This is a genomic window from Acinetobacter vivianii (assembly GCF_014635885.1).
GTDB lineage: Bacteria > Pseudomonadota > Gammaproteobacteria > Pseudomonadales > Moraxellaceae > Acinetobacter > Acinetobacter vivianii.
The window spans coordinates 230,685-288,355 of sequence record NZ_BMDR01000005.1; the positions used below are offsets into that span (position 1 = coordinate 230,685).

The window sequence follows — 57,671 nt, forward strand, 5'->3', positions numbered from 1 at the left end:
ATCCCAAGGCTGACCATTCACATTGATCTGTTGCTCTAGGCACCATACATATTCTTCTTCTGTTTCACCTTTCCAGGCAAATACAGGCACACCGCTTGCAGCAATGGCAGCAGCAGCATGGTCTTGAGTAGAGAAGATGTTACAAGAGGTCCAACGCACTTCTGCGCCAAGTTCAACTAATGTTTCGATTAGAACAGCAGTCTGGATTGTCATGTGGATACAACCCAAGATTTTTGCGCCAGCAAGTGGTTTAGCTGCTGAATAACGCTTACGTAAACCAATCAAAGCTGGCATTTCTGCTTCAGCAAGTTTGATCTCTTTACGACCGTAGTCAGCAAGGGAAATATCAGCAACTTTATAATCTGTAAATGAAGCATTCACCGCGTTCATCAGGATCTCCTAGAAAAAATAGTATGGATCATTCTGTTCGCGGATGCCGTTGTTGGCTAAAGCGAATGTTTAACCGATCGTCGAGCCTGGCAAATTGATCTTTAGTGCCGATCAATTGTCGCAGCATCCCTCGACTGGGCAATATGATACTTGGAAATCAGTTTTGTTCCAATAGGGACTGTTGACATTTCACAGATACTTGCGACAGAGGATATTTTTTAGGCGGTACAAGGAGAGTTTTGCGAAACTTAGTACTCTAAGTAAGCAAAACATAACGTAGTAACGGCAAAAAATAGCCCTGTCCCAGAGGGTTATAGCTAAAACTTCCCTAAACTACGTTATGAAACTTGGCAAGGAGCTGCGATTGCCTGCTTTTCATGCCTTGTTGATGTGGTTTTAGCGAATAACGCAATGTATGGCTGAAATGTCACCAGACCCTAATATTTTATTGGAAATGGCTAGAAAATGAAGAATTAAAAGGGAGATAAAGTTGAAAGTATTTTTATCTATATAAATCGAGGATTCCAAATCCCTTTGGAATCCTCGTGTTTAGGAAATTTTGTCATTAGGCTTTTAAATGATCTTCGAATTCTTCACCCAACTGCATTGCTAAAGCATTACCAGAGAGATCGCCTGTCACCAAACCATATTCTTTTTTAAAGCTAAATGTAAAACCACGGTTATCTGTCAGATTTTTAACTGAATATCCCAATTTTTCTAACCAAATACGGAAAGCCAATACGTTTTTTGCTTTAACAACTCTGTTTTTCATGACAGATCTCCTTGTGAACATGTATTTATTAATAAGGGTCAGATAATTTTTTTTAAAGGGGCATTGCATAGAATTATTTTGCCACGTGTAAGTAATGTAAAATTAGCGTAATTTTTCTAGGTATAATGTTATCTGATGATTTTTTATCTAATTGAAATTAAAGGTTAAAGTGTTTTTGTTTTTTGGTATTTAAAAATTATTTTTTAAATAAATATTTCATGACAAATGTAAAAAATGATTTCATTTTCTACCTTAAGAGAAAAGTAGAAAATGAATCGCTTAAATTTACATCATTAATTAAAACTGATCTTTTAGGCTGCGGATACGCGCAAAGTCCTCAGCACTTTCAGTACGTAAAAATGGATTGGTTTCGAGTTCCTGTTCAATCGTACTTGGTAAGGTGATTTGATCTGCATCTCTTAATGCTTTGACCTGTCGCATACGTTCTTGCAGGGCAACATTATGTGGCTCTACAGTCAAGGCAAATTCACCATTGGCAAGCGTATATTCATGGGTGCAATACACTTTGGTCTGGATAGGTAATGCAGCCAGTCGATTTAAGGAGTGATACATTTGCTCGGCTGTGCCTTCAAATAATCGTCCACAGCCCATTGCAAACAGAGTATCTCCACTGAACAGACTGTCCATCTCTTCAATGAAATAAGTGATATGACCTAAAGTGTGACCAGGGGTCGCGATGACTTCAATTTTGAGATCATTAAAGTGAAAATGATCATTATTCTGTAGTGGATTTGAGATCAGAGAAATTTTACTCAATTCATCTCGAGGGCCGTAAACCAGAAGATTCTGATTTGCCAATAAGCCTGGGACACCGCCAGTGTGGTCAGGATGCCAATGGGTCAGCCAGATCTGTTTCAGGGTGAGTTGATGCTGCTGGCAAAACGCTGTGACCAGCTCGGCTTCCGTCGGATCGACCGCCACAACTTCTTTGCTGCGGGTATCTTCCAATAACCAGATATAATTTTTTAAGGCATTTTTTACGTCAATTACATGAATCTTGTAATGCATAGCCGAGTCCTGAATCTTTGTTCTGTGTGGTTATTGCGAGTTGGGTACTCAATACTGAGTGCCTGATTCTAGTTTAAGTGCAAATGTCATCGAGTGCAAAAAAGCGCTGCATTTGTACAGTAATACTGACTTTTTGGGGCAGATTCTGACGTCGATATTCATCGCGTCTATTTATAGTTGACAAGTGTTGTATTTTAAATAAAGATGAAAGAAAACTTTTATAAGTTAATGGTTTATATTTATCTTTAATCCTATAAGAAATACTTTATTAAAGCTAAATCATTCAAAAATTAGATTTAACAAAATAAGGATGAGGTCGTTGTAAATCATCATGATGAAGCAGGGGAGCTTATGTCTGATTTGATCGATCACGAAGTGGTCATGATTTTTAAAAAATATCTATATCCGCTCTCTGCCAAGCTGACAGAAATGTTAAATGAACACTTTAGTCATCAAACAGAACGGAGAGGTTGTGGCTATACACAAGCGACTCGCGTTATTGCAGAGTTTGTTTCGCAGGTGCGTGATCCATTTGGGTTTCAGGATTTACGAATTTTTGAGGACTATGAAACCAAAGCGCTGAAAAATATTCTCAATCAAGCGGGTTCATATGGTCTGACACTAGAAACGTGGCGGAATCTGGATATCAATTTAGAAGTCCAGCAGACTTTAAAGCGTTTAAACCCGCAAGAGAGCTTTGCACAGAATTTACAGCAAGAAGCCAAATTTCAAGCCAAACTTAGAAGTATTCATCAATATGCCGAGTTGGAAGAAAGTATCCTGATTTGCCAGTTGCTTGCCGATATTATCCTGCCTCAAACGGCGCAGGATTTCGGCATGATTGAATGTCAGGCTTTGCTTGAAAAGCCTAAAGTGGGTTCTTGCCCGATGGCAGAAAAATTCTTTTTGCGTATTGCGCATCATCGGTTATTACGACAGGGTGAAATCAATATTTTTGTGGATGAACATGATCAACCAATCATGATGGAAAAATTGAATATGGGGGATAACCATTCCTGTATCAGTTTGGTGCCTTTAATGATGAATGGGGTACGATTACCTGCGGGAAGTTTATTCTCTGCGCATTATGAAATTGAACAGCTCGAAAAGCATAAAAACAAGCAATATAAAGGCTATGTGATCCCGATTGCCGAGATGAATGGTTTCTGGTTTTTGCGTTTAACCACTTTGGCTGTTTCACCACAACATCGTGCGCGGGCATTTGGCTATCATTTTAAACAGCAGGTGGATAATGGATTATTCAGGCCTGATAGCACTGAATTAAGTCAGCTGATGGATATTGCCAAAGATCAGATTTATGTGGGACATCCATGCTAAAAGCTTGTTACTCTCCACGCTACTTTGCGCAAACGCATACCAATAGTATGGAAAAACTTACCGCTGTAGCGGATGTGTTGCGTACGCATCAAATGGCAGAGCTGGTGGATCCTGGGCTGATTGATGTGGAAATCTTGAGGAAATTGCACAATCCACAATATGTCGATGCTTTTTTATCAGGACAATCGGCATTTGCAACTATTCAAGGTTTTAAGCCATGGAATGAACAGTTACGAGATGCGATTTTAGCGATTCAGGCTGGACAATTACGGGGCGCTGAAATTGCCTTGAAAGAAGGGGTTGCGGCCAATATTGCACAGGGATTTCATCATGCCAGTTATGAATCTGGTGCAGCCTATTGTACCTTTAATGGCTTAGCGCTGGTTGCCAAGCAGTATCCTGAGAAACGTATTTTTATTTTGGATTGTGATCAACATGGTGGGGATGGCACGGCTATTTTCACCAATCGTATGACCAATCTGATTAATTTTGGTATTTTTGGAATTCGGTTTGGCTGCAAGGCTGGTGAACGTAGCTTGACCCGTTATATTCATCCTAAACAGGGAAATTTTGATTTATATCGAGAAGCGATCTTTGAGGCCTTTCAGTATGCTTCACGTTGGGAGGCTGATCTGATGATTTATCAGGCGGGCATGGACTGTCATCAACATGATAAATATGGTTCAAAATGGTTGACCACAGAATTACTTTTTGAGCGTGATCGCATTGTTTTTGAAATGGTGAAGAAAATGAAAATCCCGATGCTATTTGTATTGGCAGGAGGGTATCAGAATTTAACCGATTTAGTTCCACTCCATGTCAATACCTTCAAGGCAGCCAATGAGATTTACTTTCCTTAAAAATGTTCAGGTATAAAAAAAGCGCCCATCATGAGCGCTTTTTCTATATTTTTTATTAACGTAATTTTGCCAGCCAGTCACCGAACATTTGTACCATTTGTACTAATAGCAATAATACAATGACGGTTAAAATCACTACACTCGTATCGAAACGTTGGTAACCATAAGAAATCGCCAAGTCACCGATACCACCTGCGCCTACAGCCCCTGCCATTGCAGTCGCACCGATGAGAGAAATCGTACCGGTGGTCAAGTTTAGTATGAGTGAGCTACGCGCTTCAGGAATAATAAACTTGAAGATGATTTGCCACGGTGAAGCACCCATTGCCTGAGCAGATTCCACAATACCTTCATTCACTTCAAGCAATGAGGTTTCGATCAGACGGCCTAAGTATGGGCCCACATAAATGGTCAAAGGCACAATCGCTGCCCATGTGCCAATTGAAGTGCCAACCAGCATTTTAGTCAGTGGAATAACGGCAATCAGCAGAATAATAAACGGAAGGGAACGCAGTGCATTCACAATCGGGTTCAGGAAATAATAAATCGCACGATTTTGCAGGATACCGCCTGAGCGGGTAACGACTAGCGTAATACCTTGAATCAATCCCCAAATGCAACCAAACAGCAGAGAAAAGAACACCATTTGAAAGGTTTCTTGCAGTGCTGTCACAAACTGGTCGATCGAAAGGGAGCTATGCCAAAATGGAGCAGTGACTTGGGTCAGCCATTGTACGATGAAATCTCTCATTGGCTTACCACTCCAGATTGTTCCACTTTCACGCCTTGAAGCTCAAGGAATTTTACGGTTTCCTGAATGATCAACGGATCACCCAAAAGCTGGATAAACATTTGTCCGATCACCGTACCATTAATCTCGGTCATATTGGCAAACAGAATATTTAAACTCACATCAAATTGTTTAATCGCAGCCTGAATCACGGTTTCCTGTGCTGAAGTGCCGAGGAACTGCAAGCTATAGATACTATTATGATGTTGATGTTCAAGATTACTTAAAATATTTACTGGTAACTGCTGTTGCAATACCGTTTGAATAAAGGTCTTGGTGGTTGGATGCTGTGGCTGACTGAAAATATCCAGCGTCGGGCCAGTTTCAATCACATGACCTGACTCCATGACCGCCACATAATCACATACTGATTCGATTACATCCATTTCATGGGTGACCATGACAATGGTAATGTTCTGTTCTTTGTTAATCTTTTTTAATAGCGCCAAAACAGATTTGGTGGTCTGTGGATCAAGGGCAGAAGTTGCTTCATCGCACAGTAGAATCTTGGGATGATTGGCCAGCGCACGCGCGATACCAACACGTTGTTTTTGTCCCCCTGAAAGCTCATCAGGGTAGGCATCTTTTTTATGTTTAAGATCGATAAACTCAAGTAGTTCAGCCAGACGTTTTTCACGTTCAGCTTTGCTATGCCCAAGTAATTTAAGTGGCATTTCAATATTTTCAGACACGGTTTTAGTCTGAAGGAGATTGAAGTGCTGAAAGATCATGCCAATATTTGCACGTTCTTGACGAAGTGTTCGCGCGTCCATAGCAGTAAAGTCTTTTTGATTGATAATGACTTGTCCCTGCGTCGGGCGTTCAAGCAAATTAATCAAACGGATCAGCGTACTTTTACCTGCACCACTATAGCCGATAATGCCAAAGATACTACCGTCCGGAATCTCTAAATTGATCTGGTCCAGTGCATTGATCGTTTGACCTTTCAACTGATAGTGTTTCGAAATGTTTTTAAATTGGATCATGTTCGTCAGTACTATGGCAGAAAAGAAAAAACAGGCAAAATCACTTTGCCTGTTTTATTTGAGAGCATTATATTACGAATTTGCTTCTGTGAGGTAGCTTGTTGGTTTGTTCACGTCAACTTTCGTACCAGCAAAGTGTTCTTGAACATATTGCTTCACAGCTTCAGTATGGTAAAGCGCGCCAACTTTTTGCAATACAGCATCATCTTTACGAGATTCTGCAGTCGCTAAAACGTTTACATTCAGCTTCGTGCTTTGATCTACAGGCTCATAGAAGATCGCATCTTTCAGAACGTTTAAACCGCCTTCCATTGCAAGTGTATTACCTAATAAAATGGCATCAACTTCGTCTTTAACACGTACAGCTGTTGCCATTTGAATTGGTTTGATCACAATTTTTTTCGGGTTTTCAGTAATGTCAGCAGGCGTGCCTTTTACTGGATCAAAGTCAGCTTTTAACTTGATTAAGCCCGCGCTTTGTAAAAGTAATAATGCACGTGATTCGTTCGCGCCGTCATTTGGAATCGCAATCGTTGCACCTTCAGCAAATTCGTCAACTTTTTTGACTTTGCTTGAGTAGATACCCATTGGTTCTAAATACGTGGTTGAAACAGGTGCAATCTTATCTTTATTGGCAGCATTAAATGCCACAAGGTAAGCGTAAGACTGGAATGCATTCAGATCAACTTCTTTGTTCGCTGCAGCAGTATTCATGGCAACGTAATCAGTGAAGTTTTTAATTTCAAGTTTGAGACCAGCAGCTTTGGTTTCAGGTAAAGTTGCAATATAACGCCAGATATCAGCGTCAGAACCTGTAGAAGCGATTACAACAGTTTGTAATGCAGCAGCATCACCTTTTTGCTCGGTAGATGCGGTATCTGGTTGTTTACTGCAAGCTGCAAGTAATAACACCGATACACTTAAAAAAAGACTAATCAGCTTTTTCATGTATAAATCCTAATCGGAATAATGTCGAGAAAATCAGCCTTTCTCGAGCATTAATGATTGCAATAGGTTTGTATGTTGTAAATTGGCATCATCCTCAAACAATCACGTGAATTATTTTTGAGGTTTTCAGTAGAGTCCTTTCCACAACACGCGAAAAATAAATGAATATTCATGTCCCCATTCAGTATATATACAGTGGGAAATCAAGCATTCATATCTTTTTCTAATCAAATTTGGATTTAGCTGCAATTTGTTTTGTTAGGAAAAATATTCTAATCATTTGAAATGAATGAAAAAGAATACTGAATTAACATAAAAACAACATCTAAAATTTCGGCAATCATACCAATAATTTAATGCAGGGGACAGTGCAGTAGATTATCCTAGTGAGTATAAGGCTATGATTATTTGAGAGAAATTACATCATAAGTAAATATAAATTGATGATAGTTTTATGGTTTTTTCAAAAAATATCTGTAGCAGATTGAATTAAAACATAAATATATATTTTTCTGAATTTTATATTTAAATAATGAATATAGAAGTGGGAATTATGCAATTTAAGGAATAAAAAAAGCCTTCCGAAGAAGGCTTTCAAGCATAATTTACTTATTCGGCTTTTTCACGGGCAATGGCGCGATAGCCAATATCGCTACGGTATTGCATGCCAGTGAAAGTGACTTGGCCACAAACTTCTAGCGCATTGATTTGAGCTTCGAGTACGGTATCACCTAAGGCTGTGACGCAGAGTACGCGACCACCCGCAGTAATCACATGACCATCAGCACTCATTGCAGTACCCGCATGGAAGATTTTGGTGTCTTCTGGAGATTGACCAAGACCTGAAATTACATCGCCTTTGCGTACCGTTTCAGGGTAACCACCAGCAGCAAGAACGATACCAATCGATTTGCGCTCATCCCATTCAGCTTCGGTTGGCAAGTTGCCTGCAATACCAGCCTCAACCAAATCAACCAAAGATGATTTTAAGCGCATCATGATCGGTTGAGTTTCTGGGTCACCAAAACGACAGTTGAATTCGATCACACGTGGTTGACCTTGTTCATCAATCATCAGGCCCGCGTATAAGAAACCTGTATAAACGTGACCGTCCGCAGCCATACCATCAACGGTTGGACGCATCACTTCATTCATGACACGTTCAAAGACTTCCGCAGTGACGACAGGCGCAGGAGAGTAAGCACCCATACCACCTGTGTTTGGACCTTCATCACCTTCAAAAATACGTTTATGATCTTGTGATGTCGCCATTGGCAAAATATTGTTGCCATCGATCATGCAAATGAAGCTTGCTTCTTCGCCTGCAAGGAACTGTTCAATCACAACGCGTGAACCAGCATCACCAAATTTGTTGCCTGCTAGCATATCGTCGATTGCTGCAAAAGCTTCTTCATTGGTCATGGCAACGATCACGCCTTTACCCGCAGCAAGACCATCGGCCTTGATAACGATAGGTGCGCCATTTTGCTCAACATATGCTTTAGCCGCATCAACTTCAGTAAAGACATCATAAAAAGCGGTTGGAATGTTATGGCGCTTTAAGAAGTGTTTTGCAAATGCTTTAGAACCTTCTAGCTGAGCTGCATATTGGGTTGGTCCCCAAATTTTTAAGCCAGCTTCGCGTGCTGCATCCACGACACCATTCACTAAAGGCGCTTCAGGGCCAACAATGACTAATGCAACATCATTTTCTTTGGCAAAAGCAATAATGGCTGGATTGTCTAAAATATCGAGTTCAACATTTTCACATTTGTCTTCAGTTGCAGTACCTGCATTACCTGGTGCAACAAAGACTTTAGTGACTTTTGCATCTTGTGCGATTTTCCATGCAAGTGCATGTTCACGGCCACCGCTACCCAAAACTAAAATATTCATTATAAAGTTATTTCCCTTTTTCCGTATTTAAGAATATACCTGTTCAGAATAAAAAAGTCCCCCTTAACCTCTCCCTTGCGGAACTACAATCGTTCCTCATCTCCTAAGAGGAGAGGGAACCCATATTGATATTGGTGTAGTCTCCCTCCTTTTAGGAGGGAGATTTAGAGGGAGGTAAATAAGATGGAAACTTTAAAGTAGGATTAGTGACGGAAGTGACGCATACCCGTGAACACCATTGCAATACCAGCTTCATCTGCTGCTGCAATTGTTTCTTCGTCACGCATTGAACCGCCTGGCTGGATAATGCATTTAATGCCAGCTTTGGCAGCATTATCAATACCATCACGGAATGGGAAGAATGCATCAGATGCCATAACTGCACCTTCAACCACTAAACCTGCATGTTCAGCTTTAATCGCAGCAATACGTGCAGAGTTTACGCGGCTCATTTGACCTGCGCCTACACCAATGGTTTGACGATTTTTTGCATAAACGATCGCATTTGATTTCACATATTTTGCAACTTTCCATGCAAAAATAAGATCATCAATTTCCTGTTCAGTCGGAGCGCGTTTAGTCACAACTTTCAAGTCATCTTTAGTGATCATGCCCAAGTCTTGATCTTGAACCAATAAACCGCCATTCACACGCTTATAGTCAAGTTGTGCAGCACGAGCGTCAATTGCTGGAAGCTCACCACACACCAACACACGTACATTCTTTTTCGCACCTGTGATTTCTAGTACGCCATCCGCAATGCTTGGCGCAATAATCACTTCAACAAATTGACGATCAACAATTGCTTGTGCTGTCGCGGTGTCTAATTCACGGTTGAATGCAATGATGCCACCAAATGCTGATTCAGGATCGGTTGCATAAGCAAGATCATAAGCTGCCTTGATACCATCCAATGAAACAGCAACGCCACAAGGGTTTGCATGTTTAACGATGACACACGCAGGCTTCGCAAATGATTTCACACATTCAAGTGCTGCATCGGTATCTGCAATATTGTTATAAGAGAGTTCTTTTCCTTGTAATTGCTTCGCAGTAGAAACAGATGCTTCTTTCGCATTTTCTTCTACATAGAATGCTGCGTTTTGATGAGGGTTTTCACCATAACGTAAATCTTGTGCTTTATTTAGTTGCGTATTGAAGGTACGAGGGAAGAGATCCGCTTCGCCTTCTGCTTTACCCACACGTGCACCTAAATAAGACGCAATCATGCCATCGTATTGTGCTGTATGTTCAAATGCTTTTACTGCTAAGTCGAAACGCGTTTCATAAGAAAGCGTACCATTTGCTTTTAGCTCGGCAACAACTGTGTTGTAGTCAGCTGCATTAACGATAATTCCCACTGAAGCGTGGTTTTTCGCTGCAGCACGAACCATAGTCGGACCACCGATGTCGATATTTTCGATTGCATCTGCAAGCGAGCAGTTCGGTTTAGCCACAGTTGCAGCAAATGGATAAAGGTTAACAATCACCAGATCAATCGGATCAATGTTGTGTTCTTGCATCACAGCTTCGTCCAGACCACGACGAGCCAGGATGCCTCCATGAATCTTTGGATGTAATGTTTTAACACGACCATCCATCATTTCAGGAAAACCTGTATGTTCAGAAACTTCTACTACGGCAATATTGTTGTCTTTAAGCAACTTATATGTACCGCCCGTAGATAAAATTTCTACCCCTAGAGCTACAAGATTTTGAGCGAACTCAACGATTCCGGTTTTATCAGATACAGAGATTAAAGCACGTTTGATAGTCATGATTTTAGTCAACAGTTTGAAGTCTACAGATTAAAACAAAGGCAAAAAAAATGCCCACGAGAACGTGAGCATTTTATCAATTATTCACTCATTAAACCGTGAGCTTTTAACTTTTTGCGTAAAGTTCCGCGGTTAAGGCCTAAAATCTCAGCAGCACGCGTTTGGTTGCCACGAGTATATTCTAAGACCACAGATAAAAGAGGTTTCTCCATTTCTGCTAAAACCATGTCATAAACTTGAGATGGTTGCTCACCTTGCAATTGTGCAAAATAATGACGAACTGCGCGATCTACATGGATGCGAAGAGCGACATCAGATTGAGCCGTAAAAATAGGAGATTTGCTATTCATGCGTGTTAATCCGAAAAATCAAAATATCACTTGGGTAAAGTGATATAAATGTGGTCTAAATTACTGAGCCCCGTTTTAGATCCTAAAACAGTGACTCTAAAACAAAAGGACTATTAGCTTGCCACAAATCCTCGAGTTGTGTAAAAAATAAGCGTAACAATAGTTAAATATTTGTTACCGCCTACTTTCAAAAACAAAAAAACCAACAATGCGCTTATTAGGTAAAAGCACAGTTCGTTTAACGATTTTATTGTCTGTAGATTACGAGGAGTAAGTGGGTCAAAGCATTCGTGGCGCGTATCATACCACTGTCAGCGAAAAAGTGAGCAAATTAACTGCACTTTTTTTTGTTTTTTTGTCACTTTTTTGAGCTTTTAGGGCTGTACAAATTCTAAACTATAGTCATTGAAGCTATTTTTGCTTTTCGGAATGGTAAATTCGAAGCGAAAAGGGCTATTTGATGGAATGCGCTGAATGGTCTTTAAACTGTCGACTAAATAGTCTTGTGGTTTCAAAACGGTATAAGAAATTTCTTCACCATTTTGTTTAAGTACCACTTTAATTGGGGGAAGCACAATACTATTTGCATCTTGGTTAAGCAATACGCCAGAAAAACCTGTGGCGTTATGCTCAACCCGTTTCAGTTTTACTTTCTCAAAACTAAGAGACTGATATTGTTCATTGGCGACTTTGCAGCTTAGAAGACCACAGACATAATTAAACATCTGGTTTAATGCTGGGCTTTCATGCATGAGTTTTGGGTTAAACCATAAAATCTGAAAAGCAAACACCAGAATCAGTGCAATATTTCCAATACCCCAAAGGGTGTAATATAACCAGCCATGTTGTTTGTCATTATTTTCCTGATCCATTGAAAGTGCATCTTCTGAAAGATTCAGGTTAGGCAGGGCAGTGACGGGTTCGGTATTAAAGTAATTCAGGTTATTTAAATAAGTGAGTAGATCAATATTTGAGTTTTCAATTTTCTGATCGAAGATCCTTAAGATCTGCATCTGCTTTTCTGCAAATGAGCTATCTGGCTGGATTGATGAAAACAGTGAGCGATTAACGGGTGTTGGTGTCGCATCACTGTCTGTTTCGAGCAAATTGGTTAATGCATTAAAGTTAATGACGCATTTTGGGCAACAAACCATACCCTGTGCAACACTGAGTTGTGAAAGGGTCACTTTGTACACAGTTGAACATTTAGGGCAGCGGGTTTGTTTTTCACTCATAAGTTATAAAATTCTCAAATTGTTTTTCGTTTTCCTGAAATGCGGCACCAGTTTTCTTCACGCTTTTCGATTTCTAATATATCAAAAAACTCAGCGTAAACGCTAGAAACATCAGCAACTTGCTCTTCAATTACACCTGCTAGTGCGAACTCTCCCTCATTTTTTAATAAAGTTGAGAATTCAGGCGCAAGTGCCATGAGTGGAGCTGCAAGAATATTGGCAACCAGAATGTCAGCCTGTTGAGGTTTGAATTCCTGATCAAACTCTTCAGGCAAACCGACATAAAGGCGGTCAAGCACACCATTTAACTCGGCATTTTGTTTTGTTGCCAGTACAGCTTGCGGGTCGATATCCGTTGCATAAACTTTTTTAGCGCCTAATAAAAGGGCAGCAACGCCTAAAATGCCAGAACCACAACCATAGTCGATCACAACTTTATCTTTTACATCAGTTTTACCTAACCACTGTAAACATAAGAATGTGCTAGCATGATTGCCTGTACCGAACGCTAGACCTGGATCAAGTTTAATATTGGTTGCATCTGCTTCAGGTGGTTCTAACCATTCAGGGACGATCCAGAATTTTTCACTAATTTGAATTGGTTCGTAATAATCCATCCATGCGCGTTCCCACACCTGATTTTCAAGGTATTCATGGCGCATTGGAACATCAGGAAGTTGTGCTTTAAGGAAAGTTTCCAAAGCATCTACATCAATTGGGTCATCTTCTTCTTGTTGGTAAATACCCGTAACGATGACTTTATTCCAAAGTGGAGTTTCGCCTGGTAATGGCTCAAGCAGGGCTTGATCTTCTGCATCATCTAAAGTAACACTCACCGCACCCAATGAAAGGAGCAATGTTTCGGTAAGTTCAACTTGATTTTGATCAACAGTAATATGAATTTGTAGCCAGTTCACAGGAAAACCTAAATAAATGTATTTGTGCGTATTGTAATAGATTAAAACTTATTAAAGGGATTATAAAATAGACAGATTACAATTTTAAGGACAAATATTTAAGTCAGTGTGCTTTAGAACATTGTTTTTAGATTTAATCGATAAAAAAAGAAGGCCATCAAGACCTTCTTTATTTGTGCTGCAATTATGGCGCAGTCTGTTCAACATCTGGAGCAACTGGTGGTGCAGGAGTCGCTGCAGGTGCCTCCATAGCAGGCGCAGCTTCCATTGGGGCGCTGCTCACTGGACGTGGAGCTGACTGAGTTTCAGAGAGACGACTTTGTGTGTCTACAGCAGCGTTAGAAGCTGGCATTGGCGGTTGGAATACGAGTTTACCGGCTTCATTTGGTTCACATGAACCATTGAAAACAACGCCTTTATACGCAAATGAAACTGGATCACCTTGTTTTTTGCCTTTACAAACCTGTTGGTACTTTTTGGCTTGTTGATCTTGGGTAGCTTTGGTATCTGCCGCATGTGCAGCTACGCTAAAACATAGGCTACAAATAAGAGATGAAAATAAAAGCTTTGTGTTCATATCATTTTCCTAAAGTATTTGTTATGCACTTTTTAGGATAAGAAATTCATCAAATAAAACAGTGGTGTTCGAGTTAATAGTTTAGGCAGCTCTGTTAAGTATAAGATGAAAATGCAACAGAACGTTTCTTTTTGTATGTTTTGTCGACATATCTTAGGCTTAGAATCCAGAAGAATATTGATGGTTTTTGCCAATTTGATGCAAAACTCCTGTATAATACTCTGTCATTTTTTGAATACATATTTACCACTATGCACTATCCTAAAGTTTACGACGTTATCGTAATTGGTGGCGGTCACGCTGGTACGGAAGCGGCGCTCGCTGCGGCACGTATGGGAAGACAAACATTATTGTTGACGCATAATATTGAAACTTTGGGACAGATGAGCTGTAACCCAGCAATTGGTGGTATTGGTAAATCACATTTGGTCCGTGAGATTGATGCACTTGGCGGTGCAATGGCACTTGCGGCAGATAAAGGTGGTATTCAATTCCGTATTCTCAATTCGCGTAAAGGCGCTGCCGTTCGCGCGACACGTGCACAGGCAGATCGCGTACGTTATAAAGCTGCAATTCGCGATACGCTAGAAAATCAGGCCAATCTGGATATCTTCCAGCAAGCAGCAGATGACTTAATTGTTGAAGGCGATGCGGTTAAAGGTGTTGTTACCCAGATGGGTATCCGTTTCGATGCCAAAACTGTGGTACTAACAACAGGGACTTTCCTTGGTGGTGTGATCCACGTTGGCTTACAAAACTCAAGTGGCGGTCGTGCAGGGGATCCACCCTCAATTGCACTAGCTCATCGTCTACGTGAACTTAAACTTCCTGTTGGGCGTTTAAAAACAGGTACACCACCACGTATTGATGCACGCTCAGTTGATTTCTCTGTGATGACGCCACAACCGGGTGATTTCCCATCTCCTGTCATGTCATTTATGGGTGATGCGTCAATGCATCCTGAGCAAGTTAATTGCTATATCACGCATACCAGTGAAAAAACCCACGAAATTATTCGTGGTGGTTTAGACCGTTCACCAATGTATACGGGTGTGATTGAAGGTGTTGGCCCACGTTATTGCCCATCGATTGAAGATAAAATTCATCGTTTTGCTGATAAGGACTCACATCAGGTATTCCTTGAGCCAGAAGGCTTAGATACTCATGAGCTTTATCCAAATGGTATTTCGACTTCATTGCCATTTGATGTGCAATTCAATTTAGTTCGTTCGATCCGTGGTATGGAAAATGCGCATATCCTTCGTCCGGGTTATGCAATTGAATATGATTATTTCAATCCACAGGCTTTGAAGTTCACACTTGAAACCAAAGCGATTCAAAACCTGTATTTTGCTGGCCAAATTAACGGTACTACAGGTTATGAAGAAGCCGGTGCGCAAGGTTTATTGGCGGGCTTAAATGCTGCACGCCGTGCTTGGGAACAAGAAGAGTGGACGCCAAAACGCGATCAGGCTTATATGGGCGTGTTGGTTGATGACCTGATTACCTTAGGTACCAAAGAGCCGTACCGTATGTTTACTTCACGTGCGGAATATCGTTTGATGTTGCGTGAAGATAATGCGGATCAACGTTTAACCACGATTGGCCGTGAACTTGGTCTGGTTGATGATGAACGTTGGGCGGCTTATAGTGAAAAAATGGAAGCAGTTGAGCGCGAAACCTCTCGTTTACAACATTTATGGGCAGCACCAAATAACCCAATGGGTAAAAAATTCGTTGAAATGACGGGTGCTGATCTTAGTAAAGAATGTAGTGCGGTTGATTTGCTTAAACGTCCAAATATTAACTTCTGCCAAATCGCGGAATTAACAGGTTCAGAAGTTTCACAACAAGTCGGCGAGCAAATTGAAATTGCGGTGAAATATGAAGGCTATATCAATCGCCAGCATGAAGATGTTGCGCAATTGAAGCGTCTTGAAGAAACCAAAATTCCAGCTGATTTTGAATATGATGGTATTTCAGGTTTATCACGTGAAATTACTTTGAAGTTGAAAACAGTTCGTCCAGAAACCTTGGCACAAGCAAGCCGTATTCCTGGTGTTACACCAGCTGCTGTGCAGTTACTGATGATTACCATCCGTAAAAACAACATGGCGAAGAAGTCAGCTTAAGCTTTCATTCGACACATTCAAATAAACATTAAAAAACACCCTTTTCATAAGGGTGTTTTTTTCTCTGAATATTTTATTCCTATCATCATAAATATAGATTTGCTGAGGTGCGGTTAAATGAAAAACTGGATAATTTTGTTTATCGCGATTATTGCAGAAGTGATTGCGACTTCAGCGTTGAAAAGTAGTGAGGGTTTTACCAAGCCGCTCGCTTCTATTGTGGTTGTACTTGGCTATGTGATTGCATTTTACTGTCTCTCTTTGACACTTAAAACGATTCCAGTCGGAATTGCGTATGCAATCTGGTCTGGTGTCGGGATTGTCTTGATCACAACAGTTGCTTGGTTTGTGTTTGATCAAAAACTAGATGTTTGGGGGATTGTTGGAATTGCATTGATTATAAGTGGTGTACTGATCCTGAATCTATTGTCGAAATCCAGTTCGCATTAATTTTCTAATTATAAAAAAACCGAGCTTTCTGCGCTCGGTTTTAGACTCATTTTATTGGTTTTGATTATCGGCCTGCAAAATCAAATATGCCATTTAAGGTAATACTATTATTGACTTCATTTGCAGGATTACTTTTAGAGGTCAGCGTTGTATTTTTAAAACTGATTTTGTTTTTCTCAATGTCGTAACTAAGTCCTGCACACGCTTGGGTATAACCGCAATGATATTGGTATTCAAAATAATCTACCAATAAGCCTGTTGTAGGGTTTTGACCTATTCGGGTGTCTTTGAAATCTATTTTCTCAATTCGATTATTGCGAATCTTGATTTGTAGTGAATTATTTCCAAGTTGCTGTCTATCGTGGTTGATGACATCAAAATAGAGTGCAGGCTGAACTAAAGAGAAGCTACTTTCGTTTTTAAGAATGGGTGAAATTTGAAGTTGTGTACTCGGTATATTGACCGTTACTGAACCATCGAGTTGTAGCTGTGCCTTAGCACATTCTGGCTGAATCGGAAAATTAGGAAACAATGGCGGTACATCTTGTTTATCCTTATACATCGCTTGATTAAATGTTAAAGAGATATTATTTGCACTTTTATTCGATTGAAGTGTTGTTATATCTTCAATCGGGAATGTCATTGTCATAGCACTACACATGCCAGAAATATAAAATGATGTTTCAGTTGATAAGAGCGAGCTTTGAATCAGGTTGTTTTCTATAGCAGTGCTAAACTGGGCTAATTTTAAACTGCTGTCTATGCCATTATTTGCATGAGTGCCGAATAGGATAGTTTTAGTTTTTGGATCATAAACAGCTCCCATTAGTGAGACTGGCTGTTGATTGGAAATTAGATTAGATTGACTGGTTTTTCTGATATTGTTAAAAGTCTGTGGCGCTGTAGATAAAGAACCAACAAGTTGCCCATTCAATGTTATGTAGCTTTTTTCAGTAGGAACCTGATTATCTGGATTGTCTGTGGGTGACAGACTAACAGTTGGTAAGTTTGAGAGTTTTGTATTATCAAAATTAATTTTGCTAAAACCTGTCTTTTCATCAAAACTTAGCTCAATACCCTTGCATGCTTCAAATAGGATAGCGCTTGAACATGAAAAAATATTTTCCTTTGATAAGCTGAAAATATCTGTTTTTAAATAACTTTCACCAATAGAAACATCCAGTACTTTTTTTAGAATTGGGTCATAATTAACATGGAGTGTTTGTTTTATATCATTTTTATCAAGATTGTAGCTGAAAATAATAGAGCTATTTCCACTGTCAAAATGATGCGTAACTGAATACGCATTCACCTCATCATTCTGGTTACTACTTCTGTTTGAAATCTGAAAGGTCGGGTCTGCATCCTTTTGCAGGCTTAAAGTACTTTGAAACTCGGTAGTAAAGGGTGTTAAGACAGTAGGTGTTTCTTCCATCGTTTTATGATTATCTCCACCCCCACAAGCTGAAATTATCATTGCTGTAGTTAAAATGGTAATACATGGTTTAATCTTTAACATTTTTTTGTTTTCTACATGGATTATTTTAGAGAAGAATAATATCTATTAATGATGTCCTTTCAAAGTGTTTTAAATAATATTTGTGATAAAAGCCCAATCAATATGATTAGGCTGGATAGGGAGAAATAGGATATTTATAACGCCACCTCAACGCCGTGTTTCAAATTCTGTTGATCAATGTTGGTATTGGCATCAATCTTGGCATACGCTTTTGGTAAAAGACGTCGCGCCATTTGATTCACTCTTTTTTCTAGCCACTTTGGCATATTCATCGCTAAAGGATTGGTTTCTGTATTAGATGCATCCGTCATGACGCGTGTTCCCATAATATAGTCGAACCATGGACGGGTCACACACCAGTTGGCATTTTGATTGCTGGTCATGTGATGGTCGTAATGCCAAGGAATCCGCTTTTTAGCGTATTCGGGATCTAGGTGTGATTTGGCATGAGTTTTCCAATAATTCCAAATGCCATAGTACAAGCCCGCGGTAAAGAAAGGGGCAACTGGTAGAAAAATCGTGGATGCGGCAGCCAAGCCAATTAATGCTGATTTTTCATTGTACATTTCAGCATTTTTAAACATGGAATCTGCATAGCCTTCGTCATGAAAGCCATTTAAGCGAGCGCGTTTGTGATGGGCGATATGCGTAAAGAATGGGCTATTTCTATTTTTACTGGGGAACTCATGTAGCCAGACTTTATGGAAATACCATTCCAGACCATTTGCGACAAAAATACCTACTGGAAAACCGATCATATTGGATTACCTCATAAAACATAGATCGGATTTTAAGAAAAGTAAGATGAATTATTTTGACCCATCTGACAGTTTTAATCTGCCTATCCAATCAAATTAAATCTGTTTACGTTGTCGGTATGCAGTTGGTGTTTCTCCAGTCCACCGTTTAAATGCTCTTGAAAACGCGGAGGGTTCTGAAAAGCCAGTGAGATAAACAATCTGATCGATGCTTTCTTGGGTATGGGAAAGTAACCGCCGTGCAAGACGTTCACGATATTGGGCAATGACTTTTTCATAAGTAGTATTGAGAAGTTGTAAATCTGCTCTCAAACTACGGGCACTACGTCCTAAATATTGGGCAACGATGTTTTGATCAAATTCTCCAGATTCCAATAAGCCACTGGCCAAGATTCTTTCGATTTCATTGATGAGCTGGTGTTTGTTTAATAGCTCAAGCTGTGAAGCTGCATGATGTTCATGGACTTTTAAAAGTTCAGGTTCATACGCAGGTGAAGGTGTTTTTAAATGGGCTGCATCAAAGCAAATATGGCCATTTTCCTGTCCAAGTTTGACTGGACATCCCCATATTTTCTGGTATTCCTCATGTTCGCCGCCATCTGAATAGGGTAAGCCAATTTCAAGAGGGTTAAATGTTTCATCAGTGATGTATTTAAAGAAATTGAGCAAAATGCCGATTGCACATTCCAGATAATGTCGTACAGGATGATTTAGACCTGAAATCTTAACCGTATGTTGGTTGATGATGTCGAGTTCAAATGACATTGCATCGGTAAGTAAGGCTTGATAACGGATGGTACGTTGTAGACCTTCACCAAATGTTGGACTGCTCAAAAAAAGATATTCAATAACTTGCCCGCGAAAAGGTGGGACATTCGCACCGACATGCAAGCCAATATCACCATCATGGCTAATATCTTCAGCGGCTTTCCAGAAACGTTGCTGAGTAGAGTTATCACGACGAACAAATTTATCAGGTGGCTGATCGGGTAAATGAACACTGGCAAAAATGGCTGCTGCATCCAGATCCATCTTTTGCATGGTTTGATAGACCATCCATAAAAATATACCAGCATCACTGGTTTTTCTTGAAGTCATAACACACGGTGAAGATGTATTTTAAACCTTTATACTATGTTGTTTAATGGTAGAAATGAATTGGCTTAAAGGCAGGGTGAGCAGAGATTTAATGTGAAATTATAAATTAGCTAAGCAATAGCTCAGGCTGTATCACTTAGCTAAAAGATTAAATAAAAACTATAAGAATAAATAGCTTATGTGACTCAAAGGAAGAGCAGCAATCGTACTTAATTACGTATTTTCTTGAGTAGATTGACTCAAGATCAGCGCTTTAATTTTTGTGGCTTTCTCAAAATGATCAAGTCGATGTTCCATAATCCACCATTGGGCAGCTTCCATAAGACGTTCAGGATCATCATTTTTATTGGCAAAGAACGCATAAAAAGAAAGCCCGACCTGACTACCTTTTTTAGCAATTTTTTCGTCGCACACTTGAATGATTTTGGCTCTAAGTTCTTTTCTCATTTTTTATAAATAGTCTGTTGATGGCTGAACTGACTTATTTTACCACCTATGTTATGAGAATTTGCTGAAGGTGACGCGGTTTACATTGCTTTAATAGATGAAAATCCATTGAAAAGATCATCAATTCATCAATCTTTGGATGCTGGCAAAGCGTATTCTTTATTGATATGAGGGTAATAAGCAATGTCAAACAGTCTGAATGTTTAATAAACCGACCAAAAGATGAAAAATGGTAGAAAATATAGTGAAAATGAGAATGATTTTTATTAAAATTGTAGCGTTTGTTTATTTTTAAGTTTTTTTTAATTTTTTGTCTGAATTTTTTTGGAAATTTTATGAAGCCTTTAGACTTGGGTGTGAGCATTAAACCGATATTTAAGTTTAGCTTGTTAACCATGATGATGTTGCAAGCTCATCATGCAATTGCAAATGAACAGAGCGCGCCGACGGCAGTCATGCCAACGATTAAAATTGAAGCGATGAGCGAGCTTGATCCGATCAAAAGTTATATTGATTATGAGCAGGCAAGTGTGACCCGTAATGGTCTTAAGAAAAAAGATATACCACAAACGATTGATACCATTGATGTGCAAAAATATAAAATCTATGGTGCAAATGATCTCAGTGTCATGTTACAAGGCACACCAGGGGTAACTACAACTTATGATACACGTGGCGATGGTATTATGATTCGTGGTTTTAGTGCTGATACTAGTGATATTTACCGTAATGGCGTACGTGAAGGCGGCCAAGTACGCCGTAGTACTGCAAACGTTGAGCGTATTGAGATTTTAAAAGGCCCTGCATCTGTACTTTATGGACGCGGCGCAGGTGGTGGAGTTGTGAATATGGTGACCAAGTTTGCCAATTTTGACTCTAAAAGTTCTGTGGGTATCTATGGAGGTTCTTATGACAACATTGGTGGAACCTTAGATATCAATCAGATTGTGAATGATAATTGGGCGGTACGTTTGGTTGGTGAAAAATCTGATACCAATAGTTTTCGTTCAGGTATTGGCACAAAACAATCGATGTTCTCACCAAGTGTGACCTATCGTAGTGATGATGAGAAGCTGTTGTGGACTACAGAATATACCTATGACAAATTAGATCGTATTCCTGACCGTGGTCCATCTTTTTCCGTATTAAATCGTTTTCCTGAAAATATTTTAAGAGAAACAGGTTTTGCAACATCATCAGATTTTATTGTTGATGAATTACAAACGGTACGTACAGATCTCAAATATGAATTTGCACCAGATTGGAAATTTCATTGGGCATTGAGCTATCGACAAGCTAATCAAGATTTCGATAATTTCTTTGGTGGAAGTTATTGTACTGATGATACGAAAGGATGCAAAACTGGCTATATCAAGCAATCTTATGCTTGGCAAGAAACCATGAATAAGACTACGACAAATACATTTGATATTACGGGTAAGTTTAATACAGGCAAATTAGAACATCAGATCATGGTGGGTGCGGATTGGTCGCATGAGGATCGTGAACCTAAATTAGGTAATTATTCAAGCGGTGATAAGGCTGGATTATATTATCAATTAATTAATCCATATAACGTGAAAGATTATCAGACTTCTTTTGATCGTAATAATGGTCGACCAAATGCAACATCTTATACGCATCAAAATAATGATAGTTTGGCATTTTTTGTACAGGATCTTATCTCATTAACACCGACCATAAAGATGATGTTGGGTGCACGATATGATCAATATGAGGTAAAAACTCGCGATACATTAATTGATTCTAAAACATACGGGCAGTCAGTCACAATGAATGCTGAAACTTTTAGCCCGAATGTTGGCTTTGTTTGGCAGCCAGTTGATAATCAGAGTTTTTATACTTCTTATAGTAAAAGCTTTGCACCATTTGGCGGCAGTGCTGGGGTTTCACCATTTACGAATGGTACTGTTGATTTGAGAACTGTGAATGCAGAGCCGCAATATAATGAACAATACGAGATTGGGGTCAAAAGTGATTGGTTCAATGATCGCTTAAATACTCAATTTTCTGTGTTCGATATCCGTAAGAAAAATATTCGTTATCGTCCTGATCCTGATAATCGTCCTTTTGATTATGTAGTGGGTGGTGAGCATCAGTCAAAAGGAGCTGAATTTAGCTTTATAGGGCGAGTGCTTGATAATGTATTTATTCGTGGTGGATATGGATATACAGATGCAAAAGTAAAAGATGATAAAGATCCAAAATCTGCTAGTGCTGGTCACTATCTAGCAAACGTAGCAAAGAATACTGGTAATCTATTTGTTCGGTATTTACCAGTAGAGAATATCTATACTGAAGTTGGTGCGACTTACAATGGCTCTTTCTATACTAATTTATCAAATGCTCCAGATACTAAGCTTGACGGGTGGACACGTTTAGATGCTGCTTTGGGCTATAAAGGTGAGCATTGGGGAGCTACATTAGCTGTAAGTAACCTCACTGATAAAGTTTATTGGAGATCAAATACAATGCCGGGCACTCCACGCAACTTCTTGGTGCGTTTAAATTACCAGTTCTAAATAATTTAGTTCATTTTTCTTTTAAGCATCTCTGTATCAGCAGGGGTGCTTTTTTATTGGGGAGCACTAAAACAATCTAAAAAATAAAGATGTACTTTATATCTATCTTATTGAATTATATAAAATGCCATTGCTTAAAATACGGTAATATTCTAATATTTGATTGTATGAAAAATAAGCAATAAAATCTTAAGAATAACTGTATAATTGTGATGTAGTTCTCATTTTTGGTTTTATTATGCTTATTTTTACTCTGTTTAATACTTTTTTGCTAGTATTAAAGAAAACATTAAAATAGAGATAATAATAATGAAGATTACACTGACTTTGCTTGTGAGTTTTGCCATCGTCGTTTTAGGTTATGTGGCCTATACCGACGCGCAGATGAAAAAGCGCCAAGAGCTCATGAAAATTGTCCAAGATGCAGAACATAGCCTTGATAATATTCAGCAAGACCCTCGTAGCCATTTATCCTCGTATAAACGCAGTAATTAGAAGTCTACCGCTTCACACAGGGTAGATGACTCAATTGTTTACTTGAGATTGTCGATTAAGTGGTCTTTTTTTACTTTGCGATGCGCAAGTTTTAAATAGAATCTGTTAAAATATTTACCACTAAATAAAAAGCTGCATCAAGATATGCGGCTTTTTACGTTTTGATAGCGAAATTAAATTTATACATGTTGTCTATGTAACAAGTACCAAGCTGGCATATAGATTGCTTTCTAGCTTCGAGTACTCTTTTGTGCAAATTCAAAAAAGATTGTCGCACAAGAGTATAGATTTCACGTCCTACGATCTTAGATTTTAACAGGTGCTATGTTATGACAACGCCTAATGCTTCAGCTGGTTTGTTAGAACGCTTATTTAAATTAAGCGATAACAAAACTAACTTTAGAACAGAAGTTTTGGCAGGTGTAACCACATTCTTAACCATGTGTTACATCATTATTGTAAATCCGCTCATTCTTTCTGAAACAGGAATGGATCACGGAGCGGTGTTTGTTGCGACCTGTCTGGCTGCTGCAATCGGCTGTTTAGTCATGGGGATTATTGCGAACTATCCAATCGCATTAGCACCTGGTATGGGCTTAAATGCTTATTTTACCTATTCTGTCTGCTTAGGCATGGGTGTGCCTTGGCAAACTGCTTTGGCTGCTGTTTTTGTTTCAGGGATTATTTTCCTTGCAATCAGCTTCTTCAAAATCCGTGAAGCAATTGTCAATGCGATTCCAATGTCACTTAAATTTGCCATTGGTGGTGGTATTGGTTTGTTTCTGGCTTTGGTTGCTTTAAAGAACTCAGGCATTATTGTTGCAAATCAGGCAACTTTAGTTGGGCTGGGGGATATTAAACAGCCGACGGTATTGCTTGCATTATTTGGCTTCCTGTTGATCGTATTGTTACATCAATTCAAAGTGCGTGGCGCAATCATTATCAGTATCTTGGCTGTGACTGCCATTGCAACATTGCTGGGCTTAAATGAATTTAAGGGTGTGGTAGGCGAGATTCCTTCGATTGCACCGACATTTATGCAAATGGACTTTGAAGGTCTGTTTACAGCCAGTATGGTAGGCGTGATTTTTGTTTTCTTTATTGTCGATTTATTTGATAGTACAGGGACGTTGGTTGGTGTTTCGCACCGTGCGGGCCTCTTGCAAGATGGTAAATTGCCGCGTTTGAAAAAAGCATTATTTGCTGACTCAACTGCGATCGTTGCTGGTGCTGCTTTAGGTACATCATCAACAACACCTTATATTGAATCTGCATCAGGTGTGGCAGCGGGTGGTCGTACAGGTTTGACGGCTGTTGTTGTGGCATTCTTATTTGTGGGCTGCTTATTCTTGGCGCCATTGGCTCAATCTGTACCAGGTTTTGCAACTGCACCTGCATTATTGTTCATTGGTGTGTTGATGATCCAAGGGATCACCAATATCGACTGGGATGATATTACTGAAGCCGTTCCTGCATTTTTAACGATTGTATTTATGCCATTTGCGTATTCAATTGCTGATGGTATTGCAATGGGCTTTATCAGCTATGCGCTGGTTAAATTATTCACAGGTAAGGCGAAAACTGTACCGTATATGGTCTGGATCATTGCCGCTCTGTGGGTATTTAAGTTCGCTGCATTTGGCGGTTAATCCAAGATTTATTATTTTTAAATAATTCTTTGCTTGAATGGTTGTTTAGGCAAAGAACCCGAAAAGGGTGTCCATTTGGTAACACCCTTTTTTCTTTAGACGTGGAGTTAATATGAATCAAATCGAGCTGATTCGCGCTTTACCCAAAGCCGAATTGCATGTGCATATTGAAGGGACTTTTGAACCGGAACTGATGTTTGCTATTGCACAGCGTAATCAGATTCAGATTCCTTATCAATCTGTTGAAGAAGTGAAGCAGGCGTACAACTTTCATAATCTTCAATCTTTTCTAGATATTTATTATGCAGGCGCGAATGTACTTGTGCATGAGCAGGATTTTTATGACCTTGCTTGGGCATATTTTGAAAAATGTGCTGAAGATCGTGTTGTTCATACCGAAATGTTCTTTGATCCGCAAACGCATACAGAGCGTGGGGTAGCGTTTGCAACGGTATTGGCTGGTCTTAAACGTGCCTGTAAAGATGCAAAAGAGAAGTTGGGTATTAGCTCTCAATTGATCATGTGCTTTCTGCGCCATTTGAGCGAAGAAAAAGCGTTTGAAACGCTTGAACAGGCATTGCCTTTCAAAGATGACATTATTGCGATTGGTCTAGACTCAAGTGAAGTGGGGCATCCTCCTTCGAAATTTGAGCGTGTATTTGCTAAAGCTCGTGAAGCAGGTTTCTTAATCGTTGCACATGCAGGTGAAGAAGGCCCACCAGAATACATCTGGGAAGCGCTGGATTTGCTTAAAGTCAATCGTATTGACCATGGTGTGCGTTCGGAAGAAGATGAGCGTCTGATGGCGCGTCTGATTGCAGAAAAGATGCCTTTGACGGTTTGTCCTTTGAGTAATTTAAAGCTTTGTGTCGTAAAAGACATGGGTGAGCATAATATTCGCCGTTTGTTGCAGAAAGGTGTTCATGTGACGGTGAACTCAGATGATCCTTCATACTTCGGTGGCTATATGAATGATAACTTTGTTGCCATTCAGCAGGCGCTGGATCTGAGCAATGAAGAATTAAAGCAACTTGCGATTAACTCTTTTGAGGCTTCATTTATTTCTGACGAAGAAAAGCAAAAGTGGATTACTGAAGTGAATAAGCTTTAAAAAATAAAAAAACCGCGTAAAGCGGTTTTTTTATATCTGAATATTCTACTTTTTTGGCTGGCGTAACATGCTGAGTAAGACATTATCTTTATCAACAACATGATGTTTAATCGCAGCCAAGATATGTCCCGCAACCAGTAAACCTGCAAACCAAGAAAGATAAATGTGCAATGGTTTAACAATCGCCAGTAGGTCAGGATTATCTTGAACTAAACGTGGAATTTCGAATAAATATAAAACGGGTGCAGGATGCCCGGCACTCCAGCTAAATAAACAGCCTGTTATCGGTAAAGCTAATAACATTAGATACAGGAAAAAATGTCCGACATGAGCCAATGTTTTCATCATCGGTGACATGGTATCTGGCAGTTGCGGAACAGGGTGGGTGTAGCGCCAAAAAATTCGGATTATCACTAAGAAAATAATAGTCGTGGCAATATTCTTATGAAGTGTGATGACATTTCCTTTAAAGCTACCATCAACGTCATAGCTAAGAAAGTTACCACTGTAAAAGCCAATCAACCAGGCAGTGATAAAAATTGCAGCCATGAGCCAATGAATAACTTGTGCCGTACGCGTGTAGTATTGTGCTGAGGTTGGCATTGCAACATCCTGGCATTGTTATAGATGGGATTTTTTTAATTTTAATTAGGCTTGGTTCTTTCTCATACAATGGAAATGTAACGGAGCGTTTTATGCTTAGAACGGTCATCAAGATATTGTTAAGTTATAATTGTTATATTATGTAAAGATTGCGTTGAGTCATATCATAAAACTTGCTGTTTAGGCACAATACGCCTGCCAAAAATTTAGATACAGGTAAGAAATCATGAAAAAGTTGGTACTTATTGTTGCCCCTGTTGTTTTAGCCCTAACAGGATGTGTAACACCAGATGGCAGCAACTCGGCTGGCGCGACTTCTCAACAATTGGGTATGGCGGCATTAAAAGTTGCGGTAAATGCAAAATGTATTAATGAGATTAATACTTTACCAGCATGGAAAACAGCAACACGCGTAATGACTGCTGAACAACGTGAAAATATCCAGACTGAAGTTTGTGGTTGTGTTAGCGAAAAAGCGCCAAACAGCGTAACAGCAGTTGAATTAGCGACAGCTGCAATTGATCCTACTGCTCGTGCAACAATTGTGACTCAAGTGGTTTCACAAACTGTAAATGCATGTGTGGCGGAAACGTTTAAAAAAGCAGGTTAATAAGATCAGGCTGAGTCATCAGCCTATTTTGAGAGAAGTAGTATGACAATTGCGGGTGTAGATGAAGCGGGACGTGGGCCACTTGTTGGTTCTGTCGTTGCCGCTGCCGTCATTTTAGATCCAGATAATCCGATTGAAGGTTTAAATGATTCTAAAAAGCTAACAGAAAAGAAGCGCGAAAAATTATTCTTGGAGATTCAGGAAAAGGCTTTGGCATGGTCAATTGCTGAAGCAACCCATGCTGAAATTGATGAGTTTAATATTTTACAGGCAACTTTTCTGGCAATGCGTCGTGCGGTCGAAAACTTGCATACTCAGCCTTTAAAGGTGATTGTGGACGGTAATCAGATTCCAAAAGGAATTACGATTGCATGTGAAGCAATTGTAGGGGGGGATGCGAGTCATGCTGAGATCAGTGCAGCAAGTATTCTGGCAAAGGTCACACGTGATCGCCAGATGCAGGTGCTTGATCAGCAATATCCTGAATATGGCTTTGCCAAACATAAAGGATATCCAACCAAGGCTCATTTTGAAGCGATCGCGGCCCATGGTGTGATTGATGAACACCGCCGCAGTTATGGACCGGTTAAAAAAGCACTAGGTCTATAAACAATTAAAGCGACTATTTATAGTCGCTTTAATTGTTCAGAAAAGAATTCTGCACATTAACGGTTGAAGTTATTATGACGAGGGAACTCGTTATTATCTTCTTCATAAGAATGTTGATAATCTTGATCAAGATGTTGCAGATGCTCATGCATGGCACGTTCATGTTGGATACGTTGGTAAATTTCCTCACGATGCACAGAAACTTCTTTTGGAGCATTTACACCAATACGCACCTGATTGCCTTTTACGCCAAGCACAGTAACACTGACTTGATCCCCAATCATTAATGTTTCTCCGACACGACGGGTCAGAATCAGCATGTTTATCTCCTTGCTAAACGCTTAAACTTGCGACAGGGAATTCATTGTTCGAAAGCACAGCCTAATATACAGAAAATTCTAACAGAAATATGTAAAAAACATTCTTTTTCGTAAGTTCTGTGAGAATCTTCTTAAAAACCTCAAGGCTAATATAACAGAGCCACTATAAAAAAAACTATAGTGGCTCTGTTTTTTTTCTTATTTACTCACAAGTAAATATGTTTAAGCAGCTATTAATTAAGCACGAGCACTGCTTTCGCCGTGTTCACGGTCTAGGCCAAAAGCTGTATGTAAACAACGAACTGCCAACTCAAGGTAGTTTTCTTCAATGATGACAGAAACCTTAATTTCTGATGTAGAAATCATGAGAATATTAATGCTTTCTTCAGCCAATGCAGTGAACATTTTGCTCGCTACACCTGCATGAGAGCGCATGCCAACACCCACGATTGATACTTTTACGATGTCATCACGCGTTACAACTTCACAACCTTCAATGCTGTTTGCCGTTTGGTCTAAAATCGCTTTCGCTTTCGCCAAGTCATTGCGGTTTACAGTGAAAGTGAAATCAGTTGTACCATCTTCTTCAACATTCTGGATAATCATATCCACTTCAATGTTGGCATTACTGATTGGCGACAAGATTTTAGATGCAATACCTGGCTCATCAGGAACACCCAAAATTGTTAATTTTGCTTCGTCACGGTTAAATGCAATACCTGCAATGATTGGTTGTTCCATATCGTCTTCTGCCTCAGTCGTAATTAGTGTGCCTACGTTTTGTTTGAAATCTTCATCAAATGCGCCATCATTTTCATTATCAAAGCTTGATAATACGCGTAATGGAACTTGATATTTGCCTGCGAATTCAACAGAGCGAATTTGTAAAACTTTTGAACCTAAAGATGCCATTTCAAGCATTTCTTCAAAAGAGATACGGTCGACTTTTTTCGCTTTAGGCGCTACACGTGGGTCAGTGGTATAAACACCATCCACATCGGTATAGATTTGGCATTCATCTGCTTTTAGTGCGGCTGCAAGCGCAACACCAGAAGTATCAGAACCACCGCGACCTAGCGTCGTGATATTGCCATTGGCATCATAACCCTGGAAGCCAGCAACAACGATTACACGACCTGCATCTAAATCAGCCGTCATCACATCGGTATCAATTGACTCAATACGTGCTTTGGTAAACGCGCTATCTGTTTTAATACCAACCTGACGACCTGTATATGATTTAGCTTCTACACCAATTGAATTAAGTGCCATAGCTAACATGGAAATCGTTACTTGTTCACCCGTTGACACCATTTGATCTAATTCACGTGGGTCAGGGGTGCTGGTAATGGCTTTGGCAAGCGCAAGTAAGCGGTTGGTTTCACCACTCATTGCAGATACAACCACGACCACCTTGTGACCATGATCATGCCAGCGCTTGACACGACGAGCAACATTTAAAATGCGCTCAGGAGTACCCATAGAGGTACCGCCATATTTTTGAACGATTAATGCCATAGTTGTTCCATATAAGCCATGACCCTGAGAGGCATCAGGGTCAGTTACACAAAAGTGAAGTTTTGTTTATTGCTCAAGCCAAGCAGGCAATGCTGCGATGACTTGATCAAACTTCTCGTTAAGTGGCGCGCCACCTTGTGCTAAGTCAGGTTTACCACCACCTTTACCACCCAGCTCTTGAGCCAAGTGTTTGATGATGTCACCTGCTTTTAGAGTTGCAGCATATTGTTTAGCGACAGAGGCGATTAAACTCACTTTATCGCCATCAACACCAGCTAAAATAATGACTGCATCTTCCAATTTTGATTTTACGCTGTCATGTAGATTGCGTAATGATTTGGCATCCAAACCTTGTACAGCTGTAATTAACGTTTGACGACCAGCAATTTCTTTCACTTGATCCAGTAAGTCAGCAGCCTGGAAGCTTGCTAATTTCTGATTCAATTGTTCGATTTGCTTTTGTAGACTAGAAGCAGTTTCAACAATCGCTTCAACTTTCTCAACAGTTTGATCTTTCTGTGCTTTTAACAAGCCATTGATCGTCTGGATATCTGTTTCAGCTTTTTGAACTACTTCAAGTGCTTTAGTGCCAGTCACTGCTTCAATACGACGAACGCCCGCAGCTACGCCACCTTCAGAAGTGATTTTGAATAAGCCAATATCACCTGTGCGCTTAACGTGAATACCGCCACAAAGTTCGATCGAGAAGTTTTTCTCTTCAATGACTGAACCCATCGACAATACACGAACTTCTTCACCATACTTTTCACCGAACAGCATCATTGCGCCTTTGGCTTTTGCTGTGTCGATATCAAGCAGTTCAGTAGTTACCGCAGTATTTGCAATCACTTCAGCATTGACTAAACGTTCAATCTGTTGCAATTGTTCAAATGAAACAGGTTGGTCATTGGCAAAGTCAAAACGTAAAACGTCACTTGCAACCAAAGAACCTTTTTGTTGAACATGCTCACCAAGAATCTGGCGTAAAGCTGCATGTAAAAGGTGAGTTGCTGAGTGGTTACGCGCTGTTGCAGCACGGATGTCTGCTTTAACCGTTGCTTCAACATTTTGAGCTGCTTTGAGGCTACCCATGGTCACGATACCTTGATGGACAAAAGCACCACCAGATTTTTTAGTATCTTGTACTTCGAAGATACCTGTATCGTTTTTGAAGATACCAGTGTCACCAATCTGACCACCGCTTTCTGCATAGAAAGGGGTTTGGTTTAGAACGATAAGTGCTTCGTCACCTTCGTTGATTTCATCAACCTGAACGCCATCTTTGTAGATCGCAACAATTTGACCTTGGCCTTGAGTTGCATCGTAGCCATCAAACTGAGTTTCGCCTTCAACTTTTACAATGCTGTTATAGTCAACTGCGAATTTACCTGCATCACGTGCGCGTTGACGCTGTGCAGCCATTTCAACTTCGAAGCCAGCTTCATCAATCGTAAGATCACGTTCACGTGCGATATCAGCGGTTAAATCTGTTGGGAAACCATAAGTATCATAAAGTTTAAATACAGTTTCACCAGGAATCACATTGCCTTTCAGTTGAGCCAACTCACCTTCAAGTAATTTCAGGCCTTGCTCAAGTGTTTTCGCAAATTGCTCTTCTTCTTTAAGTAGTTGCGCTTCGATACGTGCTTGCTGTGCAGCAAGTTCGGGATAAGCATCGCCCATCACTTCAATTAGCGGTTGCAACATCTTGTAGAAGAATGAACCTGTTGCGCCCAATTTGTTGCCATGACGCACTGCACGACGAATGATACGACGCAACACATAACCACGACCTTCATTTGAAGGGTTAACACCGTCAGCAATCAAGAATGAGCATGAACGTGCATGGTCTGCAATCACTTTTAAAGAAGCAGGGTATTCAACTGGTTTATTTTGAGCTTTCGCTTCAGCTTCAATTGCAGTGGAATCCAAACCAATGATTTCAGCCGCTGCTTTTAATAAGTGTTGGAACAAATCAATTTCATAGTTTGAATTGACATGTTGCAATACAGCAGAAATACGCTCCAAGCCCATACCTGTATCTACAGATGGTGCTGGAAGAGGGTGCATTACACCATCCGCAGTACGGTTGAACTGCATGAAAACGTTGTTCCAGATTTCGATGAAACGATCGCCATCTTCTTCAGGTGAACCCGGTAAGCCACCCCAGATATGATCGCCATGGTCATAGAAGATTTCAGAACAAGGACCACATGGGCCTGTATCACCCATTGCCCAGAAGTTGTCTGATGCGTACTGTCCGCCTTTATTGTCACCAATACGGATAATACGATCTGCGTCTAGACCGATTTCTTTATTCCAGATATCAAACGCTTCATCATCAGTGTGATAAACCGTGACATATAAACGATCTTTAGGTAAACCTAACCATTGCTCACTGGTCAAGAATTCCCACGCAAATTTAAGCGCGTTTTGTTTGAAATAATCACCGAAAGAGAAGTTACCTAACATTTCAAAGAAGGTATGGTGACGTGCGGTATAACCGACATTGTCGAGGTCATTGTGTTTACCGCCAGCGCGGACACACTTTTGTGATGAAACGGCACGTACATAGTCGCGTTTTTCTAGACCTAAGAAACAATCTTTAAACTGGTTCATACCAGCATTGGTAAACAGCAAAGTTGGGTCGTTGGCGGGAACGAGAGAACTCGAAGCGACACGTGTATGCCCTTGCGATTCGAAATAACGCAAAAATGCTTCACGGATTTCAGCTGATGTCATAAAGCGAGTACTCACAACCAAGACACTCCATAATTTTGAATTTGGCTATATGCAATAAGGTACGTTGTTTTTAACGTTTTACAATCGAACCCATTGCGTGGCATAGATTTTAAAAGTGCTAAATTATAACGGAAAATACCCGCCTCACCAACGATTTTACAAGCAATATCATATAAAACTGTGTTTAAGCTAAAAATCTATATTCAATAGGGCAACTGATGTTTTACCATATAGCACAGAAAAGATGATGTTTTTATGAATAAGGACGCTACATGCAACGTATCGCTATCAATGGATTTGGTCGAATTGGCCGGAATGTATTACGTGCATGGTTTGAAAGTCCTAAACAGTTTCAATTTGAAATCGTTGCAATTAATGATGTGGCTGATGTCCAGACGCTGGTGCATTTATTTAAGTACGATACCACGCATGGTCGCTTTGCTGGGCAAGTTGAAATTCTGATTGAAAATGAATGTATTTTTCTGAACATTCAGTCCAATCAACGCCAATTAAAATTACAAGTTCTGAAACAAGAGCAGCCCGAATTACTGCCTTGGGCGGATTTAAATATTGATGTAGTACTGGAATGTACAGGTCTATTCCGTTCACGTGCCGATGCAACCCGTCATGTCGAAGCAGGTGCGAAGCGAGTCATTATTGGTGCTGCGCCTTTTGACTCAGTTGATGCTGCAATTGTCTATGGTGTGAACCATAATGAAGTCAAAGCAAGCGATCAGATTATTTCCAGCGTGTCGTGTACCACCCAAGCTTTAGTTCCGCTGGTTAAAATCATTGATGATGCCTTTGGTATTGATACTGCATTAATGACAGAAATCCATGCAGTCACAGCCGATCAATCAGTATTAGATCATGCGCATCGGGATTTACGTCGTGCGCGTGCCTCTGGGCAAAATATTATTCCGACGACCTCAAGTGCTTTAGGCGCGTTAAAACAGGTCATGCCAAAAATGGAAGACCGTATTGATGGTTATTCAATTCGTGTACCGACCATTAATGTCGCAGCGATTGATTTAACTTTTGTTTCGCACTCACCCATTACCGTGCATAAAGTTAATGAAGTACTGACTAAAGCGGCTCAGTTTGATTATGCACAGATTATGCAAGTAACAGATGAGGATTTGGTTTCGAGTGACTTTAATCATTCACCTTATTCTTTAATTGTTGATTTAACGCAGACGATGGTGGTGGGGCACCAAGCGAAAGTTTTTGCGTGGTATGATAATGAGTGGGGTTATGCAAATCGTTTACTGGATTTGTGTGAATCATTTTGTGATGAATAACATTTAAGAACAGATAATAAATAATTCGGAGCAACGGATGACATTTATATTGATTTGGGGTTTTCTGCTGCTTTTATTAGGGGCAGTGATATTTTTATTCTGGTTTCAGTTTAAAAGTACCGAAGTTCAACAACCTGCTGATATTCAGATCGTACAACTTGAGGAAAAAGTAGTGCATTTGGAGTTACATCTCAAAAAGAGTCTGGAAATCATGCAGGATCTTGCCAAAAAAATGCATGTACAACAGGAAGTACTTGATCGAACGGTGGCAAATATTGCGGCATTAGAAAAGCAGAATGTTGAATTGGTGAATGTGTTAGAAATAATGGTTAAAGGTAGTAACAAGAGCCATTAAAATACATTTTGTATTATATGGTTGATTTATATAATATGATTTTCATAACAAATAATATGAAGTGATTTTATGAAGTGGAATTTTAAAAAGAAGGGTATTTGTATTATCGCAACGAGTCTGGTGTTATCGGCTTGTGGCGGTGGGGGCTCTGGTCACAGTGACGAATCTAAAGTTGAAGAAAAACCAACTCAGGAAGATGGGCTTTACCAAGTTTATTATCAGGCACCAAGAGTTTCTGACCATATTATTGAAGACTATTTTGAGATAACAAACTATTCTATTAAGAATAATCAGATTAATTTCAATAAGTCACATAATGAGCCTTTAGACCAGAAGATATTGACTGAAACAAAAGTGATAGAAAAAGGTACGCCACAATCGAATGTCGTTAAACGGCTATCTTCTACGCAATGGCTTTATGAACGGACACCTGAACTTAAGCAGAATTTAAACTTTCAATTAGTAAAATTAGAAGGTCAAAATATTTTTGATCGCGTAATGCCAGGTTATAGAGATCATTTTGATTTAACAGCGAATCCTGATCGACTTGACCAGAATTTAATTAAATTTTATTCGACCTATAAAAACGCTGTATTTCCTAAAGGTAGCTATTGTTATCGTCTAAAAGAGACCCAGTGGAATCAGGCTTATCTTGAGTCAGATTTTTCATTTTCTTATTTTTCATCTTTTAATGAGCAGAAGCGACAAATTGTCGATCTATATAATGGTCTAGGTGAAGATAAAAAATATTTTAAACTTTTAGATACCCAATGGCATGGCTATAACGTCATTGCATTAGAAAATTTAGAGACGGTTGAAACATACAGTAGATTAGGGAATAGCCAAAATCAAAGTACAAATAGCCAATTCATTTCAGGCCAGTTATGGGATGCTGATAAGCATTTAGCCTATGAGAAAAGTCATCCTTATCAAGGTGGAGATTCTCCAATTGATTTATGGATGAAGCAAAATCAACGTCTAAATAATGCCAAATTAGAGAACGGCTGTTTTGCATTCAATACTCAGGCTGTTGATGCAATCAAAAAATTGAATTTGATCAACTGGAAACAGGGCGATAGTTCAGATGTTGGGCAGTTCTTTGGAACAAGAACATGGACTTACACAATCAATGAGTAACTTCAATCTATTGAATCTATTCGTTAATTTTATATGCAAGTCTATATAAACAGAGCATAAAACTATGAAGTTTTATGCAAATTCGAAGGTGCATCACATAAATCTTCGTGCTACACTACGCTGAATCGGGCATTCACCCGATTTTTTTATGTGGTTGCTTTTTGTGTGGATGCCTCCACATTGAACAGATTTTAGGTTTGGAACATGACCATTTCAGAGACATGGTTGCTCCCTGACGGGGTAGCAGATGTATTGCCCGAACAAGCGCAAGTTGTTGAAACGTTGCGTCGAGAAGCGTTAGATTTCCTCGCAGTTCGAGGTTATCAATTGGTGTATACGCCATTTATTGAATACATTGAATCGTTGTCTTTACTTTCAGAATCTAATCAAGATTTAGATTTAGTTACTTTCAAGGTAATTGACCAACTGTCTGGCCGTTTACTCGGCGTTCGTGCGGATATGACACCGCAAGTTGCACGTATCGATGCCCATGTACGCCCGGTTGAAGGTGTGGCACGTTATTGCTATGCAGGTTCAGTCTTGCATACTAAACCACAGAATTTTAATGCAACACGTGCGCCTTTACAGTTAGGTGCAGAGTTGTATGGTCATGACAGCATCGAAGCTGATGTTGAAATGGTCAATGTGATGCTGGCTTTAATTCAGCACACACATACGCTTGAATGTGCGCATTTAGATCTGGGCCATGTCGGTTTATTCCGTAGTCTGGTGAAACATGCGGGTCTGAATAAAAACACCGAAAGTGAACTTTCTGATTTATATCAGCGTAAGGCATTACCTGAGCTTGAAGAATTTACCCAAGATTTAGCGATGGGTACGGACTTTTATGCATTAGGTCGCTATGCAAGTGATCTGGATGCATTACAAGCACATTTAAGCCAAGAAATTTTAAATGATGTTGATTTCAAGATTGCGTTTGATGCATTGAAAACAACATTAGCGCAAATCCAGTCAAGCTGGCCAAATCTGAATGTGGGTGTTGACGTGGTTGAACTACGTAGTTACCACTATCACACGGGCTTGATGTATGCCATTTATGCACCAAATCGTGCTGCGCCACTGGCTCAAGGTGGACGTTATGATGGTATTGGTGAACACTTTGGTCGTGCGCGTCCAGCAACAGGTTTCAGTTGTGACTTATATGCTTTAGGTGCAACACAGTTTGTTGAAATTGAAACTGTCGTCGCGCCAAAAGGCAATCAACAGGATTTATTAAATGCAATTGTAGATGCGCGTAGCCAAGGTTTACGTGTGGTGCAATTGTTAGGTAATGATGATTTAAGCTCGGTACCATATGCGACCCATCAGATGGTGTCTCAAAATGGTCAGTGGGTAATTGAAAAGATTTAATTGCCAAGTATTTAAGACTTGGTTTCCAATTTTAACAGCATGATGTAATGAGGCTATTATGGGCAAAAATGTTGTGGTACTTGGTACCCAATGGGGCGACGAAGGAAAAGGTAAAATCGTCGACCTGCTCACAGATCAAGCGGCTGCGGTAGTACGCTATCAAGGCGGACACAACGCAGGCCATACTCTTGTGGTAGGTGGTAAGAAGACTGTATTGCACCTCATTCCATCAGGTATTTTACGTGAAAACGTATTGTGCTTAATCGGTAATGGTGTTGTTCTTTCTCCTGAAGCCCTAATTAAAGAAATGGCGATTCTGGAAGAAGAAGGCGTACCTGTTAAAGAACGTTTACGTATTTCTCCAAACTGTCCATTAATTTTGCCAAACCACATCGCGCTTGACCAAGCACGTGAGAAAAAACGTGGTAACGCAAAAATCGGTACGACAGGTCGTGGTATTGGCCCAGCTTACGAAGATAAAGTTGCACGTCGCGCTGTACGCGTAGCTGACTTGATCCGTGGCGGTGCATTGCTTGAAGAAAAACTCAAGGAAATGCTTGAGCTTCATAACTTCCAGCTTTCTCAATTCTATGGCGTTGAAGAAGTTAAGTTTGAAGATGTACTTGCGCTTTGTAACCAATGGCGTGAAGTGCTTGAACCATTAGTGATTGACGTGACTAAAGTGTTACATGATTACCGTAAAGAAGGTAAGGCAATCATGTTTGAAGGTGCACAAGGTTCATTACTTGACATCGATCATGGTACATATCCATACGTAACCAGCTCGAATACCACTGCTGGTGGCGTAAGCTCTGGTTCAGGTATGGGCCCACTTCATTTAGACTATGTATTGGGTATTACCAAAGCATACACAACACGTGTTGGTGCTGGTCCATTCCCAACTGAATTGCACTATGATGCTGCAACCGATACAGGTGATGCGATTGGTCGTCATTTAGGGACTGTAGGTCATGAATTTGGTGCGTCTACTGGCCGTCAACGTCGTTGTGGTTGGTTCGATGCAGAAATTCTACGTCGTTCAGTAGAAGTAAACTCATTGTCTGGTATTTGCTTGACTAAACTTGATGTATTAGATGGTTTAGAAGAAGTGAAAATCTGTGTGGGTTATGAAGATGTAGATTCAGGCTGTGCAGGTTCTTCTGATGCGATTTCATTCGAAAGCTTGAAGCCGATCTATGAAACAATGCCAGGTTGGAGCGAGTCTACTGTAGGTTTGACTCAAATCGATCAACTTCCTGCAAATGCATTGGCTTATGTACGTCGCATCGAAACTTTAATTGGTTGCCCAATTGATATCGTTTCAACAGGTCCTGACCGTGCAGAAACAATCGTATTACGTCATCCATTTTCAGCATAAGCTGAGTTGGTGACAAAAAAGCTCTCATGAATTTGAGAGCTTTTTTTATGAGAAAATTTCAGAAGAATAAGAGCCAATATGACTTTAAAACTAATTGCAGAAGACTTTATTCAACCCGAACACACTGATGCAGTTTTACCGCTGTATCAAGAGCTTGTCGAAAAGACCAGAACGGAAGCAGGATGTATCGCTTACGACCTTTACCATGATCATAAGCAGAAAGGGCATTTTGTCTTTATTGAAGAATGGGTCGATCGGGCTGCACTGGATTTACATGTACAGTCTGAGCATTTTCAGCGCTTAGTGCCTCAAATTGATCAATATCAAACACAAACCGGACGTTTTACGCATCTACATCGTTTTGAGACCTTGTTTGAGCATCAAGATGATCAGTAATATCGCTTTGATCTAGAAAATTGTGATAGCAAAAAATCAGCTTTGGATTCCAGACTTTGTTATTTCACAGCCTTAAAAATCCTCGTTATATTAGCTTTACGTTCAAATAAAGAGGGTTTTAACTATGACGAAAAAGAGAATCCGCTACAACGGCTATGAATTGGCGTGCCGATGTTGTTTTGCATCACAGTGCTAAAAAAGGTGCAAACCAATTTTGATCAAGGCGGGGAGAGAGGTTGGTTTGACATTTAAAACAAGAATAATAAAAAACTGATGATTGAATAATAAAAATTATAAAAAGTCTAAGAGAACCGAAAGGTTCTCTTTTTTATTATAATCCTGTTGAGCCATTAAGGTAGCCTATACCTAGCATAGCACTATTCACTTTGGTATTGCTAAAGATAACCTCATAATTGTTTGGGTTATAAGTGACATTTTGACATGGTGTATTTGTTGAATTGCAATATTTTTGTAATAAAATCGGATTTAAGACAGGGGAAAAATATAAACTTTCAACTTTATTATTTTGAATTGAAATAATTCCTGAATCTTCAAATGAAGATCCATCCCCAAAAAATAATTCAACTATATTGTGATTTGTAAAAGAAAGTTTTTGATAGTTGCTTAATAAATTTAAACCATCTTCATCTGAGGGTGTAATCGACCATTGAAGCTGGTGAGGTTGGCTCGTTGGCAACTGAACTTTAGTCGGTGCTTCTGTAAGCCTTCCTTCAACAGAGCCCACAAGCATAATGGTATTGATTGGAGCATCTACCCAAGATTGTTTGGTTAATAATAGATTATTAAAATCAAGCTTGGCTTGGCCTGTTTTCATATTGACTGAATTGACAATATTAGCGCATGAATTATTATTTTTTGAGCATTGAAATTCTTTTTTTATAGTTATGCTTTGACCACTTTTTTCAAACTCTGTTAATTTGACTGAATTTGGTGTGGCATTAATTAATGTATCATAATCCGCTTCTAAGCGGTAAAGCGTATTTGCATTCATATCAAAATCAAACTCTAATCGATAGCTTGTTTTGAACTGATCATTTTCTTTATTGAAGATTTGAGTGTAACGATAGACTGGGGTATCTACATTGGCCGATTGGGTCGAAGGTAAGGTTTTCTCTAGAAATTTCAAATCTGTCTTAACTTCACTCATAACCTTGGGTGGAACATAACTGCTATTCGAATTAGAAGAGTCACCACCACATGCAGATAATAAAGTAAGACTTGAAATCATCCCAACAGAAAGAAATATTTTTTTATGGCTGTGCATTTTGATTCTACCAATAGCATTATTATTACCGTGGCTAATTATATTTAGCCAATTTCGGTAAAATTCTATCATGCATAATGCTGGATATATATCGCTATTTATGACTCTTCAATTTCTTTCACTGCGTTATAAACAGCGGCAGGTTCAATATTTAGAATCTTTTTACCAAAACTTCTGAGCCACCAGACCAGTTGTGAGGTAAAGGGAACTGTTGCAGAAACTTCAACAATATTCTCTTCCAACGGCTGAATGACTTGATCCTTGCTGAGCTGACTTTCATAAAAACTTCGTGCTGTACTTTCGCTCATAGTCAGTTTTAACTGAATTTGTTCAGTTGGCTTGTTATAGTCGACTCGGAAACCGAGAGCGCCTGATTCAATATAATTATCAATATCAAAATTCACAGGATGTAATGCGCGATTGTCCAGTACGGTCGCAGATTTAAAACGATGTAAGGCAAAGGTCTGAACTTCGGTTTTATCGTTACGAGTACAGATCAGGTAAATCACTGCACCTTTTTGTACCAATGCCAATGGGTTCAGGATATAGGTTTTATCTTCACCTTGATGGGTTCTGGCACGGTAAATACATTCAATCTGCTTATCTTGTAATAAGCCTTCATAAATCGCTTGCTGGGCATGCTTGTCAACAATTGGCGGGATGAGTGGCTGGGTCGCAGGTACGATTCGGACACGGTTAATCCATTGTCTCACGTTGTTTTGGGTAGAAAGACTACGCTTGGCAAGATCAAACCAAGGGGTCATTTCTTCTAATAAGCTGGGTGGAAGCAAGTGACGTAAGTGTTCTTCAACCATCATGAACGTTACTGCTTGCGAACTGGTCATGTGCGGCAAGCTTTGAATAGGTGCGTCAGAACGCCAGCGCCAGCCTTGAGGGACGGTCTTATTACTTTCAATAGGGAAACGCTGCGCAATCTGATTTAAATCGCGCTGAATCGTTCTCAAGCTAATATCAATGCCTTCACGTTCTAAAATTTCTTGTAATTCTCGGGTACCCATCCATTTCCCAGTAGAAAGGCGGGATAAAATCTGCCACTGGCGATAAAGGCTATTCGAAGTTTCTTTTTCTTGTACGGATGACATAAGCGTAATACGTAATTCAATGGTCTAAAGCACACACAATAAAAAAACTATACCTAATTAGCAAGTCCATCCTATCCAGATTACGTATTTACGACTGAAATGAGCACGCTTTTGCTTAAATATTTTAAATAAGAGTAAAAAATGTTCATTTAAAAGGTGTCTACGGTTCAGCTTTTGACTTGTCAAATGTAGAGAGAAAAAGATGACGTATTGTTGTGCTTTAAGATTAGAAGAGGGTCTGGTACTGATTAGTGATACCCGTACTAATGCTGGGGTCGATCATATTTCTGTGTTTCGGAAATTGCACACCTTTGGGGTCGAAGGCGAGCGCTTTATTGCCTTACAAACCTCAGGCAATTTAGCGACAACCCAAGCGGTGATTGGACATTTGCAAAATGCACTGGTCTTGCGACAGGAGCCTAATCTGAATACAGTCAATACCATGTTTGAGGTGGCCGAACTGATTGGTAAAACCTTACGCAAGGTACTTGGAGATATCACTGCAGATCCACATGAACAGATAAATTATTCTTGCAGTATCTTGGTGGCAGGCCAAATTCAGGGCGATAAAATGCAACTGTATAATGTCTATCCGCAGGGTAATTTTATTTGCGCAACCACGGATACGCCATATTTTCAGATTGGTGAAAGTAAATATGGAAAACCAATTCTGGATCGCGCTTTGTATTACAAAATGCCTTTAGATGATGCATTGCGTTGTGCGCTTATTTCCTTTGATTCGACTTTGCGTTCAAATGTATCTGTGGGTCTACCATTGGATGCGCTGGTTTATCATAAAGATAGCTTTAAGATCCCCACAGGCAAGCGGATTAGTGAAAATGATCCCTACTTTACCCAGATTAGTCAGCAATGGTCGGAGACATTACGTCGTGGCTTGCAAGAACTACCAAAGCCGACAGCAGATTATGATCTTTAAATGAGCGCGAATAAAAAAATCCAGACATTGATCTGGATTTTTTGTGTACTTAAATGATTTTACGTCGTGGTCGATTGCTTAAACGACACAATAATTCATAGCCAATGGTTCCGTTTGCAGTTGCAACATCATCTACAAGACGATTGGGTCCCCAAAGCTCTACTTTAGTACCAAGTTCAGCTTTGATATTAGTGATATCAATCGCCATCATGTCCATGCTGACACGTCCTACGACAGGAATGAGCTGTTGGTCAATCGCAACAAAATTCTGCTGCGTATAGGCACGTGGATAGCCATCTCCATAACCAATCGAAACAATGGCAATTTTTGAAGGGCAGGTTGCTGCGTAGGTTGAACCATAGCCCACACATTCACCTTGCTGAATTTGATTCAAAGCAATGATCTCTGCACTAAAGGTCATTACAGCCTTGAGATCGAGATCATGTATATTTTTATCTGCAAATGGAGAGGCGCCGTATAGCATAATGCCAGGACGGACAAAATCAAAATGCAGTTCAGGATATTTATAAATTGCCGCTGAATTGCAGCAAGAGGACAAAATCGGTGCACATGCCTCTTTAACCTGTAAGAATTGTTCTATTTGCTGTTCATTCAGTGGGTGATCTACATCGGCATTGGCGAAATGCATGGCGAGCACACAGGTAAAACCTTCTGCTTTTAAACGTTGAATAACATCAATAATTTCAGTTACTTTAAAGCCTAAACGGTTCATTCCGTTATTCAGCTTTACCCAGACTTTTAAGCCCAACGCATTGTAGGCTTGCTTATGCTGGATCAGCCATTCAACTTGCTGGGTATGGTGAACGATACATTCAAGCTTTTGCTCAATGACATGGGTCATTTCATCTTCAGAGAAAATACCTTCAATCAGTGTGATCGGTTGAGTATATCCCAGTTGCCTGATTTCTAGCGCTTCTTCTAAACAGGCGACACCAAAGGCATCTGTAGCGTCCAAGGCGGCTAAACAATCTTTAACTCCGTGTCCGTAAGCATTGGCCTTGACCATACTGACAATTTTTGAATGGGGAGCAAGTTGTTTAACGCGGTTGAAATTATATTGTAGTGCATCACTATCAATATAAACTGTTGCTTGGCGCACCCTGATTTCTCCTTTGGGACGACTTGGAAATTAGATAAAGCAATTAAATCGGGTAAAAATTATTCCTCATCATCATACTGAGCATAGAACTCAGGTGAGAGGTTACTAAAACGGGTGTATTGACCTTCAAAGGCAAGGCGCACGCTACCAATTGGGCCGTTACGCTGTTTACCAATGATGATTTCGGCGGTGCCTGCTTCTTTCGACTCTTTGTTATAGACTTCATCACGATAAATAAACATGATTAAGTCGGCATCCTGCTCGATCGCACCCGATTCACGCAAGTCGGACATCACTGGACGTTTGTTTGGTCGGTTCTCCAAACTACGGTTAAGCTGTGATAGTGCGATAACAGGACATTGCATTTCTTTGGCAAGCGCTTTCAAGCTTCGGGAAATTTCCGAGATCTCACCCACACGGTTATCACCCATACCTGGCACTTTCATCAACTGCAAGTAATCGACCATGATACAGCCGATTTTGCCATCATGCATTTTGGCAACACGACGCGCACGGGCACGAAGTTCGGTTGGCGGCAGAGCAGATGAGTCATCGATATAGAGATGCATTTCTTGTAATTGCAGAATCGTACCTGTTACTTTGGTCCATTCATCCGCATCTAGATTACCTGAACGCAAATGCCCTTGATGGACTTTACCCATTGCTGAGATCAAACGCATAGCAATTGAGTCGGCTGGCATCTCCATTGAGAATACGAGTGCTGGTAATCGGTTATATTGCAATACACTTTCAACTAGGTTCATCGCGAATGTGGTTTTACCCATCGATGGACGTGCCGCAACAATAATCAAGTCACCCGGTTGCATCCCTGAGGTTTTATTGTCTAGCTCTAGGAATCCGGTGGTTAAACCGGTGATGTTGCCATCGAGTTTAGAGAGTTCATCTAATTTGGTGATAACGTCAGCAGTTACAGAGCTGATTGATTTTGGCCCAGAATCTTTTTTATTGTTGTTGTGCTGTTCTGCCAAAGAGAAAATACTAGTTTCTGCTAAATCAAGAATTTCACTGACTGGACGACCTTTGGTGTCATAGGCATTTTGTAAAATATCACTGCTGATCTTGATCATGTTACGCAGCGTTGAGAACTCCTTGATTTTATTGGCATAAATTTCAAGGTTGTAGAAGCTTGATGGGGAGTCTGCCATCAATTGCATCAGATATTCTTCACCACCAATGGCGTCAAGCAAGTTTTGTTTGAGCAACCAGTCATTCACCAAAACAGCATCGTAAGGTGAGTTTTCTTGTGCCAGTTTTTCAATGGCGCGATAGATATATTTGTGACGCGTTGCATAGAAATCATTTTCTTTCAGTAAGTCACTGACTTGTTCAAATGATTCAGCCACCGTCATCAATGCGGCTAAAACAGCCTGCTCAATTGCAAGATTGTGAGGTGGAGTGCGGAATTCTTTTAGTTGACCTGAGTCACTCACTTTACTCTCTGTGTTTGGAGAATTTTTTGTAAAATTGGCATTCGCCTGTGACATAACAAGACCTAATAAAAAAGATGAAACACGACCGAGTGACTATCTTAATCCAAATGAAGCTGATCTGGACAATTTAATTCAGGGAAAATTGTGTAAGTGATGCAATAGCATAATAGATAGTCATTTCTGCTATTACACCCAGTGTGGTCAAGTTTGTGTAAAGAAAAAAATGAGCGATTTTAGTTTAAGATTTTGCAAACCAGTCTTGTACGAACTTTCCATTTTTTAAGCGGTAAGCCGAAAGGCCATAGCGAAGATCATTGTTTTGAGCATCTTTAACGAAACCTGTATCTTTGCCCAAGGAATAAAGGAAGGCATCAAGCAGAAGTAGGGTGGCATCAATAAACCACCAGAAACCTAAACCACCAAAAGTGATTAATTTTAAAATACCACTGGTCTTTTTGCCGAGATAGAAACGATCTATTCCGAAAAAACCTAAAAACATTGCGAGTACCAAAGCGATGATACGATTCTTCTTTTGCATATGAGGCCCTATAGAGATGAGAATTATAAAAATTTAAAACTTAATTCGAAGTCTTTTTGTATTTTTTAGACATAAAAAAAGAGCATGTAAAACATGCTCTTTTTCTTTGCAGAAATTACTCAGATACGATAGTAACGAGAACTTCAGCAACAACATCATGATGCAATTGGATTGCGATGTTGAATTCACCAGTGTGACGAAGCGCACCGTTTGGTAAACGAACTTCTGCACGGTCTACAGCAAGACCAGCATTAGTTAAAGCATCAGCGATGTCACGAGTACCGATAGAACCGAAGAGTTTACCTTCGTCACCAGCTTTCGCAGTGATAACGATGTTAACTTCGTTCAATTGTTCAGCACGTGCATTCGCAGCAGCTAATACTTCAGCTTCTTGTTTCTCAAGTTCAGCACGACGAGCTTCAAAAGCAGCAGTGTTTGCTTCAGTTGCAGCTACAGCTTTGCCTTGAGGGATCAAGAAGTTACGACCGTAACCAGCTTTAACTGATACTTTGTCGCCTAATTTACCAAGGTTTTTAATGCGTTGTAATAAGATAACGTCCACAGCTCACCTCACTTACTTATGGTTGTCAGTGTACGGAATCAAAGACAAATAGCGAGCTTGTTTAATAGCTAACGCTAATTGACGTTGATAACGAGCTTTAGTACCTGTAATACGGCTAGGAACAATCTTGCCGTTTTCAGTGATGTACTGTTTTAAAGTGTCGATATCTTTGTAGTCGATGTACGCAACATTCTCAGCTGTAAAGCGGCAGAACTTGCGACGACGGTAAAAACGTGCCATTGATGTTCTCCTTATTCAGCTTCTTGAACTGCTTGTTGTGCTTCTTCACGTTGAGCTTTACGCGCACGTTTTTCTTCAGCACTCTTAGCAAGTAAAGATTCTTCAGTAATTGCGTGTTCACGACGGATGATGATGTTACGAATGATCGCGTCGTTATAACGGAACAATTCTTCTAATTCATCAAGAGTCGTTTGACCACATTCAACATTCATAAGAATGTAGTGTGCTTTGTGAATTTTGTTAATCGGGTAAGCCAATTGGCGGCGGCCCCAATCTTCTAAACGGTGAATTTGACCTTCAGCTTCTTTGATCTGAGAGATATAGCGTTCAACCATACCTACAACTTGATCGCTTTGGTCTGGATGTACCAATAGTACGATTTCGTAGTGACGCATTGTCAGCTCCTTACGGTTTAAGCAGCCCCTAATTATAAAAATCAGAAGCAAGGAGTCATAACTTAAAAAGTTATGTCGCAAATTGCGAAGCGGGGATTATATTCAAATCAGAGCGATAAAGCAAATCTGCTTGGTTTTTTTAGTTTTTATTTTTTGATAAAAAAGTTAAAAATAGAATGAACATTGATCTTGGGTGAAATGAGAAGGGGGCTTTAAAAAAATAAAAGGTGCGAGCAAATTTGATCATCAATTCTATCGTAGGATCGAGTTTAATATAACGTAAGGTGAACTTCTCATTTAGGCAATAAAGAAGCAAATGTTTTTATTGCACGAAATGAAGAACGATACAGGGAGAATAAAAAGATAGAGAATCCTCTATCTTTTTAAAAAATAGGGAAGAATGGTGCAGGGCTTTTAAAGGTAAAACTAAAGCTTAAACTAATGACAGTAACGAGAATTACTGAAAAAAGGAAAAAGCGTTTAGCCCAAAGTTGATCGTCTTTAGCCTTAAATCCTAAAATACCAATGTAGAACCAATAAATACAAAGTGCATTACAGATCACCAGAAAAATGATGTTGGTGTATCCATATACAAATAAAGCATTCATTGCAACGGTAAATAAAACCACATAAATCAGTGATTCAATCTTCGTTCTTAAAATTGAACGTGCCACAGGTAAAATAGGAACGCCTGCATTTTTGTAGTCGTCAAAACGATAAATTGCGATTGCCCATGAATGCGGCATTTGCCATAAAGCATATGCAACGAAAATCAATAAGGCCGCCATATCGAACTGATGACTTACAGCCGTATAACCAATAACAGGAGGACTCGCTCCAGAAATACTACCAATGACAGTTTGATGGATTGTGGTGCGTTTCGTCCACAAACTATAAAAACCGACATAGACCACAAAACCAATCACAGCAAATAAAAATGCATAGGCGTTAACATAGAACCAGAGAATGCTAAAGCCAATAACGCCTAAAACCAATGCATATAACATGGCAACAGTAGGGGAAATCGTTTTAGTCACAAGCGCTCGGTTCATGGTGCGCTGCATTTTTTGATCGATGTCTTGATCAATTACATTATTCACCACACAACCAGAAGCAACCACAAGTGTTGTTCCAATCAAGGTCAATAATAATAAGAGGAAGTCTATAGAGCCTTGGGCGGCTAAGAAGAAGCCGCCCAAGGTGGTAATAAAATTACCGAAGAGAATTCCTGGTTTAGTCAGGAATAAATACTTTTTCCACATGACAATCAGTTTAGATCATCATGTTGTAGTGTAGGTAATTCATAATCCACACAGAGCCGACTAAAAGTACAGCGATACATAAGATTGTGTAGATAAATGCAATAAGGTTCCAACGTTGATCAGACGATGTATTCATGTGTAGGAAGTACACAAGTTGTACAAGTACCTGAGCAACAGCAGTAATTGCAATTACTGTAACTAAAACGCCACGACTGAAACCGCCAGCCATCACCATCCCGAATGGGATGATGGTGAGGATAACAGATAGGATAAATCCAACAGTGTATTGCTTAAAGTTACCGTGTGACGCACCTGCAGCATTATGGTCATGACTACTCATTAGAGAACTCCCAGTAAGTAAACGACGCTGAATACACAGATCCAAACGATGTCAAGGAAGTGCCAGAACAAGCTTAAGCAAGCAAGACGACGTGTATTCGGTAAAGTCAAACCATTCTTTTTGATTTGATACATCAATACCAGCATCCAGACTAAACCAGAAGTTACGTGGATACCGTGTGTACCAACCAAAGTAAAGAACGATGATAAGAATGCACTGTGAGTAGGACCGTGGCCTTCGTGTACAAGGTGATGGAATTCATAGATTTCCATACCAATGAACGATGCACCAAAAAGGAATGTAATGAATAACCAAGTGATCACTTGATTTACATTCTTTTTATAAGATGCAAGTACAGCAAAACCAAATGTTACCGATGAGATCAATAAGGCAAATGTTTCAGTTAAAACGAAACCTAATGAATCATGGAACAGGTCATATGCACTTGGGGTTCCTGGCGGGATATGACTGCTTAATACAGCGAACGCAATGAAGAGTGATCCGAAAAGAATCAAGTCACTCATCAAGTATGTCCAGAAACCAAAGACCGTTAAGTCCGTATCATCATGTTCATGATGACCATCGTGGCCGTGGTTGTCGTGATGAAGTACTTCAGCCATTTCCTTAGTCCTTCTTCAAGTGTTTTTCAAGTAAAGCATAGCGTTCGTTTTCAATACGCTCAACTTCAGCAGCAGGAACGTAGTAGTCAACATTCTTGGTGAATGAGCTTACGATCAAGCTAACAACAGCTGAAACGAATGAAACAACAACAAGCCACCAAATATGCCAGATAAGTGCAAAGCCAAGTAATGTAATGAACATTGCAATGACAAAACCAGCAGCACGATCAGTCGGCATGTGGATGTCTTCATATTTAGTGTTACGTGCGTATGCTACACCATTTTCTTTGTCAGTCCAGAAACGGTCAACACCGCTAGCTTCTGGTACATGTGCAAAGTTATAGAATGGAGCAGGAGATGACGTTGCCCATTCAAGGGTACGGCTATCCCATGGATCGCCAGTATGGTCCATGTTGTCCTTACGTTGTAAGAAACCAACGATGATTTGCATCAAGAAGCATGCAATACCGATCGCAACAAGAACAGCACCGAATAACGCGATAGCCAAGTACGGATCCCATTCTGGGTTGTCATATGTATTCAAACGACGTGTCATACCCATGAAACCAAGGATATAAAGTGGCATGAATGCAAAGTAGAAACCGAAGAACCAGAACCAGAACGCAGCTTTACCCCATGCTTCATTGAGCTTCCAACCAAACATTTTCGGCCAGTAGAAGATGATGCCGGCAAACATACCAAACACCACACCACCGATAATTACGTTATGGAAGTGAGCGATCAAGAATAATGAGTTGTGTACAAGGAAGTCCGCAGGTGGAACAGCCATCAATACACCAGTTAAACCGCCAATACCGAATGTTACTAGGAAGCCAAGCGTCCATAACATAGGCGTAGTGAAGGTGATGCGACCTTTATACATTGTGAATAACCAAGAGAAGATCTTCACACCTGTAGGAATCGCAATAACCATGGTCATGATACCGAAGAACGCGTTAACGTTCGCACCAGCACCCATGGTGAAGAAGTGGTGAAGCCATACAACGAACGCAAGAACAGTAATCGCGATAGTTGCATACACCATAGACTTATAACCGAACAACGCTTTACGAGAGAAGGTTGCAACGATTTCTGAGTATAGACCAAATGCTGGCAATACCAAGATATATACTTCAGGGTGACCCCAAGTCCAGATCAAGTTCACGTAAAGCATTGGGCTACCGCCAAGCTCATTGGTGAAGAAATGGAAGCCGAAGTAACGGTCAAGCGTAAGCATTGCAAGTGTACCTGTTAATACAGGGAACGATGCAATGATTAATACAGCCGTACAAAGTGAAGTCCACGTGAAAATAGGCATATCCATCAATTTCATGCCAGGTGCACGCATTTTGATGATGGTAACAAAGAAGTTAACACCAGATAAAAGCGTACCTAGACCAGAAACCTGAAGTGCCCAGATATAGTAGTCAACACCAACACCAGGAGAATATTGAATGCCAGATAGAGGAGGGTAAGCCATCCAACCAGTCGCAGCAAATTCACCTAATACAAGTGAAAGCATCATCAAACCAGCAGCACCGGCGAATAACCAGAAGCTTAAAGAGTTCAATAATGGGAAAGCAACGTCACGAGCACCAATCTGTAAAGGTACAGAGATGTTCATCATACCGACAACGAGACCCATTGCCACGAAGAAGATCATGATAACACCGTGTGCGGTGAAGATCTGGTCGTAGTGGTCAGGATGTAAGTAACCTTCACCGCCGCCTTTAGCGAGGAAAAGTTGTAGACGCATCATGATCGCATCGGCGAAACCACGCAAAAGCATGACAACAGATACGATGATATACATGATACCAATCTTTTTATGGTCTACAGTAATAAACCACTCATTCCACAAATATCCCCATTTTTTGAAATAGGTGATACCGCCTAAAACAGCAATTGCACCAAGTGCCATAAAGACCATGGTGACAAGTACAAGGGGTTCTGTCGGGATCGAATCCCACCCAAGTTTACCAAAAATCATATCCATGTCTTATTCCCCTTGAGCAGCGTGTTCTGCTGCAGCATGAGTTTCTGCTGTTGCATGTCCAGCAGAATGGTCAGCACCGTGATAGTTACTCATATAGTGGTTGATGATTGTTTCAAACAATTTTGGTTCAACTGATGAGTAATAAGTCACTGGGTGTGGCTTAGTCGGGAACGGTGTCATCGCTTCAGCTTTAGCAAGCGCTTCTTCATCACCAGCAGCTTTAGCACGATTCACTAAATGCTCGATCTGATGCTTAGAACGATCGCCATCTTTCAGCGTTGCTAACTCGGCTTGGTCAAGGATCGGTTTTTGAATGGCTTTTGTACCATGTTCATCAACAACGATTGTGTCGCCTTTACCAGCTTTGATGTCTGCTACCCATTGTGCAAATTCTGGTTCAGTCACACTGTGTGCTTTAAAGCGCATTTGTGAGAAACCGTAACCTGAATAGTTTGCTGAGAAACCACGGAAAATACCTGGTTCATCTGCTAATAGGTGCAGGTGAGTTTGCATACCAGCCATTGCGTAGATCTGGCCACCTAACTGTGGGATGAAGAAAGAGTTCATCGTAAAGTTAGAAGTGATCTTAAAGCTTACTGGTGTTTGCTCTGGGAAGCGTACTTCATTTACCGTTGCAATGTTTTGCTCAGGATAGATAAAAATCCACTTGAACTGTTCAGCGACAGCTTGAATAGTTAATGGTGCTTTATCAGATTCTAACGGACGGTAAGGGTCGTACTTGTGGGAACCCCACCAAGTTAACCAAGCTAAAATACCAATAATAATGACAGGAACACCCCAAACAACGATCTCAATTGTCGTAGAGTGTGCCCAAGTAGGTTTATAGTCTGCATCTTTATTCGACGCGCGATATTTCCAACCAAACCACAATGCCATAACAATTGATGGAATTACCACCAATAGCATTAAATAGATCGCAGTCATCATCAAGTTACTTTGACCTTGACCAACTGGACCTTTATTGTTTAGAAGTACCATATCACCGCCACACCCAGTTAAGAGCGCGGCCATCGCAGATAAAGACAATACAGCTAAAATCGTTTGTCTCATTTTACAACCTCGGTGAAGAGTCCCATTCCCTAATTAAATTATGGGATAGCGATTAAAGTGTCGCGTGATTGATAAGAATTGTTTAAAAAATGCTTAGCAATCACGCGACACCGCTACGTTGTTGGGCATTATGCCTCATATTGAAGAACTAAGCTACTGATAAAGTGGCCTGAAATGCTTGTTTTAAAACCCGATTTATCTTGTAGGAATTAAGGTTGAGTTAAGTTCTTTTTGTATAGATATCAATTTAATATAAAAGAAAAGAGGAATAAATCCTCTTTTCTTTATTGATTTGTGATTACTGTTTAATTACCTTGGTTTTTGCCAATTTATCGTGCAGAGTTTGACGATTTTTGTTCAATGCGAAGAAAGCATAATCAACAATTGTAATAAATGGCATAAACAGCAGATTTAAAATAATGAACAAAATACTGCGTAACCAAAAAGCGCGAATTGAGCTGACTTGAGTAAATGTTTCAGCATCTACAATTTTAATTTTCGCAATTTTCTTACCAATACTCTGACCTGATTTTGCAATAAAAAAAGCCTGAATCATGAGCATGATAATCAGATAAGCAAAAATACTCATCCATGCTTCATTCGGGATAAGGTGCATGAGCTGCTGCTGTAATTCTACAGCCTTACTTGATGCAACTTGAGCTGCCTGTAATTGCTTTTGAATTTCAAACAATTCTTTATATTGGCTTTCGTTAAAGAAGAAAGAAGGAATAGCTGCCATTGGCAACCAAAGAATCAAGTCCAGTACTTTTGTAAGCGCACGAGAGTGGAAGGGTGCTAATTCTGGTTTGGCTTTTTGCTCAACCTTGATTTTAAAAGAAGCGTTCTCTGTTTCTGTTTTAATCGGAGCACTAAAAGGTGTGTAACCTACAGGTTCGTATACAAGTTTACCTTGAGTAAGTTCACCAAGTGTTTTCCATTCAGTCATACCTTCGTGCCAAGCCAGATCCGTCAATAAAACTTGTTGACTGGCAAGCATTTGGTTCACTTGTTCTAAACTATAGGGACCAGCTTGTTGATTGTTACGAGCCAAGTAAATTTGCATAATTTAAAAATCTCAATTACAAGGGGGTGTTGACATTTCAGACATGTCTTGTGTTATAGGCTAAAACAACCCAAACAAGGCATGAAACGTAGACAATGGCAAACCCCTTGTCAAGTTTCATAACGAAGTTTGGGGCGGTTTTTGCCATAACCCTACGGGACAAGGACATTTTTGCCACTACTACGTTATCTTGCGCAGCTGTAATCGCTGCTCATTATTTAGAATAGCTAAATTACGTAAGCCATGCCTGCCTGATAGCAAAAAAATCTTGCGCCAAAAATGGCTCATGTCACAAGTATCTCTGAAGTGCCAACAGACCCTAAGATGAAAAAAGACCCTACGAAAGAGGGTCTTTTTCTAAAAAAGATTAAGCTTTCTTGATCTGTTCTTCAGCAAGGAAGAACCACGTGTCAAGCACTGAGTCAGGGTTCAATGACACAGATTCAATGCCTTGTTCCATGAGCCATTTCGCAAGGTCAGGATGATCCGAAGGACCTTGACCGCAAATACCAACGTATTTGCCTGCTTTACGACATGCATGAATTGCCATAGAAAGAAGCGCTTTAACTGCTGGATCACGTTCGTCGAACAGGTGAGAAACGATACCAGAGTCACGGTCAAGACCGAGTGTTAATTGGGTTAAGTCGTTTGAACCAATTGAGAAGCCATCGAAGTGTTCAAGGAACTGTTCAGCCAATAATGCATTGGTTGGAAGCTCACACATCATGATCACTTTTAGACCATTTTCACCACGTTTCAAGCCGTTTTGAGCAAGTAATTCGATCACACGTTTTGCTTCAGAAACCGTACGTACGAATGGGATCATGATTTGAATGTTGGTTAAGCCCATTTCATCACGAACTTTTTTCAATGCACGACATTCAAGTTCGAAGCAGTCACGGAAGTTATCCGAAACATAACGGCTTGCACCACGGAAGCCCAACATCGGGTTTTCTTCTTCTGGCTCGTAAAGTTTACCGCCGATCAAGTTTGCATATTCGTTTGACTTGAAGTCAGACATACGAACGATCACTGGCTTGTCTGCAAATGCTGCTGCAAGTGTAGAAATACCTTCAACCAATTTCTCAACATAGAATTCGATTGGAGAAGAGTAGCCCGCAGTACGCGCCATAACAGCAGCACGAGTTTCGCGTGGTAAGCTATCAATGTTCAATAATGCTTTCGGGTGTACGCCAATCATACGGTTAATGATGAACTCAAGACGTGCAAGGCCGATCCCTTCATTTGGAATCTGAGCAAAGTCAAATGCGCGGTCAGGGTTACCCACGTTCATCATGATTTTGAACGGTAATTGCGGCATAGAGTGAATTGAGTTGCGTTGCACTTCAAAGTCTAGCGCACCTTCATAAATGAAGCCTGTATCACCTTCAGCACATGAAACAGTCACTTCCTGACCATCAGCAAGAACTTCTGTTGCATTACCGCAACCGACAATCGCAGGAACACCTAATTCACGTGCAATAATTGCTGCGTGACAAGTACGACCACCACGGTTGGTCACAATAGCAGCGGCACGCTTCATCACTGGTTCCCAGTCTGGGTCAGTCATGTCAGATACAAGTACATCACCGTCCTGTACCTTATCCATTTCTTTAATTGAGGTGACAACGCGGACTTTACCAGAACCGATACGTTGACCGATTGAACGACCTTCACAAATTACAGTACCACGTTGTTTTAACAGGTAACGTTCCATTGTGCCGACATTCTGGCGACTTTTTACTGTTTCTGGACGTGCTTGAACGATATAGATTTGGCCGTCATCGCCATCTTTCGCCCATTCGATGTCCATTGGAGAGCCATAATGCTGTTCAATGATCAAAGCTTGCTTCGCTAATTCGTGAAGCTCATGATCATTTAATGCAAACTGTTGACGTTCCTGTTTTTCAACATCAACGATCACAACTGATTTACCCGCCGCACCTTCTTCACCATAAATCATTTTCTGGTGTTTAGAACCGAGGTTACGACGTAAAACAGAATGTTTACCCGCATTTAATAATGGTTTTGATAAATAAAATTCGTCAGGGTTCACCGCGCCTTGTACAACCATCTCGCCCAAGCCGTAAGATGCAGTAATAAATACGACATCACGGAAACCAGATTCTGTATCTAGTGTAAACATCACACCAGCAGCACCAGTTTCTGAGCGAACCATACGTTGTACGCCAGCAGAAAGGGCAACAACACTATGTTCAAAACCTTGGTGTACGCGGTAAGCAATTGCGCGGTCATTATAAAGAGAAGCAAATACTTCTTTAATCGCGATAAGAATATTATCAATACCACGGATATTTAAGAAAGTTTCTTGTTGCCCTGCAAATGAAGCGTCAGGTAAGTCTTCAGCAGTTGCCGAAGAACGTACAGCAACGGCAATGTCTGGGTTGCCGTTTGAAAGTGCTGCAAAAGCATCACGAATTTCTTGTTCTAATGTCGCAGTAAGCGGAGTGTCAACAATCCATTTACGGATTTTCGCACCAGTCTCAGCAAGTGCAATGACATCATCAACATTGAGTTGGGTAAGTTCAGCCTGAATTCGAGCATTTAAGCCGCTTTGATCCAAGAACTCACGATAGGCAGCAGCAGTTGTTGCAAAACCACCCGGTACCGATACACCAGCATTGGATAAATGGCTGATCATTTCACCCAGAGATGAGTTTTTCCCACCTACGAGTTCGACATCGTGTTTTCCTAATTTTTCCAGACCGATTACGCGCGCTTCCAAAGTATTTACTCCACTTTTTTTGCAGTATGAATGACCATCATTGGTATGAAATTATACAAAAGTGCCTAGATTTAGTATTTTACTAAGCGACAGTCATGTTAGATGAGTTTACTATAAAGATTATAGAGCACTAAGACAAATGTTTAAGGAGAATTTTGATGCCCGTAAGTAAAGAAATTAAACGGAGCGTTTTTTTTATTTCGGATGGCACCGCGATTACCGCAGAAACCCTTGGACATTCACTACTTGCGCAATTTCCAAACGTGGATTTTGATATCCATATCATGCCTTATATTGCGACAGAAGAGGCAGCAATGGTCGCTGTGGCAGAGATCAATGCGTGTCAGTCTCGGGATGGCTCTTTACCGTTGGTTTTTGATACGCTGGTCGATCCGCATGTGCGTGAAATTATCAATACGGCCAAAGCAGTCAATCTGGATGTGTTTGAAGGTTTAATCAGTAAATTAGAACAAGAAATAGGGGTTCCGCCAACGACATTGGTTGGACAAACGCATGCCGTAACAGATTCTGAATATTATAAGGCCCGTATCGATGCGGTACATTTCGCACTGGATAATGATGACGGTGCGAGAACACGTCATTATGACAAAGCCGATATCATTTTGATTGGTGTGTCTCGTTCTGGTAAAACGCCAACCTCGATTTATTTGTCATTACAATTTGGTATTCGTGTTGCAAACTATCCTTTAACCGAGGAAGATCTGGACGATAACCGTTTGCCAAAAGTGCTGCGTGAACATAAGCATAAACTGTTTGGTTTGATGATTGATGCAGAGCGTCTGGTGGCAATTCGTAATGAGCGTAAGGCCAATAGCCGCTATTCAAGCTTTAGTCAGTGCCAGATGGAACTACGTGCGGTTGAAGGCATTTATATCTCGGAAGGGATTAAATATCTCAATGTCACCGAGATGTCGATTGAAGAAATTTCAACACGTGTTTTACAGATGACTGGTTTAAAACGTCGTATTGGTTAAATAGGTGCTTCAATCGAAAAGCGTGGTCGAAGTGCTACGCTTTTTTATTTCCAGAATGACAAGAACAGGAAAATAGAATGAAAAGACTGGTACTTCTTCTACCACTTCTTGTGGTTTCGCAAACCTATGCAGAAACATTGGCGCAGTTTGAGAAAAAGCTGATTCAAAAATATGCGAATAAAGACTTTTATCAGGTCAATCAGGCAATCGAGTCAGATATCGTTCATAAAATAGAGAATGACCCTGCCAGCTTCAATTATTCCTTTCCCGCTTTTGAAGACCATTACCATGTGCGTATTCAGTTTTCACAAGATAAACAGTTAAAGTTTTATACTTTTGATGTGGGCGGTGGCGGAACGATGGGGGAATACTCATCCTATGTGCAAACTCAAAAGAGCGGGAAAACTCATTTAACACCTGTCGAGACAGGCTTGATTTTTGATGTTAAACAAACTGTATTAACGAAAAAACCTGTTTATTTGGTGAATAGTTATTATAAAGGTAGCAGTTGTATTGGCGCTTATACGATTGATGCTTTGCAGCCGACTCAAACGGGACTGATTCAGACAGTAAAAATATTCCAGACCAAAACCAAATTACTGGATCGCATACAGGTCGATTTTGATTGTAACAATCATGAAGGTCCGAATGATGTTCCTGACTATATTCGTAGTGATAAAAATCTGAATCATATTGATATTATGCTGCTGGATAAAAATGGAAAACCACAAGCCAAGTATTTGCGTTATCGTAAAACCAATACGGTTTATCAGTATATCGGTGTCGTGAAGTAAGCATCATTTGAAAAAATAATGCTTACTTTCAGATAGCAGCATTTAGCTGTTCTTAAGATCCATCAACAGGCTAAAGTTTTCTAAACGTTTCTCTGTGTCGTAAATATCACAGGTGAAAATAAACTCATCAACCTCATATTGGCTGGCGATTTTATTTAAACCCGCTTTAACGGTTTCTGCCGAACCGATTTGAGCCATAGCATAGAAATTCTGAATGGCAAGCTGCTCAGCACTGGTTGCCAGACCTTGAGTAGATTCAACAGGTGGCTTGAGTTTCAAGCTGTGACCACGGATCAAATTCAAGATACGTTGATACGAACTGGTTGCCAGATATTGTGCTTCTTCATCTGTCTCAGCAACCACGGTAGGGACGCCCATTGAAACATAAGGCTTGTCCAGATATTCAGAAGGCTGGAAATTATCTCGATAGATTTCGATTGCTTGACCTAACATTCGTGGGGCAAAATGCGAGGCAAATGAATAGGGCAATCCAAGCTTGGCCGCAAGCTGAGCGCTAAATAAGCTTGAGCCTAATAACCAGACAGGAACGTGGGTATTTTGCCCAGGTGTAGCAATAATGCGCTGATTAGGCTGTGGGGCTTTGAAATATTGTAAAATTTCCAGCACATCTTGTGGGAATTGATCTTCAGTTTCCTGACGGCCTCGGCGTAACGCACGCATGGTCATCTGATCTGTACCAGGTGCACGACCCAAGCCCAGTTCAAAACGGTCTGGATACAGGGTT

At 40.2% G+C, this 57,671-nt stretch carries 54 protein-coding genes and 1 pseudogene (2 of these 55 cut by a window edge); 19 read left to right on the forward strand and 36 right to left on the reverse strand.

What is annotated here, in order from left to right; all coding sequences use genetic code 11:
- The 3 genes from ahcY to gloB all read right to left on the reverse strand — a co-directional run.
- Positions 1 to 390 carry the 5' portion of an adenosylhomocysteinase gene (gene ahcY, locus IEV36_RS12100; RefSeq protein ID WP_004771530.1) on the reverse strand. It extends 993 nt beyond the left edge of the window, so only the first 390 of its 1,383 coding nucleotides appear in the window; its start codon is at positions 388 to 390; its stop codon lies off the left edge, out of view.
- 565 nt (positions 391 to 955) lie between these two features.
- Positions 956 to 1,162, reverse strand: a complete 207-nt coding sequence (locus IEV36_RS12105; RefSeq protein ID WP_004771531.1) for a hypothetical protein — start codon at positions 1,160 to 1,162, stop codon at positions 956 to 958.
- 297 nt (positions 1,163 to 1,459) lie between these two features.
- Positions 1,460 to 2,191 carry a hydroxyacylglutathione hydrolase gene (gene gloB, locus IEV36_RS12110; RefSeq protein ID WP_004771532.1) on the reverse strand — a complete coding sequence of 244 codons (732 nt, stop codon included), beginning with the start codon at positions 2,189 to 2,191 and terminating at the stop codon, positions 1,460 to 1,462.
- Between the two features lie 351 nt (positions 2,192 to 2,542).
- Here gloB and IEV36_RS12115 point away from each other — a divergent pair, with 351 nt between their 5' ends.
- Together IEV36_RS12115 and IEV36_RS12120 are read left to right on the forward strand one after the other, a co-directional pair.
- Entirely contained in the window at positions 2,543 to 3,529 is a 987-nt protein-coding gene (locus IEV36_RS12115) for a hypothetical protein (RefSeq protein ID WP_005256833.1), read from the forward strand.
- On the forward strand, positions 3,523 to 4,389 hold the full coding sequence (locus tag IEV36_RS12120) for an arginase family protein (RefSeq protein WP_005256834.1): 867 nt from the start codon (positions 3,523 to 3,525) through the stop codon (positions 4,387 to 4,389). The genes IEV36_RS12115 and IEV36_RS12120 overlap by 7 nt, the downstream gene beginning before the upstream one ends.
- Positions 4,390 to 4,444: 55 nt before the next feature.
- Here IEV36_RS12120 and IEV36_RS12125 read toward each other — a convergent pair whose 3' ends face one another.
- From IEV36_RS12125 to IEV36_RS12165, 9 genes are all read right to left on the reverse strand, one after another.
- The gene (locus IEV36_RS12125; RefSeq protein WP_004771537.1) at positions 4,445 to 5,140 is read right to left on the reverse strand and encodes a methionine ABC transporter permease; all 696 of its coding nucleotides are present in this window, start codon (positions 5,138 to 5,140) and stop codon (positions 4,445 to 4,447) included.
- Entirely contained in the window at positions 5,137 to 6,165 is a 1,029-nt protein-coding gene (locus IEV36_RS12130) for a methionine ABC transporter ATP-binding protein (RefSeq protein ID WP_005256835.1), read from the reverse strand. Before IEV36_RS12130 ends, IEV36_RS12125 begins: the two co-directional genes overlap by 4 nt.
- 72 nt (positions 6,166 to 6,237) lie before the next feature.
- Complete coding sequence (locus IEV36_RS12135) at positions 6,238 to 7,113, reverse strand: MetQ/NlpA family ABC transporter substrate-binding protein (RefSeq protein WP_004771540.1); 876 nt, start codon at positions 7,111 to 7,113, stop codon at positions 6,238 to 6,240.
- A 609-nt stretch (positions 7,114 to 7,722) separates the two neighbouring features.
- Positions 7,723 to 9,009, reverse strand: coding sequence for a phosphoribosylamine--glycine ligase (gene purD, locus IEV36_RS12140; protein WP_005256836.1), 1,287 nt, complete (start codon positions 9,007 to 9,009; stop codon positions 7,723 to 7,725).
- Between the two features lie 203 nt (positions 9,010 to 9,212).
- The gene (gene purH, locus IEV36_RS12145; protein ID WP_005256837.1) at positions 9,213 to 10,787 is read right to left on the reverse strand and encodes a bifunctional phosphoribosylaminoimidazolecarboxamide formyltransferase/IMP cyclohydrolase; all 1,575 of its coding nucleotides are present in this window, start codon (positions 10,785 to 10,787) and stop codon (positions 9,213 to 9,215) included.
- An 80-nt stretch (positions 10,788 to 10,867) separates the two neighbouring features.
- The gene (fis, locus tag IEV36_RS12150; RefSeq protein ID WP_001086304.1) at positions 10,868 to 11,137 is read right to left on the reverse strand and encodes a DNA-binding transcriptional regulator Fis; all 270 of its coding nucleotides are present in this window, start codon (positions 11,135 to 11,137) and stop codon (positions 10,868 to 10,870) included.
- 374 nt (positions 11,138 to 11,511) lie between these two features.
- Positions 11,512 to 12,372 (reverse strand): MJ0042-type zinc finger domain-containing protein, encoded by an 861-nt coding sequence (locus IEV36_RS12155; protein WP_005256838.1) that lies wholly within the window; start codon positions 12,370 to 12,372, stop codon positions 11,512 to 11,514.
- 14 nt (positions 12,373 to 12,386) lie between these two features.
- Positions 12,387 to 13,289 carry a 50S ribosomal protein L11 methyltransferase gene (prmA, locus tag IEV36_RS12160; protein ID WP_004771547.1) on the reverse strand — a complete coding sequence of 301 codons (903 nt, stop codon included), beginning with the start codon at positions 13,287 to 13,289 and terminating at the stop codon, positions 12,387 to 12,389.
- A gap of 184 nt (positions 13,290 to 13,473) precedes the next feature.
- The gene (locus tag IEV36_RS12165) at positions 13,474 to 13,866 is read right to left on the reverse strand and encodes a hypothetical protein (RefSeq protein ID WP_005256839.1); all 393 of its coding nucleotides are present in this window, start codon (positions 13,864 to 13,866) and stop codon (positions 13,474 to 13,476) included.
- Positions 13,867 to 14,117: 251 nt separating this feature from the next.
- On the opposite strand from IEV36_RS12165, the gene mnmG reads away from it, so the two are divergent.
- Together mnmG and IEV36_RS12175 are read left to right on the forward strand one after the other, a co-directional pair.
- Positions 14,118 to 15,998, forward strand: coding sequence for a tRNA uridine-5-carboxymethylaminomethyl(34) synthesis enzyme MnmG (gene mnmG / locus IEV36_RS12170; RefSeq protein WP_005256840.1), 1,881 nt, complete (start codon positions 14,118 to 14,120; stop codon positions 15,996 to 15,998).
- Positions 15,999 to 16,115: 117 nt separating this feature from the next.
- The gene (locus tag IEV36_RS12175) at positions 16,116 to 16,448 is read left to right on the forward strand and encodes a DMT family transporter (RefSeq protein WP_005256841.1); all 333 of its coding nucleotides are present in this window, start codon (positions 16,116 to 16,118) and stop codon (positions 16,446 to 16,448) included.
- Positions 16,449 to 16,512: 64 nt separating this feature from the next.
- Here IEV36_RS12175 and IEV36_RS12180 read toward each other — a convergent pair whose 3' ends face one another.
- The 4 genes from IEV36_RS12180 to IEV36_RS12195 all read right to left on the reverse strand — a co-directional run bounded on the left by IEV36_RS12180 (position 16,513) and on the right by IEV36_RS12195 (position 20,270).
- Positions 16,513 to 17,967, reverse strand: coding sequence for a hypothetical protein (locus IEV36_RS12180; RefSeq protein ID WP_005256842.1), 1,455 nt, complete (start codon positions 17,965 to 17,967; stop codon positions 16,513 to 16,515).
- A gap of 134 nt (positions 17,968 to 18,101) precedes the next feature.
- Positions 18,102 to 18,725, reverse strand: coding sequence for a sterol desaturase family protein (locus IEV36_RS12185; RefSeq protein ID WP_005256843.1), 624 nt, complete (start codon positions 18,723 to 18,725; stop codon positions 18,102 to 18,104).
- 96 nt (positions 18,726 to 18,821) lie between these two features.
- Positions 18,822 to 19,823, reverse strand: coding sequence for an AraC family transcriptional regulator (locus tag IEV36_RS12190; protein ID WP_005256844.1), 1,002 nt, complete (start codon positions 19,821 to 19,823; stop codon positions 18,822 to 18,824).
- Positions 19,824 to 20,036: 213 nt separating this feature from the next.
- The gene (locus IEV36_RS12195; RefSeq protein ID WP_005256845.1) at positions 20,037 to 20,270 is read right to left on the reverse strand and encodes a DUF6500 family protein; all 234 of its coding nucleotides are present in this window, start codon (positions 20,268 to 20,270) and stop codon (positions 20,037 to 20,039) included.
- Between the two features lie 335 nt (positions 20,271 to 20,605).
- Between IEV36_RS12195 and IEV36_RS12200 the strand changes: the two genes are divergently transcribed.
- The 4 genes from IEV36_RS12200 to IEV36_RS12215 all read left to right on the forward strand — a co-directional run bounded on the left by IEV36_RS12200 (position 20,606) and on the right by IEV36_RS12215 (position 26,068).
- The gene (locus tag IEV36_RS12200) at positions 20,606 to 22,813 is read left to right on the forward strand and encodes a TonB-dependent receptor (RefSeq protein WP_005256847.1); all 2,208 of its coding nucleotides are present in this window, start codon (positions 20,606 to 20,608) and stop codon (positions 22,811 to 22,813) included.
- A 309-nt stretch (positions 22,814 to 23,122) separates the two neighbouring features.
- Positions 23,123 to 23,308, forward strand: coding sequence for a hypothetical protein (locus IEV36_RS12205; protein ID WP_004771557.1), 186 nt, complete (start codon positions 23,123 to 23,125; stop codon positions 23,306 to 23,308).
- A gap of 329 nt (positions 23,309 to 23,637) precedes the next feature.
- On the forward strand, positions 23,638 to 24,957 hold the full coding sequence (locus IEV36_RS12210) for an NCS2 family permease (RefSeq protein WP_004771558.1): 1,320 nt from the start codon (positions 23,638 to 23,640) through the stop codon (positions 24,955 to 24,957).
- Positions 24,958 to 25,069: 112 nt separating this feature from the next.
- Entirely contained in the window at positions 25,070 to 26,068 is a 999-nt protein-coding gene (locus IEV36_RS12215; protein ID WP_004771559.1) for an adenosine deaminase, read from the forward strand.
- Positions 26,069 to 26,113: 45 nt separating this feature from the next.
- Here IEV36_RS12215 and IEV36_RS12220 read toward each other — a convergent pair whose 3' ends face one another.
- The gene (locus tag IEV36_RS12220; RefSeq protein ID WP_004771560.1) at positions 26,114 to 26,671 is read right to left on the reverse strand and encodes a cytochrome b; all 558 of its coding nucleotides are present in this window, start codon (positions 26,669 to 26,671) and stop codon (positions 26,114 to 26,116) included.
- A gap of 226 nt (positions 26,672 to 26,897) precedes the next feature.
- Here IEV36_RS12220 and IEV36_RS12225 point away from each other — a divergent pair, with 226 nt between their 5' ends.
- Together IEV36_RS12225 and rnhB are read left to right on the forward strand one after the other, a co-directional pair.
- The gene (locus IEV36_RS12225) at positions 26,898 to 27,281 is read left to right on the forward strand and encodes a hypothetical protein (protein ID WP_004771561.1); all 384 of its coding nucleotides are present in this window, start codon (positions 26,898 to 26,900) and stop codon (positions 27,279 to 27,281) included.
- Positions 27,282 to 27,317: 36 nt separating this feature from the next.
- A pseudogene (gene rnhB / locus IEV36_RS12230) lies at positions 27,318 to 27,890 on the forward strand (ribonuclease HII); the annotation flags it as partial.
- A gap of 56 nt (positions 27,891 to 27,946) precedes the next feature.
- Here the strand turns inward: rnhB and csrA are convergent.
- The 3 genes from csrA to alaS form a co-directional block, all read right to left on the reverse strand.
- Positions 27,947 to 28,210 (reverse strand): carbon storage regulator CsrA, encoded by a 264-nt coding sequence (csrA, locus tag IEV36_RS12235; protein ID WP_004771563.1) that lies wholly within the window; start codon positions 28,208 to 28,210, stop codon positions 27,947 to 27,949.
- A gap of 237 nt (positions 28,211 to 28,447) precedes the next feature.
- On the reverse strand, positions 28,448 to 29,728 hold the full coding sequence (locus IEV36_RS12240; RefSeq protein WP_004771564.1) for an aspartate kinase: 1,281 nt from the start codon (positions 29,726 to 29,728) through the stop codon (positions 28,448 to 28,450).
- 66 nt (positions 29,729 to 29,794) lie between these two features.
- A complete protein-coding gene (alaS, locus tag IEV36_RS12245; protein ID WP_171067982.1) occupies positions 29,795 to 32,485 on the reverse strand; it encodes an alanine--tRNA ligase in 2,691 nt (896 codons plus the stop codon).
- 257 nt (positions 32,486 to 32,742) lie between these two features.
- Between alaS and IEV36_RS12250 the strand changes: the two genes are divergently transcribed.
- The 6 genes from IEV36_RS12250 (at position 32,743) to IEV36_RS12275 (ending at position 38,408) form a co-directional block, all read left to right on the forward strand.
- On the forward strand, positions 32,743 to 33,771 hold the full coding sequence (locus IEV36_RS12250) for a type I glyceraldehyde-3-phosphate dehydrogenase (RefSeq protein ID WP_005256853.1): 1,029 nt from the start codon (positions 32,743 to 32,745) through the stop codon (positions 33,769 to 33,771).
- A gap of 37 nt (positions 33,772 to 33,808) precedes the next feature.
- Entirely contained in the window at positions 33,809 to 34,126 is a 318-nt protein-coding gene (locus tag IEV36_RS12255; protein WP_004771567.1) for a hypothetical protein, read from the forward strand.
- 69 nt (positions 34,127 to 34,195) lie between these two features.
- A complete protein-coding gene (locus IEV36_RS12260; RefSeq protein WP_004771568.1) occupies positions 34,196 to 35,263 on the forward strand; it encodes a hypothetical protein in 1,068 nt (355 codons plus the stop codon).
- Positions 35,264 to 35,467: 204 nt separating this feature from the next.
- Entirely contained in the window at positions 35,468 to 36,634 is a 1,167-nt protein-coding gene (locus IEV36_RS12265) for an ATP phosphoribosyltransferase regulatory subunit (RefSeq protein ID WP_005256855.1), read from the forward strand.
- Between the two features lie 58 nt (positions 36,635 to 36,692).
- Positions 36,693 to 38,012 carry an adenylosuccinate synthase gene (locus IEV36_RS12270; RefSeq protein ID WP_004771572.1) on the forward strand — a complete coding sequence of 440 codons (1,320 nt, stop codon included), beginning with the start codon at positions 36,693 to 36,695 and terminating at the stop codon, positions 38,010 to 38,012.
- Between the two features lie 78 nt (positions 38,013 to 38,090).
- Positions 38,091 to 38,408, forward strand: a complete 318-nt coding sequence (locus tag IEV36_RS12275; RefSeq protein WP_005256858.1) for a putative quinol monooxygenase — start codon at positions 38,091 to 38,093, stop codon at positions 38,406 to 38,408.
- Positions 38,409 to 38,739: 331 nt separating this feature from the next.
- On the opposite strand, the gene IEV36_RS12280 is transcribed toward IEV36_RS12275, so the two are convergent.
- Positions 38,740 to 39,693 carry a hypothetical protein gene (locus tag IEV36_RS12280; RefSeq protein ID WP_032863860.1) on the reverse strand — a complete coding sequence of 318 codons (954 nt, stop codon included), beginning with the start codon at positions 39,691 to 39,693 and terminating at the stop codon, positions 38,740 to 38,742.
- 98 nt (positions 39,694 to 39,791) lie between these two features.
- Positions 39,792 to 40,796: a helix-turn-helix transcriptional regulator gene (locus IEV36_RS18805; protein WP_032863863.1), complete on the reverse strand. Its 1,005-nt coding sequence runs from the start codon at positions 40,794 to 40,796 to the stop codon at positions 39,792 to 39,794.
- A gap of 202 nt (positions 40,797 to 40,998) precedes the next feature.
- Between IEV36_RS18805 and IEV36_RS12290 the strand changes: the two genes are divergently transcribed.
- Entirely contained in the window at positions 40,999 to 41,733 is a 735-nt protein-coding gene (locus IEV36_RS12290; protein ID WP_005256868.1) for a proteasome-type protease, read from the forward strand.
- A gap of 49 nt (positions 41,734 to 41,782) precedes the next feature.
- Here the strand turns inward: IEV36_RS12290 and alr are convergent, their stop codons facing one another.
- From alr to ppsA, 13 genes are all read right to left on the reverse strand, one after another.
- Positions 41,783 to 42,853 carry an alanine racemase gene (gene alr, locus IEV36_RS12295; RefSeq protein WP_005256870.1) on the reverse strand — a complete coding sequence of 357 codons (1,071 nt, stop codon included), beginning with the start codon at positions 42,851 to 42,853 and terminating at the stop codon, positions 41,783 to 41,785.
- 59 nt (positions 42,854 to 42,912) lie between these two features.
- A complete protein-coding gene (dnaB, locus tag IEV36_RS12300) occupies positions 42,913 to 44,358 on the reverse strand; it encodes a replicative DNA helicase (protein WP_004771579.1) in 1,446 nt (481 codons plus the stop codon).
- A gap of 184 nt (positions 44,359 to 44,542) precedes the next feature.
- The gene (locus IEV36_RS12305; protein ID WP_005256872.1) at positions 44,543 to 44,842 is read right to left on the reverse strand and encodes a TM2 domain-containing protein; all 300 of its coding nucleotides are present in this window, start codon (positions 44,840 to 44,842) and stop codon (positions 44,543 to 44,545) included.
- 115 nt (positions 44,843 to 44,957) lie between these two features.
- On the reverse strand, positions 44,958 to 45,404 hold the full coding sequence (gene rplI / locus IEV36_RS12310; protein ID WP_004771583.1) for a 50S ribosomal protein L9: 447 nt from the start codon (positions 45,402 to 45,404) through the stop codon (positions 44,958 to 44,960).
- Positions 45,405 to 45,416: 12 nt separating this feature from the next.
- Positions 45,417 to 45,644 (reverse strand): 30S ribosomal protein S18, encoded by a 228-nt coding sequence (rpsR, locus tag IEV36_RS12315; RefSeq protein ID WP_000090661.1) that lies wholly within the window; start codon positions 45,642 to 45,644, stop codon positions 45,417 to 45,419.
- 11 nt (positions 45,645 to 45,655) lie between these two features.
- Complete coding sequence (gene rpsF, locus IEV36_RS12320; RefSeq protein WP_004638540.1) at positions 45,656 to 46,039, reverse strand: 30S ribosomal protein S6; 384 nt, start codon at positions 46,037 to 46,039, stop codon at positions 45,656 to 45,658.
- Between the two features lie 383 nt (positions 46,040 to 46,422).
- The gene (cyoE, locus tag IEV36_RS12325; protein ID WP_004771584.1) at positions 46,423 to 47,301 is read right to left on the reverse strand and encodes a heme o synthase; all 879 of its coding nucleotides are present in this window, start codon (positions 47,299 to 47,301) and stop codon (positions 46,423 to 46,425) included.
- Between the two features lie 10 nt (positions 47,302 to 47,311).
- Positions 47,312 to 47,641, reverse strand: coding sequence for a cytochrome o ubiquinol oxidase subunit IV (locus tag IEV36_RS12330; RefSeq protein ID WP_004771585.1), 330 nt, complete (start codon positions 47,639 to 47,641; stop codon positions 47,312 to 47,314).
- Positions 47,641 to 48,261 carry a cytochrome o ubiquinol oxidase subunit III gene (gene cyoC, locus IEV36_RS12335; RefSeq protein WP_004771586.1) on the reverse strand — a complete coding sequence of 207 codons (621 nt, stop codon included), beginning with the start codon at positions 48,259 to 48,261 and terminating at the stop codon, positions 47,641 to 47,643. Before cyoC ends, IEV36_RS12330 begins: the two co-directional genes overlap by 1 nt.
- Positions 48,262 to 48,265: 4 nt before the next feature.
- Complete coding sequence (cyoB, locus tag IEV36_RS12340) at positions 48,266 to 50,257, reverse strand: cytochrome o ubiquinol oxidase subunit I (RefSeq protein WP_004771587.1); 1,992 nt, start codon at positions 50,255 to 50,257, stop codon at positions 48,266 to 48,268.
- Between the two features lie 3 nt (positions 50,258 to 50,260).
- Positions 50,261 to 51,328, reverse strand: coding sequence for a ubiquinol oxidase subunit II (cyoA, locus tag IEV36_RS12345; protein WP_004771588.1), 1,068 nt, complete (start codon positions 51,326 to 51,328; stop codon positions 50,261 to 50,263).
- A gap of 298 nt (positions 51,329 to 51,626) precedes the next feature.
- A complete protein-coding gene (locus tag IEV36_RS12350; protein WP_005256875.1) occupies positions 51,627 to 52,391 on the reverse strand; it encodes an RDD family protein in 765 nt (254 codons plus the stop codon).
- A 367-nt stretch (positions 52,392 to 52,758) separates the two neighbouring features.
- Positions 52,759 to 55,137 (reverse strand): phosphoenolpyruvate synthase, encoded by a 2,379-nt coding sequence (ppsA, locus tag IEV36_RS12355; protein ID WP_004771590.1) that lies wholly within the window; start codon positions 55,135 to 55,137, stop codon positions 52,759 to 52,761.
- Between the two features lie 158 nt (positions 55,138 to 55,295).
- On the opposite strand from ppsA, the gene ppsR reads away from it, so the two are divergent.
- Both ppsR and IEV36_RS12365 read left to right on the forward strand, forming a co-directional pair.
- Positions 55,296 to 56,132: a posphoenolpyruvate synthetase regulatory kinase/phosphorylase PpsR gene (gene ppsR / locus IEV36_RS12360; RefSeq protein ID WP_004771591.1), complete on the forward strand. Its 837-nt coding sequence runs from the start codon at positions 55,296 to 55,298 to the stop codon at positions 56,130 to 56,132.
- A 77-nt stretch (positions 56,133 to 56,209) separates the two neighbouring features.
- Positions 56,210 to 56,926, forward strand: coding sequence for a hypothetical protein (locus IEV36_RS12365; protein ID WP_005256880.1), 717 nt, complete (start codon positions 56,210 to 56,212; stop codon positions 56,924 to 56,926).
- Positions 56,927 to 56,968: 42 nt separating this feature from the next.
- Here the strand turns inward: IEV36_RS12365 and IEV36_RS12370 are convergent, their stop codons facing one another.
- Positions 56,969 to 57,671, reverse strand: the 3' portion of a protein-coding gene (locus IEV36_RS12370) for an LLM class flavin-dependent oxidoreductase (protein WP_171067983.1). It continues 299 nt past the right edge of the window; only the last 703 of its 1,002 coding nucleotides appear in the window; its start codon lies off the right edge, out of view; the stop codon is at positions 56,969 to 56,971.

Excerpts from the sequence above, each read along its gene's own strand:
- IEV36_RS12105 (WP_004771531.1), bottom strand. The coding sequence starts at position 1,162 with ATGAAAAACAGAGTTGTTAAAGCAAAAAACGTATTGGCTTTCCGTATT.
- gloB (WP_004771532.1), bottom strand. The coding sequence starts at position 2,191 with ATGCATTACAAGATTCATGTAATTGACGTAAAAAATGCCTTAAAAAAT.
- IEV36_RS12115 (WP_005256833.1), top strand. The coding sequence starts at position 2,543 with ATGTCTGATTTGATCGATCACGAAGTGGTCATGATTTTTAAAAAATAT.
- IEV36_RS12120 (WP_005256834.1), top strand. The coding sequence starts at position 3,523 with ATGCTAAAAGCTTGTTACTCTCCACGCTACTTTGCGCAAACGCATACC.
- IEV36_RS12125 (WP_004771537.1), bottom strand. The coding sequence starts at position 5,140 with ATGAGAGATTTCATCGTACAATGGCTGACCCAAGTCACTGCTCCATTT.
- IEV36_RS12130 (WP_005256835.1), bottom strand. The coding sequence starts at position 6,165 with ATGATCCAATTTAAAAACATTTCGAAACACTATCAGTTGAAAGGTCAA.
- IEV36_RS12135 (WP_004771540.1), bottom strand. The coding sequence starts at position 7,113 with ATGAAAAAGCTGATTAGTCTTTTTTTAAGTGTATCGGTGTTATTACTT.
- purD (WP_005256836.1), bottom strand. The coding sequence starts at position 9,009 with ATGAATATTTTAGTTTTGGGTAGCGGTGGCCGTGAACATGCACTTGCA.
- purH (WP_005256837.1), bottom strand. The coding sequence starts at position 10,787 with ATGACTATCAAACGTGCTTTAATCTCTGTATCTGATAAAACCGGAATC.
- fis (WP_001086304.1), bottom strand. The coding sequence starts at position 11,137 with ATGAATAGCAAATCTCCTATTTTTACGGCTCAATCTGATGTCGCTCTT.
- IEV36_RS12155 (WP_005256838.1), bottom strand. The coding sequence starts at position 12,372 with ATGAGTGAAAAACAAACCCGCTGCCCTAAATGTTCAACTGTGTACAAA.
- IEV36_RS12165 (WP_005256839.1), bottom strand. The coding sequence starts at position 13,866 with ATGAACACAAAGCTTTTATTTTCATCTCTTATTTGTAGCCTATGTTTT.
- mnmG (WP_005256840.1), top strand. The coding sequence starts at position 14,118 with ATGCACTATCCTAAAGTTTACGACGTTATCGTAATTGGTGGCGGTCAC.
- IEV36_RS12175 (WP_005256841.1), top strand. The coding sequence starts at position 16,116 with ATGAAAAACTGGATAATTTTGTTTATCGCGATTATTGCAGAAGTGATT.
- IEV36_RS12180 (WP_005256842.1), bottom strand. The coding sequence starts at position 17,967 with ATGTTAAAGATTAAACCATGTATTACCATTTTAACTACAGCAATGATA.
- IEV36_RS12185 (WP_005256843.1), bottom strand. The coding sequence starts at position 18,725 with ATGATCGGTTTTCCAGTAGGTATTTTTGTCGCAAATGGTCTGGAATGG.
- IEV36_RS12190 (WP_005256844.1), bottom strand. The coding sequence starts at position 19,823 with ATGACTTCAAGAAAAACCAGTGATGCTGGTATATTTTTATGGATGGTC.
- IEV36_RS12195 (WP_005256845.1), bottom strand. The coding sequence starts at position 20,270 with ATGAGAAAAGAACTTAGAGCCAAAATCATTCAAGTGTGCGACGAAAAA.
- IEV36_RS12200 (WP_005256847.1), top strand. The coding sequence starts at position 20,606 with ATGAAGCCTTTAGACTTGGGTGTGAGCATTAAACCGATATTTAAGTTT.
- IEV36_RS12205 (WP_004771557.1), top strand. The coding sequence starts at position 23,123 with ATGAAGATTACACTGACTTTGCTTGTGAGTTTTGCCATCGTCGTTTTA.
- IEV36_RS12210 (WP_004771558.1), top strand. The coding sequence starts at position 23,638 with ATGACAACGCCTAATGCTTCAGCTGGTTTGTTAGAACGCTTATTTAAA.
- IEV36_RS12215 (WP_004771559.1), top strand. The coding sequence starts at position 25,070 with ATGAATCAAATCGAGCTGATTCGCGCTTTACCCAAAGCCGAATTGCAT.
- IEV36_RS12220 (WP_004771560.1), bottom strand. The coding sequence starts at position 26,671 with ATGCCAACCTCAGCACAATACTACACGCGTACGGCACAAGTTATTCAT.
- IEV36_RS12225 (WP_004771561.1), top strand. The coding sequence starts at position 26,898 with ATGAAAAAGTTGGTACTTATTGTTGCCCCTGTTGTTTTAGCCCTAACA.
- csrA (WP_004771563.1), bottom strand. The coding sequence starts at position 28,210 with ATGCTGATTCTGACCCGTCGTGTCGGAGAAACATTAATGATTGGGGAT.
- IEV36_RS12240 (WP_004771564.1), bottom strand. The coding sequence starts at position 29,728 with ATGGCATTAATCGTTCAAAAATATGGCGGTACCTCTATGGGTACTCCT.
- IEV36_RS12250 (WP_005256853.1), top strand. The coding sequence starts at position 32,743 with ATGCAACGTATCGCTATCAATGGATTTGGTCGAATTGGCCGGAATGTA.
- IEV36_RS12255 (WP_004771567.1), top strand. The coding sequence starts at position 33,809 with ATGACATTTATATTGATTTGGGGTTTTCTGCTGCTTTTATTAGGGGCA.
- IEV36_RS12260 (WP_004771568.1), top strand. The coding sequence starts at position 34,196 with ATGAAGTGGAATTTTAAAAAGAAGGGTATTTGTATTATCGCAACGAGT.
- IEV36_RS12265 (WP_005256855.1), top strand. The coding sequence starts at position 35,468 with ATGACCATTTCAGAGACATGGTTGCTCCCTGACGGGGTAGCAGATGTA.
- IEV36_RS12270 (WP_004771572.1), top strand. The coding sequence starts at position 36,693 with ATGGGCAAAAATGTTGTGGTACTTGGTACCCAATGGGGCGACGAAGGA.
- IEV36_RS12275 (WP_005256858.1), top strand. The coding sequence starts at position 38,091 with ATGACTTTAAAACTAATTGCAGAAGACTTTATTCAACCCGAACACACT.
- IEV36_RS12280 (WP_032863860.1), bottom strand. The coding sequence starts at position 39,693 with ATGCACAGCCATAAAAAAATATTTCTTTCTGTTGGGATGATTTCAAGT.
- IEV36_RS18805 (WP_032863863.1), bottom strand. The coding sequence starts at position 40,796 with ATGTCATCCGTACAAGAAAAAGAAACTTCGAATAGCCTTTATCGCCAG.
- IEV36_RS12290 (WP_005256868.1), top strand. The coding sequence starts at position 40,999 with ATGACGTATTGTTGTGCTTTAAGATTAGAAGAGGGTCTGGTACTGATT.
- dnaB (WP_004771579.1), bottom strand. The coding sequence starts at position 44,358 with ATGTCACAGGCGAATGCCAATTTTACAAAAAATTCTCCAAACACAGAG.
- IEV36_RS12305 (WP_005256872.1), bottom strand. The coding sequence starts at position 44,842 with ATGCAAAAGAAGAATCGTATCATCGCTTTGGTACTCGCAATGTTTTTA.
- rpsR (WP_000090661.1), bottom strand. The coding sequence starts at position 45,644 with ATGGCACGTTTTTACCGTCGTCGCAAGTTCTGCCGCTTTACAGCTGAG.
- rpsF (WP_004638540.1), bottom strand. The coding sequence starts at position 46,039 with ATGCGTCACTACGAAATCGTACTATTGGTACATCCAGACCAAAGCGAT.
- cyoE (WP_004771584.1), bottom strand. The coding sequence starts at position 47,301 with ATGTGGAAAAAGTATTTATTCCTGACTAAACCAGGAATTCTCTTCGGT.
- IEV36_RS12330 (WP_004771585.1), bottom strand. The coding sequence starts at position 47,641 with ATGAGTAGTCATGACCATAATGCTGCAGGTGCGTCACACGGTAACTTT.
- cyoC (WP_004771586.1), bottom strand. The coding sequence starts at position 48,261 with ATGGCTGAAGTACTTCATCACGACAACCACGGCCACGATGGTCATCAT.
- cyoB (WP_004771587.1), bottom strand. The coding sequence starts at position 50,257 with ATGGATATGATTTTTGGTAAACTTGGGTGGGATTCGATCCCGACAGAA.
- cyoA (WP_004771588.1), bottom strand. The coding sequence starts at position 51,328 with ATGAGACAAACGATTTTAGCTGTATTGTCTTTATCTGCGATGGCCGCG.
- IEV36_RS12350 (WP_005256875.1), bottom strand. The coding sequence starts at position 52,391 with ATGCAAATTTACTTGGCTCGTAACAATCAACAAGCTGGTCCCTATAGT.
- ppsR (WP_004771591.1), top strand. The coding sequence starts at position 55,296 with ATGCCCGTAAGTAAAGAAATTAAACGGAGCGTTTTTTTTATTTCGGAT.
- IEV36_RS12365 (WP_005256880.1), top strand. The coding sequence starts at position 56,210 with ATGAAAAGACTGGTACTTCTTCTACCACTTCTTGTGGTTTCGCAAACC.